55 protein-coding genes (2 of these 55 only partly in view) are annotated in these 56349 nt (G+C 57.6%); 17 read left to right on the top strand and 38 right to left on the bottom strand.

What is annotated here, in order from left to right; genetic code table 11:
* On the top strand, window positions 1–1645 hold the final stretch of the coding sequence (locus tag M017_RS0111450; protein WP_031498018.1) for an AAA family ATPase. Its footprint begins 1793 nt before the window's first position; the window shows 1645 of its 3438 coding nt (coding positions 1794–3438); its start codon lies off the left edge, out of view; it ends in the stop codon at window positions 1643–1645.
* On the opposite strand, the gene M017_RS0111445 is transcribed toward M017_RS0111450, so the two are convergent.
* The gene (locus M017_RS0111445) at window positions 1625–1894 is read right to left on the bottom strand and encodes a hypothetical protein (RefSeq protein WP_031498017.1); all 270 of its coding nucleotides are present in this window, start codon (window positions 1892–1894) and stop codon (window positions 1625–1627) included. The two genes, M017_RS0111450 and M017_RS0111445, sit on opposite strands and share 21 nt — an antisense overlap.
* Window positions 1895–1902: 8 nt before the next feature.
* Window positions 1903–2673 (bottom strand): LytR/AlgR family response regulator transcription factor, encoded by a 771-nt coding sequence (locus M017_RS0111440; protein ID WP_031498016.1) that lies wholly within the window; start codon window positions 2671–2673, stop codon window positions 1903–1905.
* Window positions 2674–2747: 74 nt separating this feature from the next.
* Here M017_RS0111440 and M017_RS0111435 point away from each other — a divergent pair, with 74 nt between their 5' ends.
* Genes M017_RS0111435 through M017_RS0111420 form a run of 4 tightly spaced genes read left to right on the top strand, consistent with a single transcriptional unit; the run spans window position 2748 to window position 7384 of the window.
* The gene (locus M017_RS0111435; RefSeq protein WP_031498014.1) at window positions 2748–4082 is read left to right on the top strand and encodes an inositol-3-phosphate synthase; all 1335 of its coding nucleotides are present in this window, start codon (window positions 2748–2750) and stop codon (window positions 4080–4082) included.
* Window positions 4083–4130: 48 nt separating this feature from the next.
* Window positions 4131–5153 (top strand): NAD-dependent epimerase/dehydratase family protein, encoded by a 1023-nt coding sequence (locus tag M017_RS0111430; protein WP_238325866.1) that lies wholly within the window; start codon window positions 4131–4133, stop codon window positions 5151–5153.
* An 18-nt stretch (window positions 5154–5171) separates the two neighbouring features.
* On the top strand, window positions 5172–6398 hold the full coding sequence (locus tag M017_RS0111425) for an SH3 domain-containing protein (protein WP_031498011.1): 1227 nt from the start codon (window positions 5172–5174) through the stop codon (window positions 6396–6398).
* A gap of 14 nt (window positions 6399–6412) precedes the next feature.
* Window positions 6413–7384 (top strand): aldo/keto reductase, encoded by a 972-nt coding sequence (locus M017_RS0111420; RefSeq protein WP_051669879.1) that lies wholly within the window; start codon window positions 6413–6415, stop codon window positions 7382–7384.
* Window positions 7385–7847: 463 nt separating this feature from the next.
* Here M017_RS0111420 and M017_RS0111415 read toward each other — a convergent pair whose 3' ends face one another.
* The 17 genes from M017_RS0111415 to M017_RS29705 form a co-directional block, all read right to left on the bottom strand.
* Complete coding sequence (locus tag M017_RS0111415; protein ID WP_031498008.1) at window positions 7848–8486, bottom strand: cyclase family protein; 639 nt, start codon at window positions 8484–8486, stop codon at window positions 7848–7850.
* Window positions 8486–8737 carry a hypothetical protein gene (locus M017_RS0111410; protein WP_031498006.1) on the bottom strand — a complete coding sequence of 84 codons (252 nt, stop codon included), beginning with the start codon at window positions 8735–8737 and terminating at the stop codon, window positions 8486–8488. Before M017_RS0111410 ends, M017_RS0111415 begins: the two co-directional genes overlap by 1 nt.
* Before the next feature lie 5 nt (window positions 8738–8742).
* The gene (locus M017_RS0111405) at window positions 8743–9447 is read right to left on the bottom strand and encodes a ferredoxin--NADP reductase (RefSeq protein WP_031498004.1); all 705 of its coding nucleotides are present in this window, start codon (window positions 9445–9447) and stop codon (window positions 8743–8745) included.
* Window positions 9435–9815 (bottom strand): sirohydrochlorin chelatase, encoded by a 381-nt coding sequence (locus M017_RS0111400; RefSeq protein WP_080507656.1) that lies wholly within the window; start codon window positions 9813–9815, stop codon window positions 9435–9437. Before M017_RS0111400 ends, M017_RS0111405 begins: the two co-directional genes overlap by 13 nt.
* A gap of 121 nt (window positions 9816–9936) precedes the next feature.
* Window positions 9937–10593 carry an outer membrane beta-barrel protein gene (locus M017_RS0111395; protein WP_080507655.1) on the bottom strand — a complete coding sequence of 219 codons (657 nt, stop codon included), beginning with the start codon at window positions 10591–10593 and terminating at the stop codon, window positions 9937–9939.
* Between the two features lie 54 nt (window positions 10594–10647).
* Window positions 10648–13722 carry a hypothetical protein gene (locus M017_RS0111390; protein ID WP_162179895.1) on the bottom strand — a complete coding sequence of 1025 codons (3075 nt, stop codon included), beginning with the start codon at window positions 13720–13722 and terminating at the stop codon, window positions 10648–10650.
* Window positions 13723–14007: 285 nt separating this feature from the next.
* On the bottom strand, window positions 14008–14928 hold the full coding sequence (locus tag M017_RS0111380; protein WP_051669877.1) for a type II secretion system F family protein: 921 nt from the start codon (window positions 14926–14928) through the stop codon (window positions 14008–14010).
* Between the two features lie 4 nt (window positions 14929–14932).
* The gene (locus M017_RS27620) at window positions 14933–15910 is read right to left on the bottom strand and encodes a type II secretion system F family protein (protein ID WP_051669875.1); all 978 of its coding nucleotides are present in this window, start codon (window positions 15908–15910) and stop codon (window positions 14933–14935) included.
* 18 nt (window positions 15911–15928) lie between these two features.
* On the bottom strand, window positions 15929–17290 hold the full coding sequence (locus tag M017_RS0111370; protein WP_031497998.1) for a TadA family conjugal transfer-associated ATPase: 1362 nt from the start codon (window positions 17288–17290) through the stop codon (window positions 15929–15931).
* A gap of 27 nt (window positions 17291–17317) precedes the next feature.
* A complete protein-coding gene (locus tag M017_RS0111365) occupies window positions 17318–18532 on the bottom strand; it encodes a CpaE/TadZ family protein (RefSeq protein WP_031497997.1) in 1215 nt (404 codons plus the stop codon).
* A 5-nt stretch (window positions 18533–18537) separates the two neighbouring features.
* Window positions 18538–20097: a type II and III secretion system protein family protein gene (locus M017_RS0111360; RefSeq protein WP_051669873.1), complete on the bottom strand. Its 1560-nt coding sequence runs from the start codon at window positions 20095–20097 to the stop codon at window positions 18538–18540.
* Between the two features lie 15 nt (window positions 20098–20112).
* Window positions 20113–21081 (bottom strand): Flp pilus assembly protein CpaB, encoded by a 969-nt coding sequence (cpaB, locus tag M017_RS0111355; protein ID WP_051669871.1) that lies wholly within the window; start codon window positions 21079–21081, stop codon window positions 20113–20115.
* A gap of 8 nt (window positions 21082–21089) precedes the next feature.
* Complete coding sequence (locus M017_RS0111350) at window positions 21090–21566, bottom strand: A24 family peptidase (RefSeq protein ID WP_051669869.1); 477 nt, start codon at window positions 21564–21566, stop codon at window positions 21090–21092.
* Window positions 21563–23122, bottom strand: a complete 1560-nt coding sequence (locus tag M017_RS0111345) for a hypothetical protein (protein WP_031497993.1) — start codon at window positions 23120–23122, stop codon at window positions 21563–21565. Before M017_RS0111345 ends, M017_RS0111350 begins: the two co-directional genes overlap by 4 nt.
* A complete protein-coding gene (locus tag M017_RS27615) occupies window positions 23119–23688 on the bottom strand; it encodes a LuxR C-terminal-related transcriptional regulator (RefSeq protein ID WP_051669867.1) in 570 nt (189 codons plus the stop codon). Before M017_RS27615 ends, M017_RS0111345 begins: the two co-directional genes overlap by 4 nt.
* Window positions 23689–24433: 745 nt before the next feature.
* The gene (locus tag M017_RS0111330; protein ID WP_035957776.1) at window positions 24434–25825 is read right to left on the bottom strand and encodes an amidase; all 1392 of its coding nucleotides are present in this window, start codon (window positions 25823–25825) and stop codon (window positions 24434–24436) included.
* Window positions 25822–26031 carry a hypothetical protein gene (locus M017_RS29705; RefSeq protein ID WP_162179894.1) on the bottom strand — a complete coding sequence of 70 codons (210 nt, stop codon included), beginning with the start codon at window positions 26029–26031 and terminating at the stop codon, window positions 25822–25824. Before M017_RS29705 ends, M017_RS0111330 begins: the two co-directional genes overlap by 4 nt.
* 442 nt (window positions 26032–26473) lie before the next feature.
* Between M017_RS29705 and M017_RS0111320 the strand changes: the two genes are divergently transcribed.
* Complete coding sequence (locus M017_RS0111320) at window positions 26474–26980, top strand: carboxypeptidase-like regulatory domain-containing protein (protein ID WP_031497988.1); 507 nt, start codon at window positions 26474–26476, stop codon at window positions 26978–26980.
* On the opposite strand, the gene M017_RS0111315 is transcribed toward M017_RS0111320, so the two are convergent.
* From M017_RS0111315 to M017_RS0111295, 4 genes are all read right to left on the bottom strand, one after another.
* Window positions 26967–27680 (bottom strand): hypothetical protein, encoded by a 714-nt coding sequence (locus M017_RS0111315; protein WP_162179893.1) that lies wholly within the window; start codon window positions 27678–27680, stop codon window positions 26967–26969. The two genes, M017_RS0111320 and M017_RS0111315, sit on opposite strands and share 14 nt — an antisense overlap.
* Before the next feature lie 322 nt (window positions 27681–28002).
* Entirely contained in the window at window positions 28003–29592 is a 1590-nt protein-coding gene (locus M017_RS0111305; RefSeq protein WP_031497985.1) for an FAD-binding oxidoreductase, read from the bottom strand.
* A 57-nt stretch (window positions 29593–29649) separates the two neighbouring features.
* The gene (locus tag M017_RS0111300) at window positions 29650–30396 is read right to left on the bottom strand and encodes a PEP-CTERM sorting domain-containing protein (RefSeq protein WP_031497983.1); all 747 of its coding nucleotides are present in this window, start codon (window positions 30394–30396) and stop codon (window positions 29650–29652) included.
* Between the two features lie 340 nt (window positions 30397–30736).
* The gene (locus tag M017_RS0111295) at window positions 30737–31678 is read right to left on the bottom strand and encodes an amidohydrolase family protein (protein ID WP_031497981.1); all 942 of its coding nucleotides are present in this window, start codon (window positions 31676–31678) and stop codon (window positions 30737–30739) included.
* Window positions 31679–31697: 19 nt separating this feature from the next.
* On the opposite strand from M017_RS0111295, the gene M017_RS0111290 reads away from it, so the two are divergent.
* Window positions 31698–32654 carry a hypothetical protein gene (locus M017_RS0111290; RefSeq protein ID WP_031497979.1) on the top strand — a complete coding sequence of 319 codons (957 nt, stop codon included), beginning with the start codon at window positions 31698–31700 and terminating at the stop codon, window positions 32652–32654.
* A 67-nt stretch (window positions 32655–32721) separates the two neighbouring features.
* The gene (locus tag M017_RS0111285) at window positions 32722–33417 is read left to right on the top strand and encodes a hypothetical protein (RefSeq protein ID WP_035957775.1); all 696 of its coding nucleotides are present in this window, start codon (window positions 32722–32724) and stop codon (window positions 33415–33417) included.
* A gap of 83 nt (window positions 33418–33500) precedes the next feature.
* Here the strand turns inward: M017_RS0111285 and M017_RS0111280 are convergent, their stop codons facing one another.
* From M017_RS0111280 to M017_RS0111260, 5 genes are all read right to left on the bottom strand, one after another.
* Entirely contained in the window at window positions 33501–36212 is a 2712-nt protein-coding gene (locus tag M017_RS0111280; RefSeq protein WP_031497976.1) for an ABC transporter permease, read from the bottom strand.
* Between the two features lie 4 nt (window positions 36213–36216).
* Entirely contained in the window at window positions 36217–36573 is a 357-nt protein-coding gene (locus M017_RS0111275; protein WP_035957774.1) for a PadR family transcriptional regulator, read from the bottom strand.
* A gap of 53 nt (window positions 36574–36626) precedes the next feature.
* Entirely contained in the window at window positions 36627–37466 is an 840-nt protein-coding gene (locus M017_RS0111270; protein ID WP_031497972.1) for an NAD(P)-dependent oxidoreductase, read from the bottom strand.
* On the bottom strand, window positions 37467–38603 hold the full coding sequence (locus M017_RS0111265; protein WP_155121355.1) for a hypothetical protein: 1137 nt from the start codon (window positions 38601–38603) through the stop codon (window positions 37467–37469).
* Between the two features lie 75 nt (window positions 38604–38678).
* Complete coding sequence (locus M017_RS0111260) at window positions 38679–39239, bottom strand: RNA polymerase sigma factor (protein ID WP_162179891.1); 561 nt, start codon at window positions 39237–39239, stop codon at window positions 38679–38681.
* A gap of 186 nt (window positions 39240–39425) precedes the next feature.
* On the opposite strand from M017_RS0111260, the gene M017_RS0111255 reads away from it, so the two are divergent.
* Window positions 39426–40622, top strand: coding sequence for an MFS transporter (locus M017_RS0111255; RefSeq protein WP_080507652.1), 1197 nt, complete (start codon window positions 39426–39428; stop codon window positions 40620–40622).
* Here the strand turns inward: M017_RS0111255 and M017_RS0111250 are convergent.
* The 3 genes from M017_RS0111250 to M017_RS0111235 all read right to left on the bottom strand — a co-directional run bounded on the left by M017_RS0111250 (window position 40578) and on the right by M017_RS0111235 (window position 42370).
* Window positions 40578–40949, bottom strand: a complete 372-nt coding sequence (locus M017_RS0111250; RefSeq protein WP_035957773.1) for an MmcQ/YjbR family DNA-binding protein — start codon at window positions 40947–40949, stop codon at window positions 40578–40580. The genes M017_RS0111255 and M017_RS0111250 overlap by 45 nt on opposite strands.
* A 458-nt stretch (window positions 40950–41407) precedes the next feature.
* The gene (locus M017_RS30230; RefSeq protein WP_031497960.1) at window positions 41408–41677 is read right to left on the bottom strand and encodes a hypothetical protein; all 270 of its coding nucleotides are present in this window, start codon (window positions 41675–41677) and stop codon (window positions 41408–41410) included.
* A gap of 39 nt (window positions 41678–41716) precedes the next feature.
* Window positions 41717–42370 carry a cupin domain-containing protein gene (locus M017_RS0111235; protein ID WP_031497958.1) on the bottom strand — a complete coding sequence of 218 codons (654 nt, stop codon included), beginning with the start codon at window positions 42368–42370 and terminating at the stop codon, window positions 41717–41719.
* A gap of 157 nt (window positions 42371–42527) precedes the next feature.
* Here M017_RS0111235 and M017_RS0111230 point away from each other — a divergent pair, with 157 nt between their 5' ends.
* Together M017_RS0111230 and M017_RS0111225 are read left to right on the top strand one after the other, a co-directional pair.
* On the top strand, window positions 42528–43385 hold the full coding sequence (locus tag M017_RS0111230) for an acyl-CoA desaturase (protein WP_031497956.1): 858 nt from the start codon (window positions 42528–42530) through the stop codon (window positions 43383–43385).
* 78 nt (window positions 43386–43463) lie between these two features.
* Window positions 43464–44519: a winged helix DNA-binding domain-containing protein gene (locus M017_RS0111225; protein ID WP_031497954.1), complete on the top strand. Its 1056-nt coding sequence runs from the start codon at window positions 43464–43466 to the stop codon at window positions 44517–44519.
* Here M017_RS0111225 and M017_RS0111220 read toward each other — a convergent pair.
* On the bottom strand, window positions 44428–45510 hold the full coding sequence (locus M017_RS0111220) for a PepSY-associated TM helix domain-containing protein (protein WP_080507651.1): 1083 nt from the start codon (window positions 45508–45510) through the stop codon (window positions 44428–44430). The genes M017_RS0111225 and M017_RS0111220 overlap by 92 nt on opposite strands.
* A gap of 25 nt (window positions 45511–45535) precedes the next feature.
* On the opposite strand from M017_RS0111220, the gene M017_RS0111215 reads away from it, so the two are divergent.
* Both M017_RS0111215 and M017_RS0111210 read left to right on the top strand, forming a co-directional pair.
* Entirely contained in the window at window positions 45536–46450 is a 915-nt protein-coding gene (locus M017_RS0111215) for a sensor histidine kinase (protein WP_238325865.1), read from the top strand.
* Window positions 46450–47148 (top strand): response regulator transcription factor, encoded by a 699-nt coding sequence (locus tag M017_RS0111210; protein ID WP_031497949.1) that lies wholly within the window; start codon window positions 46450–46452, stop codon window positions 47146–47148. Before M017_RS0111215 ends, M017_RS0111210 begins: the two co-directional genes overlap by 1 nt.
* On the opposite strand, the gene M017_RS0111205 is transcribed toward M017_RS0111210, so the two are convergent.
* Complete coding sequence (locus M017_RS0111205) at window positions 47145–48338, bottom strand: aminotransferase class V-fold PLP-dependent enzyme (protein WP_031497947.1); 1194 nt, start codon at window positions 48336–48338, stop codon at window positions 47145–47147. The genes M017_RS0111210 and M017_RS0111205 overlap by 4 nt on opposite strands.
* A gap of 43 nt (window positions 48339–48381) precedes the next feature.
* Here M017_RS0111205 and M017_RS0111200 point away from each other — a divergent pair, with 43 nt between their 5' ends.
* The 4 genes from M017_RS0111200 to M017_RS0111185 all read left to right on the top strand — a co-directional run bounded on the left by M017_RS0111200 (window position 48382) and on the right by M017_RS0111185 (window position 52712).
* The gene (locus M017_RS0111200; protein WP_080507649.1) at window positions 48382–50109 is read left to right on the top strand and encodes a S1 RNA-binding domain-containing protein; all 1728 of its coding nucleotides are present in this window, start codon (window positions 48382–48384) and stop codon (window positions 50107–50109) included.
* A 74-nt stretch (window positions 50110–50183) separates the two neighbouring features.
* Window positions 50184–50822 (top strand): RNA polymerase sigma factor, encoded by a 639-nt coding sequence (locus tag M017_RS0111195; RefSeq protein WP_238325864.1) that lies wholly within the window; start codon window positions 50184–50186, stop codon window positions 50820–50822.
* Complete coding sequence (locus M017_RS0111190; RefSeq protein ID WP_031497940.1) at window positions 50819–51712, top strand: zf-HC2 domain-containing protein; 894 nt, start codon at window positions 50819–50821, stop codon at window positions 51710–51712. The genes M017_RS0111195 and M017_RS0111190 overlap by 4 nt, the downstream gene beginning before the upstream one ends.
* Window positions 51713–51785: 73 nt before the next feature.
* Window positions 51786–52712, top strand: coding sequence for a PDZ domain-containing protein (locus M017_RS0111185; protein WP_031497938.1), 927 nt, complete (start codon window positions 51786–51788; stop codon window positions 52710–52712).
* Between the two features lie 8 nt (window positions 52713–52720).
* Here M017_RS0111185 and M017_RS0111180 read toward each other — a convergent pair whose 3' ends face one another.
* The 5 genes in view from M017_RS0111180 to M017_RS0111160 are tightly spaced (at most 22 nt apart) and all read right to left on the bottom strand, a layout consistent with a single transcriptional unit that may run on beyond the window.
* Window positions 52721–53137, bottom strand: coding sequence for a hypothetical protein (locus tag M017_RS0111180; RefSeq protein ID WP_031497936.1), 417 nt, complete (start codon window positions 53135–53137; stop codon window positions 52721–52723).
* Window positions 53138–53155: 18 nt separating this feature from the next.
* A complete protein-coding gene (gene fliN / locus M017_RS27610) occupies window positions 53156–53977 on the bottom strand; it encodes a flagellar motor switch protein FliN (RefSeq protein ID WP_051669863.1) in 822 nt (273 codons plus the stop codon).
* Between the two features lie 22 nt (window positions 53978–53999).
* On the bottom strand, window positions 54000–54791 hold the full coding sequence (locus tag M017_RS0111170) for a sigma-70 family RNA polymerase sigma factor (RefSeq protein WP_238325863.1): 792 nt from the start codon (window positions 54789–54791) through the stop codon (window positions 54000–54002).
* 4 nt (window positions 54792–54795) lie between these two features.
* The gene (locus M017_RS0111165) at window positions 54796–55731 is read right to left on the bottom strand and encodes a flagellar biosynthesis protein FlhF (protein ID WP_031497931.1); all 936 of its coding nucleotides are present in this window, start codon (window positions 55729–55731) and stop codon (window positions 54796–54798) included.
* A gap of 16 nt (window positions 55732–55747) precedes the next feature.
* Window positions 55748–56349: the 3' end of a flagellar biosynthesis protein FlhA gene (locus M017_RS0111160; RefSeq protein WP_031497930.1), read on the bottom strand. Its footprint extends 1549 nt past the window's final position; 602 of the gene's 2151 nt are visible here — the last part of the coding sequence; its start codon lies beyond the right edge, outside the window; the stop codon is at window positions 55748–55750.

The following is a 56349-nucleotide window of genomic DNA, read 5'->3' as shown; positions in this document are numbered from 1 at the left end:
GGATCAGTTGCAAGCAGCGTGGAAGCAGCAGAACGCCGAACAAACCCGGCTCGTGCAAGAGCTTGCCACCACCCAAGCACAGTGGGATCAACATCGCCAGCAGCTACAAGCAGCACAGAACCAATTCCATGCCTTCCCGCAGGCGCATGGCAAAACCCAACAGGATCTCGATGCCTTGCGCGAACAGTTGCAAAGCCACCGGCAAGGCAGCGAACGGCGCAACCAGATGCAGCAACGCCTGTTAGCAGCCAAGGACGGTCAGAGGGTGTATGAGCAGGCACGCAACTTGCACCGTCAACTGGACCCATTGCTCACGCCCCTCGCACTTCGCAACAACTCTCTTGCAGAGTTTCGCCAGTGTGTGCAGAGCTACACCGAACACGCCGCCCTGGCGGGTGCAATTGCCCAAGGGCTCCAGTATCTCGACACACAGCTCGCGGGCAGCGAATCCACACTCCGGGCGGCGCACGAGAATACAGCCAGAACACAGCAAGCCGCGGCGCAGAGCCAAGCCGAGTTAGACCAACGGGTTGCCCAGCGACGGCTGCAACTGGATGGGCAACCCGTCCAGCCCCATCGCGAGTGGCATCTGGAACAGCAGCGCCGGGCGGCCGCTCTCCATCTCGAAGCCAGCACGGCACTAGCATCCGTCCATTCCCGGGTGGAGGCGGCAGAGGCACATCAGGCACGGAGCCAACAACGGCTGGCGATGACCGAAGAGGCGGCACGGCTGGCCAAGCTCGATTGGACCCAGGCCTGTGCCGCAGGATCCGTAGAGACAAGCCAGGCACTCCGTCTTCTCGAAACCAAGCCACAACAGCGGCTGGCCCTGCAAGAAGGCTTGCAGCGGCTCGACCAGCAACTTCACACCGCGCGTGCCAAGCGCGAAGAAGCAACTGCAACGCTGGCGGGCATCGCCACCCAGTGCGCGGAGCTGCCCGCCGAAGCTTCTCTCCTCGAAGCCCAGACCGCGACCGAAGCAGCTCGGAGCGCGGCGCTCCAGCAGATCGGAATCGAGCAACAGAAGCTGCATCAGGACAACCAGCACCGGACACGGTATGAGGCAATGCTGGCCGAAATGGAACGAGCCAGAGAAGAAGCGAAGATCTGGCAGGAGGTGAACCACGCGATTGGTTCTGCTGGAGGCGACAAATTCCGCAAGTTTGTCCAGGCCCTGACGCTCGAGCATCTGGTGCAACTGGCGAATTATCATCTGGCCGCCTTCTCGGTCCGCTACCGCCTCGCTCGTACCAGCCCGGAGGAGCTCACCCTTCAGATTGTCGATCATGAGATGGCTGGGGCAACCCGGCCTGTCTCAACGCTCTCTGGCGGGGAGCGCTTCCTCATCAGCCTGGGGCTGGCGCTCGCGCTGTCCAGTCTCGAGGGCAAAGACTCGTTTGTCGATTGTCTGTTTATTGATGAGGGCTTTGGATCGCTCGATGCCGAGTCGCTCGATCTGGTGATGGTGGCGCTGGAGACGCTGCCCAGTTCGGGACGCCGGGTGGGGGTCATCACCCATGTCCCGGCGATGATGGACCGGATCGCGGTGCAGATTCGGGTTCGCAAACAAGGCAACGGCTATTCGAGCATCCAGATCGTGGACGGCTCGATGGACAACACGCTCTTATCCGCCGTGGGCGCTTGAGGGCTTCTTCATCTCCATCACATCCGTCACCAACTCTTTGCTATCGTTCAGCAGCTTCAAGATGATCTGGAGATCCATGGCCGGCTTGCCCGGTTGGCGGACACTCTGGCAATAGACTCCGTGTTGCCCGATCAATGCCAGGGCATCGGTAAGAAGATCCTGGGCAACGGCAAGACGACCTCGCTCGACGCCAAACTGGAACTCAAAACGCTCCAGTTCCTCCGCTCGCTCTTTATATACAGATGCCATGGAAACTCCTACAACTTGAAAAATGAGCGCAACTTCTTGGCGTGAGCGCGGCTCACCGGGACCTCAGTGCCCTTCGCATCGTCCATTTTCAACATCAGGCTGGAATTGAACCAAGGGTTCACTTCGCGGATGCGGTTCAGATTCACAAGATAGCCGCGATGCACCCGCCAGAAGACCTCAGAGTCCAGATCGCCTTGCAACTCATCAATGGTCTTATAGCTGCTCTCGCCAGTCACCCCGCTGGCAACGATGCGGACGACACCACCCTCGATCGTGGCGTAAATTAAGTCGCCTACATCAATGAGGAGGTTCCTGGCTCCTGTGCGAACCACCACTTTGCTCTTCGGAGCAGCCGTGCGGACCAGATTTTCTTCCTCTGGAGCTGGCAACTCAGAAAGGTACTTTTTCGCACGCTGGATGGTGACACCCAATCTCTCCTTGTCAATCGGCTTTAGGAGATAGTCCATAGCTTCCAGGCGAAAAGCCTCTATTGCGTACTGATCATATGCCGTAGCCAGAACAAAATATGGCAACTGCACATTTTTGTCCTGAAGTCTGCGAATGAGGCCTAACCCGTCTAATCCGGGCATTTGCACATCCAGGAATACTAGGTCCGGCTCAATCTTTTCAATGAGTTCCAGGGCCTGAATGCCATTCTCAGCCACCCCGGCAACCTCGACGTCGCCAAAATCGCGTAGCAGGAATTCCAGCTCTTCCCGGGCCAGTCGCTCGTCATCTACCAACACTGTCGTGATCGTCGCCGTAGCGCGAAGGCTCATCCGGTTGGTAGTATAGCAATTGGTGCCCTCGGCCTTTTAATTAAGCTGTCTCAATCTCCAAGGAAGGCTCTCCGTTGTCCGACCAGCCCGTTGAACCCAAACAAAACGTAAAAATTGCGCCTGCTGATGGCAAACTGGGAATCCTGATTCCCGGCCTCGGCGCTGTCGCTACCACCACGATTGCCGGTGTTGAAGCAATCAAGCAAGGATTGGGCAAGCCTGTCGGCTCGCTGACCCAATTGGCGACCATTCGCCTGGGAAAGCGCACTGACAATAATACCCCCTATATCCGGGACTTTGTACCACTCGCCAAACTGGACCAGCTTGTGTTCGGCGGCTGGGACATTTATAACGACAACTGCTACGAGGCCGCCAAGAACGCAAATGTTCTCGATGCGCCGCTCCTCGACAAGTTGAAGGGACCTCTTGAGTCCATCAAACCGATGTCCGCCGTGTTCGATCAGGAATACGTGAAGCGGATTCACGGCCCGAACGTCAAACAAAGTAAAGACAAGTTTGAACTGGTACAGGCCTTGATGGATGACATCAAGAATTTCAAGGAACGTACGGGAGCCACCCGCGCCACCATGATTTGGTGCGGCTCGACGGAAACGTTTAAGAAGCCGACGCAGGTTCATCAAAGCGTCAAGGATTTTGAAGCAGGTCTTAAGGCGAGCGATCCGGATATCGCTCCCTCTCAGATGTATGCTTATGCAGCATTGATGAGCGGTGTGCCGTTTGCCAACGGTGCTCCGAATTTGACGACTGATATTCCTGCGATGCTCGAGCTCTCCCGGGAGAGGAGTCTACCGATTTGCGGTAAGGATTTCAAAACCGGTCAGACCTTCATGAAGACCGTTCTCGCGCCGGGCTTTAAGGCGCGGATGCTGGGTATGTCTGGCTGGTTCTCTACCAACATCCTCGGCAATCGCGATGGAGAGGTGCTGGAAGATCCCGGCAGTTTCAAGACGAAGGAAGAGACCAAGCTCAGTGTTCTCGATGAGATCCTGCAGCCCGATCTTTATCCGGACCTCTATAAGGATCTCTACCACGCGGTTCGCATCAACTATTACCCTCCTCGCGGCGATGCCAAAGAGGGCTGGGACAACATCGATATTTTCGGCTGGCTCGGCTATCCGATGCAGATCAAGGTAGATTTCCTCTGCCGCGATTCCATCCTGGCCGCACCGCTGGTTCTGGACCTGGTGTTATTTCTCGATCTGGCGCAACGCGCTGGCATGCGCGGGATTCAGGAATGGCTGAGCTTTTACTTCAAAGGCCCAATGACCGCTCCTGGACTGTATCCCGAGCATGATTTGTTCATCCAGTTGATGAAGCTGAAGAACACGTTGCGCTGGATGCGCGGCGAAGATCTGATCACACACCTGGGCCTCGACTATTACGACTAAGTAACCCGCTCCTTACGGAGCTAAACAAAGAAGAGCTGAAGAAGAAAAGTGTTTGAATCATTAGCCCGAAGCAATTCCTCCGGCATGCGCATTCTTGTGATCGGCGGCACTCAGTTCGTCGGCCGCCTGCTGGTAGAAAACCTCTTGAAGCAGAAGAACGACGTCACGATTCTTCACCGCAAGCAGGCGCATCCGTTTAAGAAAAAGATCGGCAACATCGTTGCAGACCGCAACGATCCGGAGCAGATCAAGAAGGTGCTCGCTCGCGAGAAGTTCGACGTGGTCTTCGACAATGTTTACGATTGGGAGCGCGGAACCAACGCCTCCCAAGTCGAACACACCATCAAGACGATGGAAGGCAATTTCTCGAAGTACATCTTTATGTCGAGCGTGGCAGCCTACGGCGACGGCCTCAATCATCACGAGGCAGACGCGCTGGCGCCGGACGACCATCCGGATGCCTATGTTCGGAATAAGGCGATGAGTGAACGCATGCTCTTCCGCATGTTCTATCGCTATCACGTACCCGTGATTACCTTGCGTCCTCCTTTCATCTACGGGCCCGGGAACAACTACTATCGCGAAGCCTTCTTCTGGGATCGCTTGCGCGCAGGCCGTCCGCTCATTCTTCCTGGCGATGGCCGCCGGCTCATGCAGTTTGTTCACGTGGCCGATCTGATCCTCGCTTGTCAAAAAGTGCTGGAGCATCCTCAAGCAGTAGGCAACGCATTCAATGTCGCCAACTCGCGGCCGCTCACGCAGGAGGAAGTGGTTCACGCTCTCGCATCGGCGACAGGGAAGAAGCCGGAAATCATCCGGGTGCCGCGCCGTCAGATTGCGATGGCTGGTGGACATCCGATGGGTCCTCAGCTCTACTTCGGCTATTACTTCGATGTGGCTCCGATCACCATGGTGACCAACAAAGCCCAGCGGATGTTGAAGCTGAAGCCGCGTGATTTTGCCACTGGCCTGAAGGAAACTTATCGCTGGTATCTTCGCAATTCAGTCAAGCGCAAGCGCATTGATTACTCATTTGAGGATTCTTTGCTCGAACTCGCGCAAGCTGTATAACTACACTAGGACTAGCAGATGTTGCAGCTAGCCCGCGTCAGTTCGTTCGTCATCTTTGCCCTCCTATTGACCCTCCTCTCCTGTAAGAAGCAGGAGAAGGAGGGTCCCGTTTACCGGGTGATTGGGGAAGCCTTTGCCGGTCCGAATGAGCTCCCCATCCGGCAGGAACTTTCTCTCCGTTCTCCTGTGGTGACCACAGTCAAGCATGGAGACCGGCTCGAGATCGTGGATCGCCGCCGCCGCTATGTCCAGGTTCGTCTCAAGAACAATATGGTGGGCTGGGTTGATTTGCGTCTGCTCATCAGCGCCAAGCAGATGGACGAGCTCGAGGCGATGTCGAAGAAGTACAAAGACACTCCCGCACTGGGACGCGCCACGGTCTTCGATGTCCTGAACGTCCATACCGATCCGAACCGCTACTCTCCCACCTTTCTCCAGATTCAGGAGAAGGAGCACTTCGACGTGATCGGCCATCGCGTGGTGGTTCGCGTGCCCTACCAAGGCGAAACGATCGACATCGAAGATGATCGGCCCACCCCGATCTCGCAGCGGAAGCGCTCCACGAAGAAGCCACCCAAGATTGAACCGCCTCCGGCTCCCCCGACCCCGAAGGTTCCAGAGAACTGGCTCGAGATGTCCCGCACCACCGTAGTGCCCGAACTCGACAAAAAGGGCAATCCCAAGCCCTCGACGGCGCCCACCCAACAGATGGATGACCTTTCGCTGATACGCACCAAGGATGGCAAGGTTGGCTGGGTGCTGACCAATGGCCTCTTTCTCGAAGTGCCGGACGACGTCGCCCAATATGCGGAAGGCAGCCGGATTACCTCCTACTTTTCAATGGGCGAGGTGATGGATGAGGATCGCAAGCACAACCACTGGCTCTGGACCACGCAAAGCCAGCGCTACGCCCCCACTGACTTTGACGGTCTGCGCCTCTTCACCTACAACACGCGCCGCCATCGTTACGAGACGGCTTATCGCGAACGGAACCTGCGCGGCTTCTTCCCTGCCACGACGGATCTGTCCAAACCGCGGCCCGAGTTTAAGATCATCGTCGAAGAAGAAGGACAACTGGTGCAGAAGCATTATGCCTTCGATGGAACGCGCGTGAAGCTGCTCTCGAAACAGCCCTATGAGCGGCCCAAAGACGAAGAGTTGCTCACCACGGGCGCACCTCTTCCGCCAAAAGAAGAAGTGTCCTGGCTTAATCGTTTCAAAAAGTTAATCCCCTGGTTGAACTAGGCTACAATCGCGACATGCAGCGTCGCGAATTCCTCAATACCAGTGCCGCACTCGGCATCTCTTCGGCCGCCCTGGCACAAACACCGATGCCGATGGACGTCCTTGGCAAATCGCAATTGAAAGTCTCCAAGATTTGTGTCGGCGGCTATCACATGCGCGTGGGGGGCGAGATCGGTGGCATCCGTATCATCCGCCGGGCGCTGGAACTGGGAGTCAATTTCTTTGACTCCGCCGCAAAGTATCACAACGGAGAAAGCGACGTGACTTACGGCAAAGTCTTCGGGGACTCCCCCAGCTTGCGCCAGCGCGTACTGCTCATGTCCAAAGCGGAGAATCGAACCCGCGACGGCGCCATGCTCCAGTTGGAGAATACCTTGCGCCGCATGAAAACGGACTATCTCGATCTCTGGCAATGCCACGAAGTGGTGACGCTCGAGGAAGTGAAACAGATCTTCGGCCCCGGCGGCTCGCTCGAAGCCTTTGTGAAGGCCAAGGAGCAAGGCAAGGTGCGCCACATCGGATTCACCGGCCATGCCGACCCCAATACGCATCTGGCGCTGCTGAATGGCTACAACGGCTGGGAAACGGTGCAGTGCCCGGTAAATCTCATCGATCCGCATTATCTGAGTTTCATCAAGAATGTCCACCCGAAGGTTCGGGAGCGTGGGCTGGGCTTGATCGGAATGAAGAGCAATGCAATCGGGAGCATCACGAAGATGCGCATTGCAACGATCGAGGAGTGCCTGCGCTTTGCCTGGACTCAGAATCCGAATACCTTGGTGTCAGGTGTGGAATCTGTCGATCAGTTGGAGCAGAACGTCGCAGTGTTGAAGACCCTAAAGAAGATGACACCGGCGGAGATGTCGTCCATTCTCGATCGCACCTCGAAGGGCCCGGTGGGTTCGAAGATCGAGAGCTATAAGAAGAAGGAATCCACCGCCATGCATCATGCGGTACATCGGGATGGAGATCCGGCCGAAGTTTAGCGGAGTCTGAGCTGCCTTCGGGCTTCAGGTGGAAGAGGCTATGCTGCACAGTGGCCGCAACCATGCCTTCGACGCTGGAACAATGGTGAGGCTAATCCAATTGGAAGTGACGGAGCCAGTGACAGCCGCGACCCGGTACCATCCAGGCCGCAACGGGGGAAGATCGCGATTCAGAATGATCTGCCTGGAGGCGGCACCAAGAGCACTGGAATCAGAACAGGGCATCGAAACGCTGCCCCAGATGGAATGTGGCTCAAGAAGGAGACGGACGCTGTAGACCGGGGCAGTGGGCGCAGAGCCTGTGAGCGCCGTGAGACGCAACTGTGCTGGAATGAGCGCACTGGTATGATACGCCTTCTGGGGCCAGAGTTGGAGCTAGAGGGCTTGTGCCAAAAGAGAGCCCCCCAGCAGCATGGCAGCAGAGAGTCACATGCCATTCAGGGAGCAATCGACCCGCCAAAACTTAGGCAGGCCGCCGGAGAAGCGCGCGGGCGGGAGCGCCGTCCGCTCCAGCAATCTTGAGTGGCAAACAGATGAGTTCGTAATCACCCGGTTCGACCGCGCTCAGATCGAGGCCTTCAATAACGGAGATTCCGGCGCTCAGAATGGTGACATGAGTCTCGACAGTGTCGTGGTGGAAGCCGCCGATCGAGAGATAGTCGACTCCGATGGTGCGGACGCCGCATGCGACCAGATATTGAGCCCCTTCGTCCGACAGGTAGATGAAGTCTTTGTTGAAGACCGCGCTATTCCAGTCCGTATTCGCATTGCGCGTCTTGAAGAGGAGGCGTTCGCCAGGCTGGGGATGGAGTTGGCGGAGTTCGTCGCGCCCAATTGCATTCGGATGGTGGATCTCGACGACCCGGGCCGGGCCGATCAGGGCGTCGAGGTCTTGTTGGTCGATCGCGGAGCCAGCCGGAACAAAGTGGCGCGGGGCATCCATGTGTGTGCCCGTGTGGGCACTCATGTCGAGCCGGGTGAGGTTGCAGACATCGCCTTGATCGATGGCAGCAACCTGTTCAATACGCGGGAGCGGATCGCCCGGCCAACACACCATTCCATCGCGCAACGCAACGCTGATATCCCAATAGCGCCAGGCCATCAATCCAAGTCCTCAGGTGTTAATTTGCGGGCGCGCTTTTTGTAGAGGACTTCCGTGCGATTGGGGGCTTCTCGCAGGAGAAGCAGCCAAACACCCAGGAGGCTCACCAATGTCGCGACCCCGCCCACCAGAAAGTAGTCTAGCGGACGGAGTGGCTTGGGCAACCACTGCAACATTAGAAATGCGACGAATCCAAAAAGGATGAGGTCGAATAGAACAAGGGCGGCCATCCGCGATCCGCTGATCTGCATGTTTTCTAATCGTACTTCTCAACGATGATCTGTTTGCGATCGAAGCCGCGCGCCTTCAGTTCGTCGCGCACGCTCTCCACCATTTCTTTTAAGCCACACACATAGACATCCAGGTCTGTCCGATCTCCAATCACTTCCCACAACAAGGGTTGGACACGTCCGATCTTACCGGCCCAGACGCCTTCGGGACGCGTGACGGTGGGGATGTAGTGCAGGTTCGGATGCCGTTCGGCAAGCGCCTGGAACTCATCATGGAACATCAAGCCGTGTGTGTAGCGTGCGCCAAAGATGAGCGTCGCCGGCACGCCGTGCTCGAGATAATCCACCTGGCGCAGCATGGGCCGGAAAGGAACCACACCTGTTCCGGTGGCTACGAAGATCGCTTCCCGCTCCTTTGACTTCAAGACAAAGGACCCCACCGGGCCCTTGGTTGGAACTAGATCGCCGGGCTGCAGCGAGAACAGATGCGGCGAGAACACGCCATCATCTACCTTGTTCAAACAGATCTCAAACTGGTTAGAGCCAGGCAGAGACGCAATCGAATAAGCGCGGGTCGTCTTCTTCCCATCAACGAGTTCAGTCATCGAAACCCATTGCCCAGGAACAAATTCAAACAGTTCCGTATCGGGCAACTCAAATCGGAAATGCCGGATCCCTGGTCCAAGATCCCGGATCTCGACCAGACGAGCCTTATACTCTACGAGCGCCATTGTGCGACACCCTCCTTTGCACGATCGAGCAGAATCGCTCCCAAACCCGGATGCCCGTCAAGGGGCGGCGTCACCGCAATGGGTAAGCCAGGCCGCTCCGCTTGGATTTTGGCGATGAGTTCGGGAAGATCCCGCTTCAGATGTAAGCCAACCGTCAGAAAATATGGCACAACCAGAATGCGGTCTGCGCCCCGCCCCAGGAGATCTTCCACCGCGCCGCGGAGATCTGGCTTTCCGCCATCCAGGAAACTGGTAGCCATCAACGCAAAGCCACCTTCGTCCGTAATCGTACGAGCAACGATGCGGACCGCTTCATTCGCACTCTCCACACTCGATCCATGCGCAAAAACTATAACTCCGGTTGCCATATCTCTATTCTCGCGAAAGAGAGGGCTGCTCGACCAAGCGTTCCTTCCGCAGAGGCCGCAATTCTAAAAAAGATACCTCCCGAAGCCGGGAGGTATCTTTGCCTTTTGCGGTCAAGAGGATCTAGAACAGAATCGAAACACCGAACTGGGCGACGAAGTTCTGGAACCAGCCATCAAGCTTCGCCCCGGGAGCCGGGGCAATCACCTTGGTCGGCACCGGAGAAATGTAGTCCCGGAACTCTGCGCGAAGGGCCAAGTGCTTCACCGGCATAAACTTGATACCAGCACCCACTGACACCACAGGAACCCATTCCTTGGTTTTTGTCAAAAACGCAAAATTGTTCAGAGGCTGCACGGCCACTTCCCGCCCTGTCCCTTCATACCCCCGGAAGCCAGCACCAAACGCCACAAAGGGGCGAAGCCGCGAGCCACGCGGAGCCGTATGAAGCAGGAAATCATAGTGAATCGTGTTCGACCGGGAACCAAAGGTATAGGTTGTCCCTCCTTGCTGGAGCTTCAGGTCGTTGTTCTGATACATGTAGCGGATTTCGCCGCCCAGGTACTTGTGCATATCGTTGCCGAGCCATGCACTGAAACCGAAGCCATTGTTAAAACCAGCCGAAGCTTTCAGACTGCTGGTGGATACATCCTTCGATGTATAGAAGGTGCCCGCCGCGCCAGCGCCAAATTCCCAGCGCTGCGCCATCGCAGGCAGCGCGGCCAGCAGGCCCAGGCTCAAAATGATACCCCTCAGGGTATGGATACACGACTTCCGCATTCGCAAACTCCTCTAGGCAGATTGTAAAGGAAAACAATTCTGGCCAAAAATGTTCTATTCAATGACGCGCACATTGAGCGTTGTGACCGATCCGCCCTGACTGATGGTCAGCGGAACCGTGAAGCCCGTCGGAGTCCAGGTCAGGATCTTCGCATTGATCTGATAGACCCCCACCTCGCCCGGCGTCAAACCGGCGTAGCTCACCGGCTGTTCCACACCGCCAATGCTGATCTTCGGCTCGACAAGCGCCCTCGCCAAAGGATCAACCGGGGCACTGAGTCCGGAATCGACTGCCGGGTTTGTCTTTCCAAGCCCTGTCAGGTAAATCACGATCGTATCGCCGCGCTTGACCGGGTTCGAGTTGGTGACGATCAGACCATTGCGGCCATTCACAATCGTTGCCACCTGTCCCTCCATGCCCTCAAGCATGGTACGGAAGATACTCGGCGCCGTCGAGGCAACGTTTAAGTTATAGTTATCGCTCACCCCTCCAGGCGTGCGCAGAATTAAGGTTGTGTTTCCCACCGCTTCGTAAGGAATCTGGGCGTTGATTTCATGGCCGCTAACGAAAATGAGCGGGATCGGCTGCCCGTTGACCGTAATGCAGCTCTCGCCCAGCGCCGTCGGCAACGGACGCTCACGGCTGGCCTGATTGATGGGGCTTAAATCGATTCCCTCAATCTTCACCAGACTTCCTGGCGCAATGGCGGTCGAGCCATCAGCAAGGTTGGTTACCTTCGTAATCCGCGGAGTAGCAACCGCCGCATCATAGCTCCAGGGCAGGACGGTAAAACCAGACACCGTCAGCAGAACGATTGCGTTCCGCGAGTAAAGCGGAGCAATAGTGCGAATGAAGGGTTGCGTCGTTGCATTCGAGAGCACCGGCGACTCCACCGTTCGTGTGCCGATCTGCGTAGTGGCGGTCGGAAAGACCAGACGCTGGATCGTTCCGGGTCCATCAGCGCCGGCAGAAGTCAGCCGGAACCCGAGGTTGTCGACAAAAGAGAAGCCGTAGGTGGTTTGGGTGTCGGGCCCCAAACGCTTCGTTGGAACCAGCGATCCATTGAGAAGGAAGTTGCCGACAACGAACTGATCAAAGCTGGAAGCGGCATAAGCGCCACCCAACACGGTGACATCTTTGCGGGAGGTCACGAAAGAGTTGGAATTGCCATCGAACAGGAAGGTGGTGCCATCCTTGGAGGCGCCCATGATCTTAGCGCCATTCGGCGAGGCCACCAACACGGTGTCAACGTTGATGTCATTCGTAAAGGTATCGAGAGTCGGCAGCGCAGTCGCAGTTCGGGACACAAAGTCGACCCTCGAGATCATATTGATGGGTCCGGCCACACGGCTTGCCACCAGCGTGGTACCCGCGGCGCTTGCAATGCTGCGTGGATAGTGGCCACCCGGCATCTGAATGGAGGGCTGCGGACGCAAGGTGTCGAGTGCAAAAACAGAGATCACCTGAGAGTTATCATTGCCAACCAAAAGATAGCGTTTGTCAAAACTGAAGGCCAACTGCGTTGGCGTGTTGCCAGTCCGCAACGTAGCCAACTGTTGATAGGTGGTGCCATCGAAGACCAGCACACTGTTGGTGTCCTGTTGGATGATGAAGAAGCGGTCTCGCGTCGGATCGGAAGCAATATCCACCAAGGTTCCCGGCACATGAATACTCGTTCCGCGCTGGTCCGGTTCCTTGGAGTTGATCAGGAGGCGAAGCTTCGCGCTCCGGAGAATCGAGCCGTCGGAAACGATATCCAGGGAGCGGACGACCGTGCCCCGCGTGTTACTAAAAGTAAGGGGATCGACACTCACCGTCACCGTCGCCGGTGTCGTGCCCGTCAGCGGACTGACGGTGACTCCATTCGGCACATTCGCAAAAGCAAAGTCGGTTGACTGGCCGCTGGAGTCGCCAATCACAAAGGTCTGCACCGCCACGCGGCGATCGCAGAAATTCCCCTGGAAGACTAAATCGGAAACGCTCGGCACCACTTTGCGTTGTTTATAGAGGTCGCCGACCGGCAGGATCATGACTCCGCTATCGCTGTTGGCAAACATCGTATTGCCATCGCTGCTCAGAATCGCCTTTCCGGCAAGGTTTTCAGGCAGTTTGATCCGTTCGCGCACCGTCAGATTATCGGCGTCGAGGACCTGCAAAATTTTTTCCTGATCGATCGTCGGCCCTGAGCTCGACGTGCCAGTACTCGATGAGGTGATCGTCTCATTCATCTGCGCATAGATCAGACCACGCGCACTATCAATCACGTGCCCGCCAATATTCAGAACCCCGCTCGCGTTCGGGAACTGGGCAATGTTCGTAAAGTTCTGGTCGAGCAGCGCCCAACCAACGAGTACATTCGTTCCATTTGCATTCAGACTCAGCGTCCGCGGAGCCAGAGCAGGCTCTGAAACCCGGCCGCCGACGATCAGGCCCTGCCCGACATCAAAGCGATACACAATCACCTCGGTGTCAGCAGCCGAGCCTTGGATCACGCCGTAGATCCGTGTGAAATCCTTGGTCGCCTGACTCGAGCTGGCCACAATATTCTGGGGAAAGTTATTGAAAGGCTGCGGCAGCGTTTTCAACGCCAACTCCGCCATGGTCAGCAAGGTACGAGTGGCGCCGGTGACCGGATCAAACAGGAGAAAAGCATTTGAGGTGGCCACCAGGGCGTTCCCGTCGGAACCAAAAGCAACGCTGAGCGGTACCGCCGACAAACTGAAGGTCTGCCGTTGGTTATTGTCGAGGTTGATGAGCGTCAGAGCATTGCGAGGTTGATTCGGGGTGGCGAAATTCCCGAAATGGGCAACCAGGAGCCAACGGTGATCCGGTGAGATCGAGATCGATCCTGGTTGCGGCGCCACATTCATCGAAGTTTGGATACTGCCTGTGGCCAGAGACATCACTTCAATCCGGTTTGCGGTGAAGTTTGCGATATAGAGGACCCCGCGCTGCTCATCGAGCGCCAGATCTGCCGCTTGTCCCCCGATGACGATTGGCGTTCCGAATGTCGCGGCGGATGCGCTGCCCGCCCCGTTGGCCCAGAGGAAGCTGGCCAGAACTGCGGTGGCGGATGCCAACCTCAGCCCATTCGAAGTCCATTTTTTTAACTGCAATGCCAATCTCATGCCGAAATTGCCTTTCATAGGTCAGCTCTCCGAACTGGGAAGGCCGGGGGTTTCTCGTTTCCCTCCGGGAACACCCGGCCCTAAATTCACTACTCGTCTACGTTCTTTTTACGGCGCAACACAATCAGTCCAAGCAGGCTGACAGCGAGCACAGCACAGATGATTCGAAACATTGAGGCATCAAGCATTTCGAGTTCTCCTTTCCAGTTGCATTCATTCCACATTCCCGCGACCTTAGGCCGTCTATAGTTATTGATTCGGCAGTTAGCCTTAAAAACTTCAGGCCTACATGCCGTTCATCATCGGAAGTAACTCGCGAACAATCTTCACGGCAATGGGTCCCACCGTCACGATGAACAAGGTGGGAAGAATGCAGAAGAAGATGGGGAACACGAGTTTGACACCCAGCTTGGCGGCCTTTTCCTCGGCGATTTGCCGCGCTTGGACCCGCATGTAATCGGCATGGGCACGCAGGCTTTGCGCGACTCCGGTACCGAAGCGGTCGGCCTGGATCAGAACTGCGACCAGCTTTTTCAAGTCGTCAACCGAAGTCCGTTCAGCAAGGTTCCGAAGCGCCTCCGCACGCCGTTTCCCCGCCTTCAGCTCCAGATTGACGAGCATGAACTCTTCACAAATTTCCGGATGCGCATGCTCCAGTTCCTTGGACACCTGCAAGATCGCCTGGTCCAGCCCCAGACCACTCTCGACGCAGACCACTAGCAGATCAAGACCATTGGCCAAGCCACGCTGGATCTGTTTTTGCCGGCGTTTGCCCATGATGTTGACGTATTCGTTGGGACCGAAAAAGCCCGCCGCGACGCTCGCCAGCACGGCAATAAACTTGTTGCTCGCATCGGCAGGAGAACCGGCGACCAGTAAGCTCATCAGAATGGGGACAGCCGCGCCGAGAATGACCTTCGAGCCATAGAAGATCTTGAGCGCATTCGGCCCTCGCATGCCCGCGCGGATCAAGCGCCGCTGCATCAGCGACACATCCTTCGGGGAAGCCGGCAAGACATTCCCCAACCGCTGTACAAGCTCGTGGAAGACCAGGCTCGGGTGCTTGGGAGCATGCTCCTGCACCTCCATTGAGACGCCGGTCACCCGCTCAATCGCCTCCTTCGGTTGCACCCACATGCGCATCCCCAGCGTGGAAACGACGAGCGCAACGATGATGAAAATAGCAAATGCGATCACGATCATCATGAATTTAGACCTCGATCTTGACGATCTGTTGAATGACCCAATAGCCGAGGAGTTGGAGCGTCAGCCCCGCCCCGGCCAAGTACATGCCAATCTCCTCGTTGAAGAAGAACAGGATGTACTCGCGGTTGGAGAAAAACATGAGCACCGCCACCACCATCGGGATGCTGCTGAGCGCCATGCCGGTCATGCGGCCATGCGCCGAAATCGCGCGAATCTTACCGCGCAGCTTAAACCGCTCTCGGATGATAAAGGCAAGCTTGTCCAGAATTTCCGCGAGATTGCCGCCCGTCCGTTTCTGTAGGATCACCGCAGAAACAAAGAACTGAACATCGAGCAGTGGCACTCGCTTGGCCAGCTTCTCCAGTGCGACATCCAAGGGCAGACCGAGATTGTGTTCCTCAAAAGCCCGTTTAAACTCGCTCGAGAGAGGCTCCTGGAACTCGCGATGGATCATCTCGAGTGATACCGAGAAGGCATGCCCCGCACGCATGGACCGGGACACGAATTCGAGCGAATCGGGGAATAGCTCTTCAAAACGATGCAAGCGGGAGGCTCGCTTCCGCGAGACATGGAGAATCGGCAACATCCCGCAGAGGGCGGCCGGAATCAATCCGAGAATGCGGTATTTCGGCGGCAGAAAGAAATGCACACAGAGATAACCGAGCAAGAAGCAGCCCAGGCAGGCATGCACCAAGCGGGCGACGCGCCACTTCAGACCAGCTTGCTCGAGCAAGGCCTGCAGCCGCGGCTGCAGGTCAAACTTCTTCAGCAGTTTGATTGCGAACTTGCCAGTCTGCAGATCCTCGGTCTCAATCAGCGCTGGACGCCGCTCCTTCGTTTTGACCGTGGCTTTCGGCTCTTTACCTGCCAGGCGGGACTTGATCTTGTCCACGTCTTTGCTCTTGAAGACATTCGAGACGAGATACCAGATCACCATGGAGCCTACCCACACGGCGAGCGCAACTGTGATGAAGAAAACCATTTTCGGGGCCCTGAATTCTTAGACTTCTTCGACTTCGTCGAAGAGATCGGGACGGAGGCGGATCCCGGCAGAGAGCAGCTTCTCGTAGAACTTCGGCCGGATACCGGTAGCGGCGAAGCGGCCCAGTACCTTGCCTTCCGGCGAAAGCCCCCGCTTCTCGAACACGAAGATGTCCTGGATCGTGATGATTTCGCCTTCCATCCCGGTCACTTCCGTAATCGAGGTGACGCGGCGCGAACCATCGCTCAAACGAGCAGCCTGGACAAACAGATTCACGGCGCTAGAGATCTGTTGCCGCACCGATTCAAGCTTCATGTTTGAGTTCGCCAAACTCACCATCACTTCGAGACGGGAGACGGCGTCACGGGGCGTATTCGCGTGGACCGTAGTCAGACTGCCATCATGACCTGTGTTCATGGCCTGCAACATGTCGAGTGCTTCCTCGCCACGGACTTCGCCGACAACAATCCGGTCAGGCCGCATACGCAAGCTGTTGACCAGCAGTTCCCGCTGGCGGATGGCGCCATTGCCTTCGAGATTTGCCGGCCGGGTTTCCAGCCGCGCCACATGCGGCTGCTTCAGTTGCAATTCAGCCGCGTCTTCAATCGTGACGATGCGTTCCTTCGGGTTGATGAAGAAGCTGAGTGCATTTAACAGGGTCGTCTTACCAGCGCCCGTACCACCGGCAATGATGATGTTCAGCTTCGCCTTGACTGCCGCTTCGAGCAACTCCATCATGCCCTTGGTCATGGCCTTGCGGTCGACCAGATCGGGCGGCATGAGTTTGTCCGCCGAAAAGCGGCGGATCGAGAGCAAAGGGCCATCGACGGCAAGTGGCGGAATGATCGCATTGACACGGCTGCCGTCCAGCAGGCGGGCGTCCACCATCGGATTCGATTCATCGATGCGGCGGCCGACTTGGCTGACGATCTTGTCGATGATGCGCAGCAGATGCGGATCATCGCGAAAGGTGACATTGGTCAGCTCCAGTTGCCCGCGCCGTTCCACGTAAACCTGCTTGTGCGTATTGACCAGGATGTCGGAGATCGTTGCATCCTGCAGCATCGCCTCGAGCGGCCCCAGGCCGAACACCTCATCGAGAACCTCATCGCAGATCTGCTGCTTTTCAATCGAGCTGAGCAGCGTCGGCTCTGCATCGATCAGGGAGATCAAGGCCTGGCGCACTTCGCTGCGCACGCGCTGATTGTCGATCGTGGCCAGCGCTTCGAGGTTGATTTTATCCAGCAGCTTCCGATGGAGCGTGAACTTCAGTTCCTGGTATTCAGGCTTCAGTTGGACCTTTGGCTTCGCAGCGTTTTTCAGCAGCCGCTGCTCCCAGCTCAGTTGGGATTTCGATCCGTTGTCTTGCGTGCTAATCATGATGGGAGAATCCTTGCTTCCTTCGCACTAGGTCTGAGAGAGCGCCGGGCGGGCTGTCTCGAGCATCGTGGCCGACTTCTTCTTTTCGGCATCTTTGGTACCAGACATCTTCTTTGCGAGTCCTTCCACCGCTTTCCCCAGTTCACAATCCGCGCCGAGCGGCTGACCGAGGGTCACGACCCGGTGCAATGAGAAGTAGTCATTCGGAAACATCGCCTCGACCGGCGAGTTAAAAATCTTTTCCAGATCGCTCAAGCCAATTTCGTCACGCTTGTTCACGCGATTGACGAGGAGCCGGTAACGGTCCTTGGTCAACCCCAGATTCGTCAGCATCGCGATCGCCTTGCGGGCCAGATGCAGACTAGGCAGCTCACTGGTCGAGACTAGATACATCTGTTCGGTCTCAGTGAGCATGAGGAGACTGGGGCGATAGAAGATGGCTGGCAGGTCGACGACAATCCAGTCATACACCAGGCGCGCGTATTGCAGGACCTGATGCAAGCGGTCGCTGGCTACCTCCGCAGAAACAGGCGCTTCAGGCGCCGGCAAAATGTCGATCCCGGCAAAGTGCGAGACCAGCGAACCCCATATGGCCGGATTCAGACGGCCGGACTGCTCGATCGCGTCGAGCATCGAGTAGGGATGATTCAACTTGAGATAGAAGCCAATGGTGCCCCCCATCAGGTCCAGATCGAGTAGCAACACTTTTTTCCCCGTCAAGCGCTTCAAGGTAAAGGCCATTTGTGCGCTGAGCGTGGAGGATCCGGACCCGGGCTTGGAACTGGCAAAGGCAATCACCTTCCCGAGTTCCCGCTCCGCGGCCGGTTCTGGCTCCTTCAACTTGCGGATGCGGCTCGCCGCGTCCAGTTGCGCACTCGAATCAAAGGGGAAATAAAGAAAATCTCGCGCCCCGAGGCGAAGACTGCGCAGCAAGGCCTCGGAACTGTTCTCCCGGTGGATTCCAATCACGTGGGTACCAGGAGAGGCATGACCGATCAGTTGGATCAGCTCGCAGGCGGTGTCCAGATTCGAAGCCAGATCGAGGAGTACAACATCTGGCTGCACTTGGCGGAGCCGGATCTCGAGCGTCTGATTCGGCGGGTAATGCTTGAGATCCGCCATGATCTGAAACGATCGAGAGGATTCGACGGATTGCGTCAGCGCAGAGGCCAACTCACGATCCTGGCAAATCAGGATTGCGGTCAGATCGACATTGATCGCTCCGAACGAGGGGGACAACATGGAGGCTAGTTTCCGCCTCCTGCAACGACAGTGTGATCCGGAATGGCGCTCAGCCCGTTGCTCGAATTTGTGCCGGCAATCGGCACAGGCTTCCCCGCCGGAGCAGAGTCCGGTGCAGCTGTTGTCGCGTGTTCGGCCTTGCGGACCGGCTTCCAGAATAAGAATGGATTGCGTCCGCCGTCGTGGTTATTGTTCTTGGCCGAATCATTCGGCGAAGTGATGGTCTGGTTCACGGGTTCAGCAATCCTCTTGTTCATCTTGAAAGGTTGCAGCCACTCTTTCGGGAACTCGGGCATCGGCAATTTATCCCCGGGATTGTAAGGCTTCACGATTTCCGGCGTCACCAGAACAATCAGTTCGGTCTTGCTCTTGCGCTCGAGACGGCTCTTGAAGATGTTGCCCAGAATCGGGATGCTTGCCAGACCCGGCAGCTTCGACATCTGATCCGTCACACGGTCGTCGATCAAACCGGCGATCACAAAGCTCTGCCCTTCCTTGAGCTCGACGTTGGTTTCCATCCGGCGCGTCGCTAAGGCCGGGATCGTAAAGCCCGACAACGAAACGGAATTCGAAAGATCGATCGTCGAGACCTCCGGTTTGACATACATCCGGATGGTCCCGTTCGGAGTGATCGTCGGGTTGAAATTCAGGCGGATACCATACTCCCGGAATTGGATGGTGACGGCGCCAGCATTGGCGCCCCCTTGCAGGATCGGCACAGGAAACTCGCCACCAGCAAGGAAACTTGCTTCTTTTCCGTTCAAGGTGGTCAAGTTCGGCTCGGCAAGAATCTGCAGCACATCCTGATTCTGGAGCGCACGAATGACAGCGCCCAGGTTCAGATCGGGCCGGAAGGCAAAGATATTCAGCGCATCGGAGAGATTGAAGTTATTGTTGTTGCCGCTACCGCCAACAGTGGTTGCGGTCGGAGCCGCATACTGCCCCGTGGTGGTACGGCCGACCGTGTTGGCCGCTCCAGTGCTGATCAGATTGACGCCAAACTGCATACCGGCATTGCGATTCAGTTCGGCAAACTTGACGTGCAGAACGATCTGCTGCTCAATCGGCCCATTGGCAATCTGGAGGTTATTCACCACGGTCTTCGCCATGGGAGTGGCAATCGCAACCGCACGGTCTGAGACTTCCTTACTCGAAACTTTACCGACTAAACTGATCGAGTCCCGTGCGCTCTGCACGCGGATGTCTTCCGCCGGAAAGGTTTCACTCAACAGCTTCCGAATCGGATCAAGATTGTGCTCAACCGTCACGTTGTACATCGTGCGGGAACCGGTCTTCGCCCAGACCACGACCGTCGCCGCGCCATGGCCTTTGCCATGCAGCAAAAACTCTTTTGCGGTGGCCGGGACGGCATCCACCACCTCTGGATTGGAGGTGGAGATCCGGCCGATATCAACGGGATAGTCGATGACGAGACTTTTGCCAATCGTCATGCTGAGATCGACGACGCTCATCGACTGCGCGGCAAGCGGAGCGGGCATAGGGAGCACGATCAACCCGATGAGGGCATAGGCCAAAGCCTGTTGGGCATTCATGAGATAGGACATTCTTGCGTTCCTCAATTACGGGATGGCGACGGGAGGCGGTGCACCGGGAGTGCCGGGCTTCATCCCAACTGTCTCGACACTGCGGTTGTTGCCTCGGATGACAACGATCTGCTCGGGAACCGGCGGGAGCGCTGGCGCCGCCGGGGCAGCCACATTGACCGGGGTAACCGCAACACTGGAGCGACGCTGGCGGCGCTTCATGGCATCGAGTTCGGGATCCCCAGGATTGTTCGGGTCATTCATCACAGCGCCGCGGCGCCCGGAAGACTTTCGATTGCCGTACAGCGAATCCACATTGACACCGCTAGTTTTCTGCACATCGTTGTCACTTCCGTTGCGGAGAACCAACTGGATACGCCCTTCCGATCCCGCCAGGATGATCACTTCGGCCTGCTCGGGAGTAACCAGCAAAGTAACGGTCGGCGCGTTGATTGCCTGGCCACGGGCGTCGGGCGCCATCGTCTGTCCCGCGCTCAAGACCGTAATGTTTTGGAGAACCGTGGTGGTAATCGTTTCAATCCCCGAGGGGGGACGGCCAGTCACGGTAATATCTACCCGCATGCCGGGCAGAACAAAGCCGGCTACGCCGACCACGTCATTGACGCGCACAGTCACCGCACGCATGCCCACTGGAATGATCGGAGCCAGACCGGCACCGGAACCACGCGGCGCAAGACGTCCTTCGATGACCGATTCCTCGGCCAGGATGTTGGAAACGACAGGACGATCGAGCACTTCCTCGACCTTCATAAAACCGCCCTTGGGGAAGGCAGCGACGGGAACCTTGCTGATGGTGACATCTCCGGGCTTGATCGTTGTTCCCACATTCAGTGGCTTTGCCGCCACAACAAGATCTTTCATCTCGACCGCCTCGGGTCTAGCCGGCGACGAACTCGAGCGCGCCGACATCTGGTAGAAGACACTCGAGATGACCAGCGCGAACAACAAGCTGACGCCGAGTACGGTTAAAAATCTGCGGTCCATAAGAAAGCTCAAACCCCTTTCGGTATCAACGCCAACCAACTGCCAAGGGTGATAGCGGGTGCGTACGGAATGTAGTTGTCGATCGGAGGCACCTGTGCCTTATCGGATAAATGGCGGCCACGCCAGGCACGGAGCGCTTCGCGGCTGAGGACCAGGATCATGGCGAGGATGCCACCGATCCCTGCCGTCAACAGTGCCGCCTCGACCAGACGGGAAGGTCCGAGCAGCGCACCAAAACCAGCCATGAGCTTGACGTCCCCACCGCCCATGCCGCCGAGAATAAAGAAAATCAAGAAAACACAGAATCCACAGATCGCTCCCAGAGCCCATTGGCCCAAACCATGCCATCCGCTCCGGTTCGTCTGCACCACCAGCGCACCGACGAGGGCGGCGAGGGGGATTCCATTTGAAATATTGCGGCGCCAGAGGTCTTCGCCGGAAGCGGCTAGGCCAACACTGAGCGCAACTGCCGTTTCCAGGGTCATTGGCGGGTCTCCACTATTCCTTCGGACGGGGGGGAGCCTTTCATTAGTCCGAGCGGGGAAAAAAGCTTGGCCGCGTTTGTGGGTTTTCGCTCAAATGCAACGCTAACTCCATCAGAATGAATCGTTTGCCACTCCGGATCGCGTTGTAAGAGGCCTCCGAGATCGCTACCGGCCGGCAACAGCACCAGCGTCACCCGATGCGCATCAAGTTGCTGCCGCCAATCCGGCGCGCCGTTGACGATCGCAAGGTATTGCCGGCCCAGATCGGGCCCAAAGAAGTCGCTGCGGCCATCCATGAAGACCCGTGTCGATGGCCAGAAGCGGTAGAGCAGGTAATCGCCCCACTGGTCACTGGTGAAGACGCGCGGTCCCTGGAGTTTCGCGCCCAGGGTGTTGGCGGCCACCACCGGGAACAGCTTTTCCGGAAAGTCACTGGGGTGGGATTGCGGGCTCAGGAAAAACAGCAGGAGCGGCAGCAGGAACGCCCAGATGGAAGTCCACGCGAACTTGGGGCGGAGATCGGCATCGAGATCGCGAAAAATCCCAAGCGTCGAGGAGCGCTTCGCCGGAGCCCAGACAGACTCGAGCAAGCACGTGAGTTCCGAGGAGATCACGGGGCAAGCCGCCAGGATAAAAATCGGAGCATGGCGCACGGCGCCGAGCGCCAGATGGGCCCAAAGCCAGACGCCCGCCGCTTCAATGAGTCCGCGGGAGCAGCGGAAGGCCCGGCCCCAGGCGGTCGCAATGCCGAGCAGCAACAGCACTTCAAACTGCAGCAGATTCTCTGCCCGGAATTTTGGACTTTGGAACTCGTCAACCGCATCCCGGATCCAGCTGCTCTGGAGATAGCCGAGGATGTGCTGGTGGAGATGCCAACCGTAGGGATTGCAGAGAGTAGCCACCGCACAGACCATCGTCACGAGAAGTTCCTTGCGCCACAGGGGATCCCGGTAAAACAGATGCACCACAATCTGAATGCCAAGGAAAACAAAAAGCGCCGGCCATCCCCCATGGAGATTGGTCCACAGTACGGTGAGTGGCACGAGCAGCCAGATGCGTGGCGAGGGCCGGCGCCGCTCTGCATCAAGCAACCACAGTGAACTCACCAGCAGGAACAGGGTAAAGACATGCGGCCGCGCCAGATAGTGCATGGTGGACCCGCCCACGGCGAGCATCATCAGGGGGAAGGCGACCAGCACACTCGAGCCGCGCCAAATCATCCAGCGCAAGGCCACAATGCTGGTGGCCACCAGGACGAAACCACAGACAAAGACGAGCAGCGGTAGGCCACCCAAGCCGTGCAGCAGCGCAAACAAAACATCTGCGCCCCATTCCCAGGCGAACCATTCCGCGCCAGGGCGGGTATAGGAAAACAGGTCTTCGAAAGGAACTCGATGGTTCTTTAGAATCCATTCGCCGGTGCGGATATGCCAGCCGGTATCCCCATCGCTGAGCAGTAAGCCCCAGCCTTTGGACGACAAGAGGAAGAGCCAGGCGATGAGTGCGGCAAAGATCAGATCCACGAAACCGGGAAGGAACCAATGTTTCTTCATCATGAGCTGGCCGAGATGCGTTCGTCCTGGTCCAGACCGAGAAGCTTAGGCCCCTGGGCCGCGAGTTCAAAGCGATCCTTGACGCCCGTCTTTTCAAAGATGTGCATCAGGTGCACCTTCACCGTACCCGCAGTGATCTGCAGTAGATCGGCAACTTCCTTGTTCTTCATGCCGCGGCAGACGGCGCGGACAATCTCCCGCTCGCGGGGCGTCAGACGGGTCGTGTTCTTACGGTTGAGGAAACCAACCACCTGATCGCTAATTGAATTCTCAAGCCAGAGATTGCCTGCCCCGACCGAACGAAGGCAGTCGAGCAAGGTGACAATAGGAAGAGTTCGGCGCAGAATGCCGCGTGCGCCTAGCTGCAAGGCGCGAAAGCACTCAATCTCTGCCAGTTCCAGGACCCAAAGCACTGTGCGAGAAGACGGGCTGGCAATCTTCATTTCCGTGAGGAAGGAAAAGACGGGACGCAGTCCGGAAGACTGATCGATCATGACGATGTCCGGCTGGAGTTCAGACACCTTGGCGATTGCATCGCGCGGGGTGGACGCAGCCCCAATCAGCTGCAAATCAGGAGTCTCGGCTAAGATCCTAGCGAGCCCCTCAACAACAACGGGTTGTGCTTCACAAAGGAAGATGCGATGCGAAGACATTCTCCAGTTCCTTCTTGTTCTATCGGTCGGACCGCGCGGAAGAAATAGAGGGGAGTGGTAAGTATCTTGATTTTTGCCGTATGCCTAGGGTGTGCCAGGAACAGTGCAGGGCGACAGAACGGGACATTACTCCCCTTGCAGCACTGGATCCGTACTTTCCGCAAACGCAGTCCCTTCCGGAGATGGGCACGATTTGCCGTGGTGTTGGACTGCGGCTACTGTGGCTTGGCCGGTATCCCGCTGATCTCTCCAAGACAAAGTGACATTCTCTCCAGTTCCCCTGCTGGATTTGAGAGCGAGCGCTCAACTTGAGTACGATCCTGTTTCTCGGCCGGAGAGACCTGGAGAGCGAGTAGATGTCCCAGCGTGTCTAGGCCAGATGCACCTTGGTACCCCTTCTCCATTTAGCCCCGTTTTCAGCCGGAGCAATTCCAACAGGTCACCCACCATGGTTGCGAAGACTTCGCCCCGCAGCCACCTCTGCTGAGAGACAACCTCCCCAGGCGCTCCCATCTTGCCGATGTAGCGCAGCAACTCATCTCCGTTGCGGGCGCCCTCCTCCACCAACGTCAGATTCTTCCTCGCTTACATCCGACGTGCATCGCTTTCGGGCTTCGGGGAAGTGACCATCCCCCTAGCCTCTCAAAAGTGAATACAGCCTCTAGAGGGGAGGACGGCGGCGAAAGTGCCCGGTCTCCTCTTCAAAACGCGCTCCGGCGTGCAACACCTTCGCGTCAGCTCCAGGCTTCGCGATGAGTTGGAGAGACATCGGGAGTCCGTTCGAGTGGAAGCCACCCACCACGGAATGGGCAGGCGTTCCGAGTACGTTGAAAGCCCGGACCAGCAAGGTGGAAGCGGCACGCACCTCCAGTTGCTGCCCGGTAGAGAGAGTCACCATCTGCTCTCCGATCTTCGGCGCGGTGATGCCAGTGGAAGGGGCGAGAAGAATATCGCAATGGCTCCAGATGTCCCGTTCCGACTGCGCGCGATACAAACGGCGAAGCTTCTGCGCCTGGAGATAATCCACCGCCGGAATGAGACGGCCCGCCTCAAAGAGAGGACGTACTTCGGGGCTAAAATCCTCGCGGCGGCCCAGATGAGGCTCCATGACACTTGCCGCCTCGGCAGGCAGCAGGACATGGCTCACGGCCACGACCTCTCGCAACCAGCCGAGCTTCAGTTCAACAATCGTAGCGCCCCACTCGTGGAAGGCGCGGAGGGCAGACTCTACCATCGCCCGAATCTCGGGATCCACCGCTTCAAGAAGGAAGTCGGAGCTATATGCGATGCGGAGTCCGGCAAGAGAAGGGTGATCGGGAATCGAAATGGCTTCGTTTGGTTGCTTGCGGCAATAGGCGTCACGGGCGTCGGGACCGGCAATCGCATTGAGAACAGCGGCGCAATCCCGGCTGGTCTGGGCCAGTGGCCCCATATGATCAAGACTGAAGCCGAGCGGCATCGTGCCATAGCGGCTGACGAGCCCATAGGTGGGCTTGATCCCGGCAGTGCCGCAGTAACTGGCCGGAATCCGGATGCTGCCTCCCGTATCACTTCCCATCGCGGCAAAGACCATTCCCGCACTAACCGCGGCCCCACTGCCGCCACTGGATCCTCCCGGAATCCGCGCCGGATCCCAGGGATTCCGAATAGCACCATAGTGGGCGTTGTTCGATGTGATGCCAAAGGCTAGCTCGTGCATGCCAAGCTTGCCGGTGAGGACAGCGCCAGCGGATCGCAGCCGCTCGACCACAGCGGAGTCGTAAGAAGGAACGAAGTCCGCAAAGATCTTACTGCCACCTGTGGTTCGCGTGCCTTTGGTATAGAAGAGATCTTTGGCTGCGACCGGAATTCCTTGCAGCGGACCGTGGTCGATGCCCTTGGCGAAGTCGGAATCGGCTTGCCGGGCCTGCGCAAACGCCTGTTCTTCCGTGAAGGTGAGGAAGGCGTTGAGTTTTGATTGGAGAGTTCTACTGCGCTCGAGGCTTTGCGTGGTGAGCTCGACGCTAGAGACTTGTTTCGCGCGCAGCGAGACGGCAGCTTCCAGGAGCGTCATGCTTTCACCTCGCCGAGGCTGCCGGAGCCACTGGGGTCAAAGACAGGATCGGGATCGAGCTCCCCATTGATTTTCAGCTTGAGGGCTTCAAAGTTCTGGTAGTTGGTGGCCCAGATTTTGCGGAGCACTTCCCGCTCGGCCTCACTCAGGTTTGGATAGGTGGCTTCAGTGAGTTTGGCCCAATCAGGGGTCGGCGGGAGCGGCATGAGGCTTAGTTTATCTCGCTTGATTGCAGCTTCGATCGATAGTGGATCCAAATGATCTGCATCATTTCGAGGTTCTTCGTCATCTTTCTGGCTGGCCTGGCCACCGTACAAGGGTGCAAATGCGTGCCCCGCTCTCCCTGTGCGCTCCCAATCGTCGATGTCCGCACCGCTGTCTTCGTTGGGGTGGTTCGTGAAGTCTATCCAGAAGAATTGATGCGCCACTATCTCCTGCAACTGGATCCGGCTTTTGATATTTCCTCGGAGAAATATGTACCAAAGCTCGAAACCATTCGGACCAACCTCCTCCGCATCTGGAGCAGTGTGTTGACAGCAGAGGAGATTGCCCGACTGAAAGGTGCAAGAGACTTTCCAACGCGCTTGATCTCGTCAACACACTGCGGGCCTCGAAGAAGGAGAGCCAGCCCCTCGCGAGCTCTCCGGCATGATCGAGGAATTTCAACCCACTCTTGTCGATGAAGAGCTTGAAGATCATTCGCTCCCGCTCGCTCGCATCGCGGTACAGCCTCAATCGGGCATGCAAAGCAAGAAGGTCTGGGCTGACGAGAATGGCCGCTTCCGCCTCATAGGACTCGACGCGAGCGTGTATCAGCTAAGCGCGAGCTTCTCCGGGTATCATTTTCGCGAACAACGTGAAGTGGATCTGAGTGTGTGGGGAGAAAATCCTGGGATCCGGCAGTCCATGCAAGAGGAGATCTCGGTTCAGGTGATCCCGCTCGAGCAAAAAGCCGAGAGGGTGAGGCGACAGATAGAAACGGACGGCAGCTTCGAGATTCGGGCTCCGCAGACACCAGGAATCCAGAAGGCCGCCCCGATCCTTTACTACCCAGGGACTCTCGACCGCGCGAAGGCAAGCGCATTTCACAGCGCAGCGGACGCAACGGTCGAGATTCCCGTTTGGAAGTTAATCGCGTTGCCTAAGCAACAGTAGCCACTTTGGGTTCGTGTGCGTTGATTGCGGTGGACAGCGCCAGGATCGAATTCGTAAACGAGACCTCACCTGCGGAAATCACTTCCACCCGGCTGCGTAGCTCTTTTCCCAAGGACGCAATGGCGTCCACATAGCGAGTCGCCGGACGTGAGGTATCAAATTGCAGGAGTTCCATCTCACAGCGATACTTCGGATCGATATAGGAGGGCAACGGACGGCCGGACTCTTCGAGGACCGATCCCCCAAGCCGTTGCAAGATAGTTGACGAGGAATGACGTTTCGTCGCCGTGCTCAGGCCGACTGTGCCACCAAGGATTTCTCCAAGTGCGTACATCGAGAGAACGGTACGCAAGGCCTGCGTGGAATTTCGACAAGAGCTGGAAACACACCAACCTCCAAGTTCGGCAAAACGCATTCCGCGCGACCGGGCAGATTCGATGGCACTGTGGATGGCACTGCGCAGCGGGGCCCGCCAAAGGGGATTGCGAGCCAAGGCCGATTGAGCAGCAGCCGTTCCTTCAAAGGAAGGTTCCGGATTCTCGTAATAACGAGCGCAACTCATAATGCGCTCCTCTTCATCGAGCACCAGGAAATGCCAACTCGCTGGATCGACTGCCTGGATGTGGCGGCCATCGGAGGTGAGTTCACAAGCCTGCAGCGCACCGTCGGCAAGATAGTGAGCCCCTCGGAAACGTTGCACTTCCATCAAAAGATGGCGATGCGCTGACGAAGAGTTCGAGGCCTGATCGAAGTGCCGTGAGGCCGCACGAGGAGACGGCGCCAGAAGCACAGGCCGAAGACCTGGTCCTCGAGACGGTGCAAGAAGACCGCAAGGATATGAAGACATTCTCTTAAGCTCCCTTTCCGAGAGTTGGAGGACACTCGGACAAGAATTGAACAGCCGCTAAAGAGTACTGGTACCGCTTAGGTTTTTCGTACTGTTCGATTAGCATACCACTGATCGTCGAGACGGGACAGCGCCATTAGGGAATCGAAAGGACTAGTGCCTAAAAGAGACTTAACTAAGATAGTCCGTAGTGCCCCGGTGAGAGCAATACCTTAGGATCCAAGCTAGTTTCCAGGTTTGAGAGCGCTTTTAGCTTCTGGTGTTTGTCCCAAAATTCCATGGATTGTACTCCAAGGCGGTAGGGAGGAAAGCCAGCTGCCAGCAGACGCTCGTTCAAAGTTCGATTCACGGTCATGGCCCGGTCGTCTTCGCCAATGATATCCCGATCATAGATGATCGAGACGACGCAGATCAAGGCTCGAGGAGTCGCCAAAGTGAAGGAAACAAAGGGCTCGAACCCGCCGGGAAGCAAAGTGTCACGTACAATCTGGTCGAGTTTAGCTGCCGATTCGCCGTCCGCAGAACAAACGGGCGCAGACCAAAGAAGCCCGCATCTGTCGGAATTGGGGTCCGGCAATCCAGGAATCGGTCTTTTTTTGCGCCAATAGATACTTCGAAGAGCATGGTTTGAAGGTCGGCCACGAAGAAGATCAATCGATGGCGCGATGAGTCCGAGCGTTTTATCCAAGTTCATTCCGGCAAAAGGACTCAAAATAGCAGAGTGACTTTTCGCAAATGAAAGGAGTCTTTCGCTCGCAAAATTTAAGGAGTCGACCTTAGGGCGCAGAGTTCGACTGAGTAATTTTTGCATGGTACGCACCATCTTCTTCGGTCCATAAAGCGCACCCGAACCGTTCCAAGCACCGAAGCCGTCCCGCTTCCGAAGTACTGCAAGTACTAATGGCCCCAGGGGCGTTTCGCCATGTGTTTCCTGCCAGGGATACTGCTGGATTCCGGCAAGAACCCGATAGTCATTCACGATGTGCACAGCACTTTGGAGGATGCCGTTCATGCGCAGGTCCCGCAAGGTCTCCACCAGGGGAGGGAGAGCGTCCGGGGCCCCGCAGCGGAAGAAGAAAGGGAGAAAAGCTTCCGGTGCGGGCATGAGCCAGATGGTCATTCGCGTGACTACGCCCAATCGGGACTGCGAAAAGAGCCCATCGATGAAGGGGCCAACGCCCCAGCGGAATACGTTGCGAGAGGCCGAGCCGGTGAGGGCACCAAGGCCGGTCTCAATCACTTCGCCGGTCGCGAGTACTACTTGATAGGAACAGGAATTGGCAAAGTGGTCGCTCAGCGGAGTGTGACCAAAGCCACGCTCCAAGGTGTTTCCGATGATGCTGCAGGAAGGAGAGGAGCCGGTGGCATCCATCCAGTAGCGTCCTCCCTTCTCTTGCAGGAAGTCGTAGAGCTGTTGCTGCGTGACCCCAGGCTCAATCACGACATAACCGAGGCGGTCGTCGTAATCGAGAATCCGGTTCATCCGGCCGAGATCCAGAAGCAGCGTGGAGTCTGCATAGGGAACAGCTGAGCCGTAGCCCCAGTTCATTCCAGTGCTAATGGGATGGAGACGGATGTCATGGCTCGCGGCCAGGCGAAGGCATTCTTGGACTTCGCTCACGGAACCCGGACGGAGAACAGCAGGAATTTGAACTGCAGTCGGAAATGTGGCAGTAGAGAGAGATGCAGCAGAGATGATGTTTGCCGCACCAAGAACAAGCTCAAAGGGCTTGAGATCCAGCGACTTAGGTGGAGATTGGTGCATAAGAATCACGACGGCCCGGGCAAGCCCGGGCCGTATCGCGAGATTGGAGATAACAGGCTAGGCGTTCCGGCGGCGCAGGTAGGTAGCAATGCCTGCCAAGGTCAAACCGACCAGACCCATGGAGGCGGGTTCGGGAACGGCGTACACATCGAAGGTTGCAGACCAGGTAGAGGATACCTGACCCTCATTCGCCAGTACGAGCAGAACCTGCTGGAAGGTCATGTTGTTGAAGGTATTGCTGAAAGTACCAGTGAACGCAGAAACATCCGAACCATTGTGAACTAAACCAGAAACGCTAAAGGAAGCGGTTGAGCCACCATCCGGAGTATTCGCCAAGTTGAACGGCGAAAGGCCCATGGGGAGGATCGGAGTGCATTTCTGACCGGCAGCCGCAGGGAGACCGCAATCGCCACTGCCATTCACACCAGGAGCAATATAGGTAAGCTCGAAGGTCGTGACATCGTTATAAAAGGTCAGGAAGTTGGGGAGAGAGAAGGTGGAGCCGGTAATCTGGACACCATTGTCCAAATTCAAAATTGTGCCCTGATAGGGATTTGCGCCGCCGGCATCAAAGGGGTTCGTGAAATAACCGGTATTCGGGGGGCTCCCACCGACCGAGAAAAGATTGTTGCCAAAGATGATGGTGCCAGTATCTACAGTCACGCCGCCTCCGGGGCCTGCTGAGATGCCAAGGTGGCCAGTCACTACAGTCGCCGATGCTGGCGCCAAGGCTAAAAAGAAGCCGATCATACCGAGAGCAAGAGTGGTCTTGATTCCGGTCAGGGAAAATTGAGATTGAAACATGTTTGGGTCCTCCGAATGAGTGAAGGGAAACAACCCTCGCTCAGGCTCTAATCTTATCAGCAGGTCTGAGGTTTTCCGCTTAGGTATTTAGTACTAGGTAGTCCCATTCCCCTCAGCATTCGTCCCGCAACCTAAGGTGTTTTGCCTGACGACTTCAGGTTAATTTCCTCAGTCTCCTAGTAGAGAACATCGACGGTGTAGATGCTACATAGTGAGAGTGAATTTTTTGCATAGCTGGATAGGGAGGATTTGAGGGCGAGAGTGAGTGGAATGCGAGGGGGAATTTCGGGGCTTAGCTCGAGCGCAACCTAAGCCCCGATTGCAGGCAAAAGAAGAGAGTTCAGGCGAGTTGGCGTTGCGTCTGGGTGCGGGGTTTCCAGGCGTAGGCGGCTTGGGAGTTTCGCCAAAAGTATTTCTCTGCAACAAGTTGCGGCTTGTTTGCCAGATAGTCCTGAACGACTTTTATGACTTGGTCGTAGGTTCCAACACCATCACTATTGGGCCAATCACTGCCAAAGACGACTCGATCTTCGCCAAAAAAATGCCACAACTCATCGAGCTTCGGGTAATAAGATTTTGAGTCTGTATTTGTAGCACCCTTGATTTTTTTGAGGACTGCAGAGCCTTTGACATAGATTTGCCTCCTACCTGAAAGATCCTTAAGCAACTCTAGGCGTTTCGACTTAGCTTCTGCGGTGTCGGGAACCTCCATTCCGGGTAGGTGGTCAATCATCATGCGTAGGTTTGGAACCAGATCCGAGGCGCGGCGGAGGTCGGCGAGGAGTTGGAGGGTGGGATTTGCCGAGTCGAGGATGAGCTTGCGGGAGGCGAAGTCCTTCAGCCCGGCGACGAATTCCGGTTTTTTGAGCTCTGTGCCCAAGTCGGTACCCCAAAGATTGCCGTAGCGGATGCCGAGATAGAGGGGATTTTTCGTAAAGGTATCGAGATGCGAGCGGAATTTCGAGTCCGCCGGGTTGAGGTTCCCAATCATGCCGACCATGATCGGCGCGGGCGCTTCGATGTCGAGCACCCATTGGTTGTCGTCAAACCAGGGGCTGCACTCGACCTCAATCGCGCCAACGACATTGTGCTTTTTGCTGAGTCCGACGTAGCGTTCGGGGAGCGCGGGCTGGTATTTGACCCTATCTTCCTTGGGAGGCCAGGGGACTCCCTGCGGGCGGCGCGGGTCAAAGAGGTGGATGTGGGTATCAATGATGGGGACAGGGGTGGCGGCTGGGGCCAAGCCCGCGGCCGCGGCGGCAAGGAAAGATCGTCTTTGCATTACAGATACGATAATGCATATGCGATCGATACTCCTGGCCCTGACCGTTGTGGGAATGATGGCGGCTGAAGCCCCCGAGGCCCGAATTGAGAATGGCAAGCTGAAGGCCGTCTTTTATCTCCCGAGTGCCGAGACGGGCTATTACCGGGGCGCCCGATTTGACTGGAGCGGGGCGATGAAGAGCCTCAATGCGCAGGGACACGAGTACTTTGGCGTCTGGTTCAACCGCTATGACCCGGAGCTGCACGATGCGATCACCGGCCCGGTGGAAGAGTTTCTCACCGGCGAGGAGGCGCTGGGCTGGAGTTCTGCCAAGGTTGGCGGCCAGTTTGTGCGGATCGGGGTGGGCAGCTTGCTGAAGCCGGATGACAAACCATTCCAACGATTCGGCCGCTACAAGGTGGTGGATCCTGGAAAATGGAGTGTCACCCAGAAAAAAGATCGCATCGTCTTCCTGCAAGACCTGAAGGACAACGGGAGTGGTTATGCCTATCGCTACGAGAAGACCGTGCGTTTTGAGGGAGAGACGATGTGGATCGAACACAAACTGAAAAATACGGGCTCCCAATCGATCCTGAGCGAAACCTATAATCACAACTTCTTCATGATTGACGGGGAACCATCCGGCCCCAACCTGGAAGTCAAGTTCGCCTTTGCAGCGCATCCCGATCGCGACATGAGCGCCATGGCGGCGAAAGTAGAGGATTCCAAGCTGACCTACCACCGCACACTAGCGAAAGGCGAATCCGTATTTACGGAGTTGCGTGGCTTCGGGGAGGAGGCAAAGGACTACGACTTCCGCATCGAAAACCATAAGACGCGGGCTGGGGTGCGGGTTCGCGGCGATCAGCCGTTGTCGAAGCTGGTGTTCTGGTCGATCCCCACCGTTCTGTCGCCCGAGCCCTACATCAAGATCGATGTCGCCCCGGGGAAGACCTTCCATTGGCAGATCCGGTATGACTTCTACACCTTCTAACCCCAATTCTGCGAAGTGTGGTTGAAACAAGACAGTCCACGCGGAAGTCCCACAGTACAGAGGAACCATGTACTTAAAAATCACAACACTTGTAGGCATGCTGACACTCCTGTCGCCGGTTGGATTTGGACAGAGCATGAATGCGTCGATCACCGGGGGTGGCGGGTCGAATGGCAAGTGCACGATCGAGGTCGAAGTGGAACAAGGCGCCGACGTGAGCATTCGGGGAACACGGGCGACGATTCGGGCTTCTCGTGGGCAGCGGGCAAATTTCCGCCGCTTCCAGTGCAATCAGCCCATGCCGTTGAATCCTGCAAACTTCCGTTTCCGGGGGATTGATGGCCGCGGCCGGCAGACACTCATTTCCGATCCGGGCCGCAACGGAGAAGCCATTGTGCGCATTGAAGATAACCGGGGAGGCCGCGAAGGCTATACCTTTGATATCGAGTGGAATGGACAAAATGGCCCGGGCGTTGGCGGCGGCTATCCGCCTCCGGGACCCGGTTTTGGCAGACCTCCGGGTGGCAACCGATGGACCACCGCACAAGCAGTGAACGGCTGCCGCAATGAGGTGCTCCATCGAATGCAGCGCGACGGAGTGCGCAACCCCAAGATCACCAGCGCCAATCTGGATAGCAATCCAGGACGCCGGGACTATGTGACGGGCTTTGCCTCAGGACGCCGGGGCGAAGATTATCGATTCGAGTGCTCGGTTGATTTCGACTCCGGCCGCGTGCGGAACGTCAGTATCCAAAGGCGGTAACAATTTTGCCCGGCGAGGTGTCGTCTGGGGAAAGAGATCGAAAAGAGACGGGGGTAGCGATGAGCCTACCCCCTGTTTTTTCGTTACTCATAACGGAGCGCAACCAGAGGATCGACACGAGCCGCGCGAAGTGCCGGGATCGCAGTGGCGAGGATGGCGACCAGGACGAGGATGCCTGTCGCGGCGGCAAAGGCGAGGGGATCGGTGGGGGCCAGGCCGTAGAGCTGGCTGGTGATCGCTTTCATTCCAGCGTAGGAGAGCAGCACACCCAAGCCGAGGCCAACCGCAAGCAGCACGCAGGTTTCGCGCAGGATCATGCTTAAGACTTCGCTCTGCTGCGCCCCAAGAGCCTTGCGCAAACCAATTTCGCTGGTGCGGCGCGTGACGCCGTAGGACAAGACCCCATAGAGCCCAATCGCGGCCAGCAGCAGCGCGACCAAGCCAAAGGCAAAGGAGAGCTTGGCCAGCATCCGCTCCGTGATCACATACTCGTCGATGGAGCGAGCCAGAGGACGAGGGGCAATCAGCGGCAGATTCGGGTCACGAGCGAGAATGGCGCGCCGAATGGGCTCGGTAAGTAGCGCTGGATCCCCAGGCGTATGGATGACATAGGTAGCAACGCCAAGCGGAGTGACCGGTTGCGCAGCGGGAACATAGAAGCGGGGGCCCTCTTCACGGCGCAGTGAATTGCTTCTGGAGATATGAGAAAGGCCAATGACCTCATAGGTGTTGCGTTGCTTGCCGTAGACCTGGGTGACATGAAGACCGAGCGGATTGCGGCCCTCAAAGAAACGCTTCGCGAAAGACTCGTTGATGACGCAAACCTTGTTGCCGGCCGGGGTATCGCGATCGGAGATTTCGCGGCCTTGCAGCATCGGAATCCCGACCGTAGAGAAGTAGTTCGGCCCGACATGATCGTAGCGGGAGCCAATCGATTCGTTACCCTTCTTTTCATAACCCTCGACTACGATCTCGTCGCCAGAGTCCGAACCCGTAAACAGGCCGTTGCCAGAAAATGTAACGGCCTTCACTCCAGGCACAGCGCGAATCCGCTCGCTGAGATCGGTAAACAGGGCGGGCCGCAGGGCTTCGGCATAGCCTGCGGTCTGCGCATCGACACTGACACTGAAGAGGCGCTCTTGCTGATAGCCGAGATCGACGCTTTGCAGCTTGTTGAGCGTCCGCAGCAGCAGTCCGGCCCCGATCAGTAGCGGCAGCGACAGCGCGAGTTGCCCGACAACAACCAGCCTGCCGACGCGCTGCCAGGCCAGCGACCCGCTGACTCCCCTGCCCTGCTCCTTGAGCCCCGCGGCATTGTCCATTCTCGTCACGCGTAGTGCCGGAAGCAGACCGAGGGCGAGGCCTGTGATCACAGTGAGACCGAAAGCAAAGCCAATCAGCCGCGCATCGATCGCCGCAGAGATCACAGTCGATTCTGAAACGAGATGCACCAGGCCCATGCGCATGAGGATGGCCGTAGCCACACCGGCGCAGCCCCCCAGAAAGGCCAGAAACATGCTCTCGGTGAGCAGCTGGCGGACCAGCCGGGAGCGGCTGGCGCCGAGCGCGAGACGAACTGAGATTTCGCGATTGCGCGCCACCACCCGCGCCAGCAGCAGATTGCCCAGATTCGCGCAAGCAATCAAGAGCACCACGCCGGCCGCAGCCAGCAGCATGGTGAGCGGATTGGCAAACTGCTCGCGGGTCTGGGAGGCGCCGCTCGCGGCGGACCGCAACTTCAAGCGCTGGTCCAGAAACTTCTTGAGGTTCTCCGGACTCAGCCCGACGTTGTAGTAGCGAATGAGCCCCTGCTGGAAAATGGCATTCGCGGCCGCCTCGGCACGAGCCAGATTCTGCCCTGGTTGCAAACGTCCATAGACGTGCAGCCACATCACCTTGTCGATGTCGCCCGGAAGATCTCGCAGCCGATCGGTGCCCGGCAGGATTACCGTCTGCATCGTCAGCGGTAGCCAGACATCAGGATGTTGGCCCACACTGTCACCAAAGAAGCCGGGCGGCGCGACCCCGATGATCGTAAAGATGCCGCCGCGCAAGGCAATCGGTTTTCCGAGTACTGCCGAGGAACGCTCGAAGCGGCGCTCCCAGAACGAGTGGCTGAGAACGGCATAGGGAGCCGCGCCGATCGTGTTGGTGTCGACATCACTCAGCGTGCGGCCGATGCTCGCATCGATGCCGAGGCCGGAGAAGTAGTCGCCCGACACCATCTGGCTCCGGACATCCTCCGCTGGCGCTCCATCAATACGCACCGAAATGCGCTCACTGTAGCTCTGTGCCGCCATCAGCTTCGAGAAGATCTGCGATTGCTCCCGCTGCTGCAGAAACTCACCGTAGGTGAGCAGGGAGCGCTCCCCCCGTTGGGATCCGGTGGAGCGGCCTGCGGAGCCGGGATTGGTGAGCATGACGAGCTCTTGCGGATTGCGCACCGGCAGAGAACTGAGCAGAACGCTGTTGAGGAGGCTGAAGATGGCCAGATTCGCGCCGATGCCGAGGGCGAGTGAGGCAATGGCAACTGTGGTGAAGCCAGGAGTGGTGGCGAGATTGCGAGCGGCGTAACGAAGGTCTTGTGAGATCACGTGCAGATGCTCCTGGGGTGCGGTTTGGATGAGGTCAAGGAGGGTGAAAAACCAGATCGACAACTCCGCCCGCAGGCTTCGCCTTCGTCTGGCCTGTTGGATCTGCTCGCTGAATGCGGCCAACATCTCGGCGCCGTACTCCGCCCGGAAGGGCTTGGGGTAACAGAGCAGAAGAGTCCGGTAGCAGTGCAGGGGCAGCATCGGTCTATAGCTTTTTCGGAATGAGTCCGGTGGCGCGGGCGCTCGAAAGCATCTCATTCAAACGTCTTGCCTCAGCAAGCGCGACCTCGCGGCCGAACTGGGTCAATCGGTAATAGCGACGGCGCTCGTCCTGGCTATCGGCATCGGGGCTTTCACGCAGTTCCTCGACGAGCCCTTGTTCGAGCATGCGCCGGATGGAACTGTAGAGAGTGCCCGCGCTCAGACGCACGCGTCCCCCCGTGCGCACCGAGACGTCCTGCATGATCGTGTAACCGTGACGGTCACGATCGGCAAGAGCAACCAGGATATGAAAGACCGCGGTGGGTAGCGGCAGGAGAGATTCAGGATCGAACTGTGACATGCTCAACTATACTCGTTTCGAGTATAGTTGAGTTCGTTATACTCGCCAAGAGTTTAGTGACGAAGCGGCTGAATCACCTGGGAGAAGTCCCGTTCACCCAAACCGGCGGCGATCGCGTTGTCAAACTCGGCAATGGCCGCTTGCGCCGTGTGCAGGGTGAGTCCGCGCTGTTCGCCGAGAGCGGCTGCGTAGCGCAGGTCTTTGGCCATCAGTTCGAGATCGAAGAAATGATCGGTGGAAGCCTCAACCATGCGGCCTCCCACGGCCTTGACCAGCGGACTGCCAGGAGCGCCATCACAGAGCAGTTGGTGCGCTTGCTTCAAATCGAGACCACAACGCGCAGCCAGCGCCAGCCCTTCCGCCAAAGCAGCCGCCTGCACACCGCAAAGGAAATTATTGATGAGCTTCATGCGCGCCCCACTGCCCAGCGGGCCGAGAGAAACGACACCACGGCTGATGGCGGCGAAGAGGGGCTGCGCCGCCGCAATGTCATCAGCATCGCCGCCAACCAACAGGAGCAACTGTCCTTCTCTCGCCTGGACAATGGAACCGGTAACCGGAGCATCCAGGAGACGGCGTGTCCGTCCAAGTTCTTCGATCCATTGCGGGCTGAGCGTACTGCATTCAATGCAGAGCGCATTGGTTTGTTGCACGCCATCCTCGCCCAACCAAACGCGGCGGGAGGCCTCGTCGTCAGCCACCATGCTGAATAGAAATTCGGCATCTTTTGCACAATCCGCCGGAGATTCCGCGACACGTGCCCCAAGCGCCGCCAGGGGTTCCGCACGGGCAGGGGTGCGATTCCAGACCGCCAATTCGTGTCCGGCCTGGGCGAGACGGGCCGCCATTCCGGCACCCATGACGCCAAGACCAATGAAACCAATTTTTGCCATTTATTGAACCTTTGCTTTTGCGGGATGGGTCTGCTCGAAGATCCGGTATGCCTCTTTGGCCTTTTCCGGATCGAGCTTTTTATAATCACCGCGGCCTGCTTCTTGGAGCAGGACTTCTTGAATCCGTTGCAGGAACTGGAGCCGAATGACAGGATCCAGATGATCGATGGATTTCGATTCGATGAGATAAGAGAGCGGGTATTCAAAGAGCCGGGTTTCGAGATTGAACTTACGGAGCGGCCCGCGCTTCTCAAAGTCTTTGGCAAAATCCGTATCGCCTTCGATGCGCTGCGGAAGCGGCTCTTCGTCGGCGAAGGTCAGGTAGCGAACGGCGGATTCGATCGCTCGGGCGACACGGCGTTGGGTGGAGGCAGACCAGGTGGACACTTTGTCCTCCTTCTGGTCCATCTGGTTCATCGTGTGTTGGAGGGCCAGCGCGGCGCGGCTCTCATGATCGAGCCAAGCCAGATGATTGTGGCCGGCAACCTGATGGCCCAGCACCAGAAGAGCAACGACGTCTGAAGAGGAACTCGGCCAGGTTGGGTTATCAAAGGGCTGGAGGGCTCGCGGTGTCTCGACCGTTGGGTAAATTTGATTTCCCATGTGTGGAAAGTTCAGACTCTTCTTCGCAGTGACATACCATCCCCCCCAGCGCTCTTCGAAGCGGCTGGTGTCATCGGTGATGAAGTTTGAGCGGTTGGTGTGGAAGTAGCCGGTCGGCTCGGGGTGGACACTGCGCATCAGATGCCCCGGAATGGAATGAGTGCGGCTGGACTCGTGGCATTGCAGACAGATTTCCCGCTGCGCCAATCGAGGCTTCCTGGACGGGTCCTGCTCAATGACGTGGAAAGTAGCCCCACGAACGGGATCGGCGTAGGAGACTTCGAGGAAATCGCCCCCTCGCACCCACCCCACATAGGTGTCGTCGTTAAAGTAGATCGCACGCGGGGCTGCGGGGAAGATCAAGGGGAACTGCGCGCTCGTCTTTGAAAAGACCAGCGTTTGGGAGGAAAGGGGAATATCGAGAGTTTTGAGAAGAGAAAGCAAATAGCCACGATCTGGCTCGTACTGCAAGGGGAGAGGACCCGCGGGGAGTTGGCTGAGGAGCAGAGGCAGAACTAGGATAGATGAGGTCACCTTAATCCTATTGTGACCCCTCTTGTGCGCCTGCGACGGCAGACACTGCCCTGCCCGCCGTCGCAGTCTCTAGTGTTAGGCGGCTTCTTGCGCGTAGGCCGCAGTAGAACTCACCTCCAGGTTCATCCTACCCACCAGATTCTTTTTCAGCCGGGTGAGACGTACACGCACACCCACTGCTGAGAGACCAAAGGTACTGGAAAGTTCCTGGCTCGTATACCCTTCCACGTAGTAGAGCTTCAGAAGCTGTTTCTCTGTTTCAGTGCAACCCGCAAACATACGATGGGCATCGATCGATTCCGATTCGAGAGGCGTCTCGACCAGCGTGGTTTCGAGAAGTTCGGTCGAGGACTGCAGCTTGCGGAAATTGCTGCGGAGGAGATTCTTGGCAATCGAGTTGATCCAGAAGGTGAGAGCAGCAACATGGCGGAGTTGCGACAAACGCTCCCATCCCCGGACCCAAGCGGCTTGCGCGACTTCTTCTGCCAGTTCCAGGCTGGCTCCATTCGCGGCCAGAAAGCGTACTGTTTTGTTGAACCCATCCTGATATGCCTTCGCATAATCATCACGAGTCAAAAGTGCCTCATTGAGCGAGGGCTGAAAATTTGGGTTGATGTCGATAGCGATGGCATTCATGGCAATCCTTGTTGCACGAAGCGTGCCAATCTCTGGAGTGGCGGGAATGTGTGGAAGTTGGAACAGTTCTCCGCAATCTTGGCCCATAATCCCGGGGACTTTTTTACCCTGTGCGAAAAATCTACAGAGTGATGTAACACCTTGCCAAGAAAGGCTCTTTCTTTCGCTTATCCTGAAGGACTACCTATGAGTATTCGGTTTCGATTCAGCGTCATGATGTTGCTGGAATACATGGTTTGGGGCGCTTGGTACCCAGACTTTTCGGCCTATCTCGGGAAAACACTTGGATGGACGGACGGACAAGTAGGATCGATCTACGCACTTTTACCGATTGGGTGTATGGTGGCTCCCTTTGTTGCCGGGCAGATCGCAGACCGGTACTTTCCAACGGATCGTTTGCTTGCTGTCTTACATCTGCTGGGGGCCATACCGTTGTTCATCATGGCCAGTGCGCAGAGCTATGACGGCATCTGGGTGTGGATGTTTGTCTGGGCGCTGCTCTTTGGCCCGACACTCGCGCTGACCAATTCGATCTGCTTCTACCACATGCCTGCCGCCGAAGGAAATTTCGGATTGGTTCGTGTGTGGGGAACGATTGGGTGGATTGTTGTCGGGCTCCTGTTAGGAGTGGGGTTGCGGGAGTGGTTACCCGGAGTGCTGAGGCCGCTCGGTGGTTTCGATGGAATGTGGCTCGCTTGCGTCTTATCGATCATCCTTGGCTTGTTCTGCTTCACCTTGCCGCATACGCCGCCGGCACAGCAAAGTACGAGTCCGCTCGCGTTCCTGGGTGCGTTGAAAATGCTCCGCGACAAAGATTTCGCGATCTTCCTCGGGATTGCATTTGTTGTGGCGACCGAGTTGATGTTCTATTTCATTTTGACCGGCCCTTTTCTGTACAAGGTGGGGATTTCATCCGGCAGCGCACCGGCCTGGATGGCCATTGCGCAGGCCGCTGAGATTGGGACGATGATCTTTCTGCCGAAGATGCTGAAGAGTTGGGGGATTCGCGGCACGATGATGGTGGGGATTCTCGCCTGGCCCTTGCGTTATGCGGTGTTCGCGATGGGTGGGCCGCTCTGGCTGATTCTTGCCTCGCTCAGTCTCCACGGGCTCTGCTACGTCTGCTTCTTCACCGCCAGCTATATCTATGTGGACCAGATCGCCCCGCCCGATGTGCGAGCGTCGGCACAAGGCCTGATCGCATTTGTGCTGCTGGGCGCGGGCCTCGTGGTGGGAAGCTGGTTCGCCGGTGCGGTGAGCGATGCATTCCGGGTGGGTGGCGAGGTGGACTACTCCAGAGTCTTTCTGGTGCCCCTGGTCCTCACCATCATTTGCGCGCTACTGTTTGTGACCTTTTTCCGGGTTCGCACCGCGCGAGCCTGATTTTTTCTGCAGAAGTTGCCAGGCATGGGTGAGATGAGTGGCGAGTTCCTCGTCGCTCACTTCTGAAAGTGCAACGCCAATCCAGCCCTTGACGCCAACATAGGGCGGACGGAAGTATTTGCGTGGGTCGAGATCGATGAGAGCAGCCTGCTCGCCTGCGGCAGCAGCAAGCCACACTGCGATGTGGCCGTCGTTGTGGTGGTTGTTCGCAAACATCGCAAAAACACGCTTGTTGGTGAAGAAGGTGGGCTCGCCGTGCGAGAGCTTTTCGGTGACACCGGGGAGTGCGAAGCAGAGACTTCGCACTCGTTCCAAAGGATCGCTCATGCGCAGAGAGTTTAATCCAAACGGAAGGAGATCAGTAGTACCGTCACCACCTGCTTCCCGGAAAATGAACTGAGTCGGGCAGCCTCTGCGGCTTCCGTGGCATTCGAAACCAGCAGCAGACAGCGAGCAGTGCGAAAGAGCCCGCCTGGCAGTGGGTGCCCACCTTCTATCCGCTGAGCAGTTCTTTTGATGGAGCGATCCCGATTCGACTGAGCGCCGGGGAAGATCCACGCGCGCTGCGCGTGGAGATGAGCCGGGCAGCTGTGCATACGATCTCGGGCATGGTGCGCGCCGATCCGTCGATCGATCGGAAGAAGACACCTCTGCGTTTGGAATTGGTGCGCAAGTTTGGCGGCGCGCGCGAGATCCTGATCGATCCAGTTCGGACACCGCTGCTGACTCCCTTCGACCAGATCAAATACGCCGCGAACCCGAACAAGGATCTTGCCAAAGTAGAGTTACTCCTGCTGCCGCAGACCAGAGTGCGGGAGCAGGTCCATCTGCCAGCGTCCTCCCCCGGAGAGGAATGGAAGCTGCCGAACCGTATCATTCTGAATAATTCTCCCGACGCTACTCAGTTCAACGATCTTCGATTGGCCGAAGATGGCCAATTTGACCTCCCCGATCTTCCGCCAGGAGAGCATCGCGCCATTCTTTTCCAACGACAAGCTGTGTCCGCTATTGGAGCTGAAGGGCGGCACCCAGACTTCCGTTTCCCTGCCGGGCATCGTGACGGCAGAGAAACGGAGCGCGGGTCAGTAGCCAGGCTATTTGAGTTCGGTCATGAGGATCTCGACCGCCTTGCCGGTGGTGTTCAATTCCTCGTGCTTGGCGGCCTTGCCGTAGACCACCTCGCCTGCCTTGCGCGGAGTGATTTCCGCCTTGCCCTCGGCATTGGTGACACGGATCTCGGCGTCGGTCAGGTAGAAAACGACGCGATCCAGTTGGTGTTCGTGGAGCGGAGCGGATTCGCGCGGGCCAAACTTCACGCGGACGACACGAACCTGATCGTTCTCAAACTCAAGCTTGTAGTGCTTGGGGTCGATCTGCAGCGGGTCGAGTCCGGTGGTGATCTTCCGGCCGCTGCGGGGCTTCTTCAACTCAATCTGCACCACGGGAACCGGCTCGTCGGTGACAATCTCCGGCGAGTGCATCGTGTCAGGCGGACTCCACTTCACTTCGTTCTTAGTGAACTTCAGAACCACGGGAGAACGTCCGTCGGCGAACTCAAAACGCTCCGCTCCAGCAACGCGATAGATCATGACACGGTTGTTCTTGTGGTCATGCATCTTCTGCTTGAGATGCGGTTGGGCGATCGATTCGGTCACGCGAATTTCATCGTTGTCGAGGAAGACTTTCGGCGCCGTCTGGGCCAAAGCGGCAGCAGCGCAGGAAAGCAGAATCAGAGTGCCTTTGTACATGGGGATGGGGGGATTCTATCAGGAGATGACACCGTACAAAACCCGGAGACGGCCATTTCGATGAGGCATTTCAATGCTTTCCGGGTGCTGTCCAGGAATTACACAACTCTTACACGATGGAATTCCGGGGGCTGCTAGTTTAGACGATGTAAGCTCTATGGCATCCAATCTGTCCGTCGTCCATACCAACCCCACAAAGCCGAATTGGCTCACGATCATCGTGTTTGGCCTTTTCCACGTGGGCGCGATTGCTGCACTTTTTTACTTTAGCTGGGCGAATCTGCTCGCTGCATTCGTCGTCTACTGGTTCTCGATCAGTTGGGGAATCGGAATGGGCTACCACCGCTTGCTGACGCATCGGGGCTTCAAAGCACCGCGTTGGTTCGAGCGTTTTCTGGCTGTTTGCGGCGCATCGAGCCTGGAAGGCGGTCCGATTTTCTGGGTAGCAACGCATCGCGTGCACCATCAGAAGAGCGATAAGCCGGGCGACCCGCATTCGCCGCGCGACGGAGCCTGGTGGGCGCATCTGATCTGGATGTGCGTTGGCGATTCCAAGCATAGCGATACGGAAGGGTTGTCGAAGTACGCACCGGATCTGGCCCGCGACCCATTCATGGTCTGGCTGAACAACTGGCATTGGCTGCCATTGGTCGTCATCGGATTGACACTGTGGGCCATCGGCGGCTTCACGATGGTGTTGTGGGGTGTTTTCCTGCGCGTGACGCTCGGGCTGCATTCCACCTGGCTCGTCAATAGTGCGACGCATCTGTGGGGCGCCCGCCGCTTTGAGACGACCGACGACTCGCGGAACAACTGGTGGGTGGCGCTGCTGACCTTCGGAGAAGGCTGGCACAATAACCACCATGCCCATCCGGTGAGCGCGCGTCATGGCCTCGCCTGGTATGAGCTCGACGTAACCTTCATCCAGCTCTGGCTGCTGGAGAAGATTGGCGTCATCAAAGGACTGCAGGTGGCGAGTGTGGATGGTTATATCGCGGTGAAGAAGGCCGCTTAGGGTTCCCCACTCTTTTCAATTTCAATCCCGCCAGGGCAGCGTGCTCTGGCGGGATTTTTGCGTTTGTAGCATAGAAGAATGTCCAGGACTTCTTCCCCCCTCACACTCCGTGATCTGAACCGGACGCTCCTGGACCGCCAGATGCTGCTGGCACGAAAAACTTGGAGCGCGGCAGAAGCAGTACAACGGCTGGTGGCGTTGCAGGCACAACTCGCGACTCCGCCTTATCTGGGACTTTGGACGAGAGTGGAGGGGTTTGCCGTGGCGGAGCTGGTCGCTGCGATGCAGCAAGGGGCTGTCGTGCGGGCTCCGTTCTTGCGATCGACATTACATCTGGTGACGGCAGCGGATTTCGCCTGGATCCGCCCGCTGCTGCAGCCTGCGCTGGAAAGAGCATGGCAAGGTTTCTTTGGAGCACGCAAGTCCGGAATCGACACCCGTGCGCTGACCGCTGCGGCACGGGACTTGATCGCAAGCGGGCCGCTGAGTATGAGCGAGTTAAGCGATGGCTTGCTCGGTCACTTTCCAGGCTGGAACAAGGAAGCGATGGAGTACGGCGCGCGCACACATTTGCCCCTGGTGCAGGTGCCACCGGCTGGGATGTGGAAGGGTGGAACCAGCGCAAAGTACCGGATGCTGGAGGTGACAGCCAAGGCCCCGGAAGAGTTCGTACGGCGTTATCTCGCAGCCTTCGGACCGGCATCGGTCAAGGATTTACAAGCCTGGGCTGGCTATGCCGCCATTGGCAAAGTGATGTTAGGGATGCGCGAAGAGTTGGTGGAGTATCGCGATGAGACGGGACGGACGCTGTTTGACTTGCAGCAGGGCAAGATTGTGACGGGCGAGGAAGCGGCTCCGGTACGGCTGGTGCCGGAATACGACAATCTCGTACTCAGCCATGCCGATCGGAGCCGCATCGTGCCGGAGGAGTACCGGAAGCTGGTGTTGCTTTCTGCAGGCCGGGTGCGCGCCACCGTATTAGTCGACGGCTTTGTGGCGGGAGCCTGGAAGATCGAGCGCGGCAAGAAGGAGAGCAAGGTCCTCATCGAGATGTTCCGTCCGGTTTCGCGGGCGATCCGGACACAGATCGATGGGGAAGCGGAGAGGCTGCGGCATTTCTATGACGGCGCTTGAGCCAGCTTAAGTAAGCCCCACTCCACGTGAGCGCACAGGCGCAGAGGCCGAAGAAGGCATAGAAGATGCGGAGCGCGAGGGAGCCATAGTTGCCAAAGTGCAGGCCTTGCGAAATGTGCAGCGGGTGGAGGCCAGGCATGTAGGAATCAAGCGGTGCACCATCCGCTGCCGAGATCACCTCGAAGGCGCTGGAATCCTGCGCCAGAAAGGCGCCGGAGTTGCCGTAGACGACATAACGGAAGGACTTTGCGGTGGGGAAAATGAGTCCGGTCGGCTGACTGATCTTGGTGGCATGGGCGAGCGCTTCATCTGGAGAAATCGGAGTTGCCGTCGAAGAGAAACCGGGCACTGGGAGTGGCGTCGAGCGGGGCAGAAACGAGTAGCCCACCAGCAGGATTCCGGTGAGAGCCATCATGAGATGGAAGAGCGCACTCTGGATCGCAATCGCCTTGTGCGCATCCGAAACCCGGAGTTGCCAGGCACCACGAACCGCCCCCTCCGTGTTGCCCTTCCGGAAGGCACTGTAGATCGCGAGCCCAGAGAACGTACTCAGTAGCAGGAGCAAGCCGAAAAAGCCGACGAGAAGTTTGCCTGCTGGGTTCGGCAGTAGCAGGCGAATGTGGATGCGGCGGACAAGAGCCATGAAGGACTCGGGAGAAGGCTCGCCCATCACTTGCGCGGTGTAGGGATCGATGAAGAGCTGCCGGTAACTGGGAGCGCCGAGATAGAGGGTCAGGGCGTAGTCCGGATGTTGGGGATAGAAGGTGAGTCCAGTGACGGTTTCTCCAGGAACCGCTGCGAGAAGTTGCTGGAGCGGCAGGCGGTGAGCCAAGACTTCCACTTTGCGTGCCGGCTGGAGCCAGACGTCAATCTCTTCTCGAAACAAGAGCAGGCAGCCGCTCAGGCAGAGGGTAAATACAAAAGCTGCTCCCACGAGGCCACACCATTTGTGGACCCGATAAAGCACACGAATCGCCCGTGGAGACATCATTTGATGTTAGATGGAAAGTATGACTATGCCCGGACGGCGACGGCAAGCCATCCTCTTTACCGTGTTGGGAATTGTGATGGTGGCGCTGGCCGTGGCCTTGCAGAGCGTCTGGGTGGTGGTGAACTGGCGTTTCAGCGTGCTGCTGGTGCTGGGTTCGATCTTCTTTCTGCTCCTGATCGCCGGTGTAACGCTGAACTCGATCTTTCTGGTGCGCGAGATCCGTAAGAACGAACAACACAACGCGTTTCTCAATGCGGTGACCCATGAATTGAAAACGCCGGTGGCCTCGATCAAGCTCTATCTCGAAACCCTAGAGCGGCGCGAGGTGCCCCCGGAGAAGCGCAAGGAGTTCTATCGGGTGATGCTCGACGACTCGAACCGCCTGATGAACACGATTGAGCAAGTGCTGGAAGCAAGCCGGGTGGGCAATCGCGATGCCCGCGGCAAGCAGAGCGTGAGCCTCACCGCGGTGGTGGCCGACTGCGTGGAGATGGCAGGGACGCGGCATCATCTGCCCGATGGGGCGATTCATCTGGAACGCAGGCTCCCCACCGGAGATTCCGCCATTGTGATCGGCGATGCCCAGGAGTTGAAGAGCGCGGTGAGCAATCTGATCGAGAACGCGATCAAATACCGAAGCGGTGAGATCAAGGTGGCGATCGAGGTGGAGCGGCTCGATGGGAAGCGGGTCGCAATTCGGGTAAAGGATCAGGGAATCGGCATCGCCCAGGAAGAATTGAAGCGGATCTTTGGCCGCTTTTACCGCACTTCAGGAACGGCGGCGCAAAAGGTGAAGGGAGCCGGGCTGGGCCTTTTTATTGTGCGCAGTGTCGCCAAGAAGCATCGAGGCCGGGCTTATGCAGCTAGTGACGGAATCGGAAAAGGAAGCACCTTTACGATGGAGTTAGAGAGCGTGTTTCCAGCAAAGGTAGTCCTCTGATGCGAGTTCTGGTAGTAGAAGACGAAGAGCATCTGGCAGAGGGGTTGCGATTCAATCTCGAGGCCGAAGGTTTCGACGTAACGGTGCGTGAGAACGGAGAAGACGCACTGCGCGAGTTTGGTGAGGGGCAGCCAGCTTACGACCTGTTAGTGCTCGATGTGATGCTGCCCGGCATCGACGGCTTTGAAGTGATCAAGAAGCTGCGCGAGATCGGCGAGTATCTGCCGACGCTCATGTTGACGGCGCGAGGCAGGGCCGAAGATGTCGTGAAGGGCATTGCGGCCGGAGCGGACGACTATCTGGCAAAGCCCTTCGATCTGGGCGTATTGATCGCACGCATCAAAGGCTTGATGCGGAGGCGGGAATGGATTGTAGGCAGCGCGCCGGATTCGGGCGATCGCGTCACGATTAACGGGCGGGTGATCGACTTCAAGAATCTCTCGATTGAGTTTGAAGGCGACAAGCAACCGCTGACGATCATGGAAGTGAATTTCCTCAAGTACCTGATCGCGCATGAGGGCGAGGTGGTGAGCCGCGCCGATTTGCTTGATAAAGTGTGGCAGGTACATGGAGACACCGACACGCGGGCGATCGATAACTTTGTGGTGCGGCTGCGCAAGTATATCGAGACCGACCCGGCGCAACCGAAGTGCCTGCTGACCGTGCGTGGAGTCGGCTATCGACTGGAGCGCAGCTAGCCGAAGACTTCCTTGAGGGTGTCGAAGAAGAGATCGATGTCCGAAGGGCGCGTGTGGATGTGCGAGGAGATGCGGATCTTTTGCCCCCGCAAGGTCCAGACCTTACGCTCGGCTAATTTCTTCCAGAGCGGCGCGTAGTCCGGACGATCCACTTCAAAGGCGACCATGCCGCCGTAGAGTTCGTGGTTGGGCGAACTCAGCAGCTTCACATAGGAAAACTGCGAGGCGCGCTGGTAGGCATAGCGCGCCAGGTGATGGATGCGCGCATAGATGCGGTCGGCGCCGAGCTCTTCGATGAAGGCCAAAGCGGCGAGCGTGCCTTCGAGCTCCGCACGGTTATTACAGCCAAGCTGCATGTACTTCACTGCGTCTTTGGCCGTTTGCCAGCCGTCGACGACGATGGTGGGCCAGAGCTTCGATTGGAAGTCTTTGCGCACATAGAGAATGCCGCAACCAGGAGGCGTGAGCATCCACTTGTGCAGGCTGGCGGCGAGAACATCGCAGCCGAAGCTTTCAATATTCATCGGCACCTGACCAGGCAAGTGCGCCGCATCGACCACCGTGATAACGCCCTTCGCACGAGCGGCAGCGCAAATCTGCGCGATGGGAAAACGCAGACCGGTGTGAGTGGTGATGCCAGAGAAGGAGAGGACTTTGGTTTCGGGACGAATCGCCGCAATCACCGCTTGCGCAATCTCATCGGAAGTCTTGGGCGGGATGGGGATCGCCGCTTCGCGAATGCGAATGCCTGTGCGGGCTTGCTTCAAGAACCAGCACCCACGCCCGGAGGGATGTTCCTGATCGGTGATCAGCACTTCGTCGCCCGCCTTGAGATCAAGACCATTGGCGATGAGGTTCATCGACTCGGTGGCGTTGTGCGTGAGCGCGAGTTCTTCCTTGGTAGTGCCCAGGAACTTGGCCAAAGCCGCACGGTGGCTCTCCATCGGTTCATAGCCCCAGCGCGGGTATTGGTCCGTGACGTAGGAGGCGCCCTGAGCGAGATAATCGTTGGTCGCCTTCACCACACGATTGGGCGCAGCGCCCACACTGCCCGTGTTGAGATAGGCGCGCCAGTCCGGCAACGAGAACTGCTCTTTGCGAATGCGCAACCAGGCAGCATCGTCGTTGGCGAGGGGGGCTAGCGGAGCGGCGGCAAGCGCCGTAGTATGGAGGAATTGACGGCGTAACATCTATGCGACAATGAAAATTCTCTCACGGATTGACAGGAATTCCATGGAAAACACTCAGCCGTTGGCACCGGACCATTTGCCGGAAGCCGCGGAAACCCTAGCGGACACAGTAGAAGATACGGGCTTTGGCGACATCCTGCGCGACTTTGAAACGCAGCACACGCCGGAACGTGACGAAGTGGGACGAGGGCTCCTCAAGGGCACAGTTCTGCGCATCACGCCAGATGGCGTTGTTATCGATATCGGCCGGAAGATGGAAGGCATTCTTGCTCTCGATCTTGTGAAGGGCCGCGATGGCACAGTCATTGTCCAGGTGGGCCAGCAGCTCGAAGTGAATGTCGCTGGACGTACAGACGACGGCTACTATCGCCTGACGGTGCAGAAGGTGGAGGCCCCCAAGGATTGGAGCGGCATTGAACAAGCCTTCGAAAGCAAAGCGATCGTAACCGGAACTGTGCTCGAAGTGGTGAAGGGGGGCTTGCGCGTCGATGTCGGCGAACGCGCCTTCATGCCTGCTTCTCGCAGCGGCGCCCGGGACGTCAGTGAAATGGCGAAACTGGTGGGACAAAAGGTCGAGTGCCGCATCACCAAGTTCGACAAAGAGAAGGAAGACGTGGTGGTGGACCGCCGCGTGATTCTCGAAGAGTTGGCCGCCAAGCGGAAGCAGGAAGCCTTCGCCTCCCTCGCCGAGGGAACGGTTCTCAAGGGACGCGTGCGCACCCTCACCGACTTTGGCGCCTTTGTCAGCATCGGCGACGTGGATGGCCTGCTGCATGTCAGTGACATGAGCTGGACGCGCATCGCCAAGCCTGCCGATCTGTTGAAGGAAGGCGACGAAATTGAAGTCAAGATCCTCAAGATCAACCCGACGACACGCAAGATTTCGCTCGGCCTGAAGCAGTTGCAGCCGGAGCCCTGGGCTCAGGTAGCCGAGACCTTCAGCCCTGGCCAGCGCGTGCAGGGCAAGGTCATGCGTTTGACCGACTTTGGCGCCTTTGTCGAGCTGTTGCCCGGCATCGAAGGCCTGGTCCGCATGATGGACATGACCTGGGACCGCCGCGTGCGCAAGCCCGAAGACGTCGTGAAGGTAGGCGATGTGGTGGAGGTGCAGATCCTCGACCTGAAGCCTGCCGACAAGAAGATCGGCCTGGGCCTGAAGCAGTTGGTGGAAGACCCCTGGGCCGCCGCGAAGGAAAAGTACCCGCTCGGCAGCATTGTCGAAGCCGTGGTGACGGACCTGCAGAAGTTTGGCGCCTTCGTCAGCTTGGGCGCGGGTGTGGAGGGCATGGTTCATGTCGCCGACATCACGCGCGAAAAGCGGATTGAGCATCCGAAGGATGTTCTCGCCGTGGGCCAGACGATTAAGGCCGCAGTCACCGAGTTTGAAGCAGAACGCCGCCGCATCCGCTTGAGCATCAAGCAGCTGGAGCCGACCAATGCCGATCACTTTATCGCGGAAAATGCCGTCGGTGATGTCGTTACGGCACGCGTCAGCGATGTCCGGGAAGGACGCCTGAAGGTGCAGTTGGCCGAGGGCGTGACGGGCCATTGCGCGCTTCCCAAAACCGGTGCCGCGGTAGCGGCCAGTGCAGGAGCCTCGACCGGCAAGGTGGACATCTCCTCGCTCGGTGCGATGCTGAATGCTCGCTGGAAAGAGGGGACAGGCGCCGCTTCAGAAAAAGAACCGGTGCGCGTCGGCCAGATCCGGCAGTTCAAGATTCTCGCAATGGACAAAGAACAGAAGCGGATCGACGTCGAACTCATCGACTAGGTTTCCTTGTTCTGCAGCGACAATTCGCCTATCAGTTTTGTGACCTTTTTGCTCACCAATCGTCTAACCGATTGGTGAGCTCTCAATTTACAGGACAGGCGGCGCTTGCGGCATCGCTCCCTCTGCCCGCAGATCGACGCAACATGGACGAAGCCGCATTGATACGCGCCGCACAGGCGGGAGACCAGGACGCGTTTGAAGGTCTCGTCCAAAGCTATGATCAGCAGGTTTTGCGCTTAGCCTACAATCTCTTGCGATCCACCGAAGAGGCTTACGACATTTATCAGGAAGCCTTCTTGCGGGTGCACCGGAATCTCGGCAAGTTCCGCTTCGATTGCAGCTTTCACACTTGGCTGTATCGCATCGTCACGAATTTGTGTCTGGACGCACTGCGTAAAAAGAAAGTGCGCAAAGAAGAGCAGGCCGTAATCGATACCAGCGACGGCCCGCGGGACCGGCTGGAACTCGCCGCCGAGGACCGCGCCGAGATGGACCCGCAGCGGAAACTGTTCAGCCGCGAATTGCGGGACCGGATCGATGGCGTGCTCTCTGAGTTCACACCGCGCGAGCGGCTGGTGTTCGAAATGCGGCACTATCAAGGCATGCGGTTGCGGGCCATTGGCGAGAGTCTGGGTACAACAGAAGAAGCAGCGAAAAATTGCCTGTTTCGCGCAACGCAGAAGATGCGAGTCGCGCTTGGGGATTTTGTATGAACTGCGGCTGGTGCAAAGAGCACGTTGAACTTTACGTGTTTGGAGAGCTGGACTTCGATCAGGAAGAGAAGTTTGAGCAGCACATCCAGGCTTGCGCAGAGTGTGCCGCACTGGTCGCCGAGCATCAGACCATTCTGCAGTTGATGCATCAGGCCGAGACCGAGATGCCTCCATCCTTGCTGGCGGAATGCCGCTCGGGGTTGCATTCCCGCTTGAATGCTCAGCAGGCAGTGCAGCGCAGTTGGCAGGGACGGATTCGGGAGTTGTTTCCGGATTGGTCACGGCTCTTGCGGCCGGTGATTGGGTTCGCGATGCTGGCCATCAGTTTCTATGCCGGAAAACAATTTGAAGAACGGAAGTCCGTATCGGCCGCGGGAGTCCAGACGGCGCGGATCCGGACCATCCAGGGAACTGGCAATGGGATGGTTCAGATTGTCCTCGAAGAGCCGCGGCAGCGGATGATCGTGGGTGGACTGAATGAAGAGGGAATCGAGCAGGCCCTGATGGTGGCAGCCCGGCAGTCCCCGGACCCGGTGATGCGCATCGAGAGCCTCGATCTGTTACGCAATCGTTGCAGCCGCGACGATGTGCGCCAGACCATGCTCCAGACTCTGGAGAAAGACGATAGCCCGAGTGTCCGCCTGCGGGCTCTCGAAGGCTTGCGTCCCTGTGCGACAGAAGGCAATGTACGCCAAGCTCTCGCACGAGTGCTGCTCAGCGACGTGAATCCCAATATCCGCGTGCAGGCCATCGACCTGTTGGTCGATCGTCCACCGGCGGAGATCATTGGCACCTTGCAAGAAGTCATTCGCCACGATGAGAATGACTATGTGCGTGCCCGCTGCCTGCGGGTGTTGAGCGAGATGCGAGCCTCGCCCGGCGTATTCTAGGTAGAGTTACGCACAAGGCCCGTTGGGCACCGGTGCGTTGAGACGAAAGCCCAGACAGTCCGTCGGAATAGATATGAAGTTTGAATCATTGGTGATCGGCAGTTCGTTGCTGCTGGCAGGATTGGAAACACGGGGGTCGGCCCAGATTGTTCTGGGTGGACAGCCCGGTGAGGCTGTTTATTACGGACAAGTTGCGCCTGCCCCGCCGCCCCCTCCACAGCTTCCGCAAATGCAGGATCTCGTTCGATTGATGGCATTGAATGGCAGCTACCTGGGAGTGGGCGTCAGGGACATCGATGCGGAGCGGAAACGGGTACTGAATCTGAAGGAAGAGCGCGGCGCCGAAGTGACAAGCGTCGAGGAAGACTCCCCCGCGGCCAAAGCAGGATTGAAAACAGGTGATGTGGTGCTCGAATATGCCGGCCAGCAAGTCGAGAGCATGGAGCAGTTCATCCGGATGGTGCGGGAGACCCCCGCAGGCCGGGAAGTGAAGCTCAGTGTCCTGCGAGCCGGCTCTGCCGTCTCACTGACGGCGAGACCTGAGAGTGGACGGAATCGTGTCGAGCGCACAATCCGCGTTCTGCCCATCCGGCCGCAAGGGCCTGGAACGGCAATCCCGGGCTGGGCAGTCGATAGCCCGCGCTCCATCATGTATTGGCATAACGGCAGTCTCGGAGTTGAGGCCGAGGCACTCGACAATCAACTGGCCGACTTCTTCGGAGTGCGAGAGGGCGTCCTGGTTCGCTCGGTCACCAAGGGCACTCCCGCCGACAAGGCCGGGGTGAAAGCCGGAGATGTCATCGTTAAAGTCGACGAGACAAAGGTCAGTTCGCCGCGCGAGGTGACCAATGCCGTCCGCACCGCCAAGACGAAGACGATCAGTCTGGGCCTCATTCGCGAGAAGAAAGAACATGTGGTCAAGGTGACCTTTGAAGACGAGGGCCCCGCACCGGTAGGAATTCGAGGCCGCTCGGTGCAGAATAAACTGCACGAAAACTAAGTGCCTCTTCAGGCCCCTGAACCTTGAGCGGCAGTCTTCTCCAGCTTGATCAGAAATTCAATTTCTGGTTTCGGCAAAGATAAGACTGCCGCTATTTTTGCGCTTGTCTCGCCACGCTTTGCCATCTCCAGGGCCTTCGACTTTGTACTCATCCCCCACAGTGATTCCTCTTTACCCTTCATCAGGAGCTTCAGCGGGTTTACCGGCTCCGGGAAAGAGGCGCCCGCCTGTACCAGATCTTCAGGACGCTGAAAACTCTGGATCCATTTGCTCCGCTGCTCGTTCAGTTGGAAGCGGAGTTGCTCCATCTCCTTCTGCGTATTCAATTCGTTGCGCCGCATCTCCACTTTGATCTGCATGGACAGATAGAGCAAGCCAAGCAAGCCAAAACCGAGAAAGAGCAGCATGAGGTGATTCGGGTTCATGAATTTCTCCTGAAGCAGTTAGTTCACCGTACGTAAGCGATCTTGCCTGCTGATGATTTGTTGGATCCGCACGCCATAGTTGCCCTCGACGACGACGACCTCTCCTCGGGCAATCACACAGTTGTTCACGATCACCTCGACGGGTTCCGTGACGGCGCGATTCAGTTCCACAATGGAACCGGAGTTCAATTTCAAGATTTCTTTGAGCGGCACCAGCGCACGCCCAAAACTCACACTGACCGGAAGCTCGACATCAAGCAGCAAGTCAAACTGCGAGGGCGTGGCGTGCATCTCCGATTGCGGAGGGATTTCGAGTGAGGCGGCAGGCCGCAGCAGCAATGCAAGCAAGTCCTCTGAGACCTGAACCGCGATCTGTGCTTCTGCCTCTCCCATCGGAAAGGCATAGCCCCAGGCGGTTGCATTGCCTTCAGCCTCCGCGCCATTGTGCGATTCAGAAACTTCCCACTTCTGACCCGCCAGGCTCGAAAGATCCTGTGCAAAGGACGAGGCGGCCTGAGCAAGGGTCTCAGTATAAGTACTCAACAAGGTCGCGTCATCGAATTCGTCGAGCCCTGCTGCTTCCAGAACGGTCTTGCCAATCAACCGCCAATTTTCTGCCGTCGCAAAGACACGAAACTGAATTCTGGCGCCTGCCGTGTAGGTCGCCGTCCAGCCGTGGAAATCCTTCCCCTCCTGGCCGGCGGTGGCCGAGGGCGGCTCCGGGATGAGGTGGCAACGCTGCGTCGCACCGATCATCGCCTCAAGAGATTGAGCGATGCGGATGGAAAGGTTGTCTTTGAGCTTCGAGACTAGCTCGTCTCTGCTGAAACTTGTCTTCATACGCGCGTCCTGGAGCGGAACCTCAGGCCCCTCGTATCACGGGCCAACGCTTTTCGAGGTAAGAGCGCAGGCGTAACACTGCTTGGCTCTTCAACTGCGAGATGCGAGATTCGTGGAGATTCACCACCCGGGAGATCTCCCGCAAAGTGAGCTCTTTCTGGTAGTAAAGGCTCAGCACAGTACGCTCGATCTGCGGCATCCGTCCGATCGCTTCGGCCAGCAACCGCTCGAGTTCGGAACGCTCGCACAGGTTGGAGGGCCAGTTCTCTTCCTTATCTGCAATGAAGCGCAAGAGATCGCGATTTTCTTCATCGCCGCCACCCGATTCCAGGCTCCCGAGATTGACGCCACGCACTTCCATGAGCCACTCGTGGTACTCCTCAATGCTGAGCTTGAGTTCCGCGGCCACTTCCTCCTCCCGTGGAGCCCGCTTGAGACGTTGTTCCGCCGATGCAATCGCCGACTCAATCTGTTTCGCCTTCTTACGCTGTTGGCGTGGCGCCCAGTCCAGGCCTCGCAAGCTATCGAGGATGGCACCACGAATCTTATACTCCGCATAGGTCTTCAACTTCACGTTGAGATGCGGATCGAAGCGATCGATGGCATGGATGAGTCCCAGAATCCCGGTAGAAACCAGGTCCTCCAAGCTAACGCTTTCTGGGAGGCGTTCGTGGATGCGGCGCGCGATCAGACGGACCTGCGGTAAGTGCTCGAGGATGAGCCGTTCTCGATCCTCTACCGGCGGCGAGGTCTGGGTTGGCGAGTAGTACATTTCTTCTTCGGCTCCGATTCGATGGGCAACTTCGCTGCTCATGGCGCTAGGCGGCACTCTGCCTGGAGGTACGGATGTGGTGCGTCTCAGGAGAGATGACTTCACGACGGAAGCGAGCCAGAATTTGCTCGACGGCATTGTGCGAGGCAGGCGGCGCGGGGATTGGCTGCGGAGGCACAAAATCCACGGGGGCGATCTCCGCCGCCCGCGCCACCACCTGCTCCGAAGCATGCAGGTCCTCAGGAACAGCGCGGCCGGTTCCGCACCATTCGATGCGAAGCTCCCGCAGCGCATCGAGACCCGTGGCCCGGAGGTCAAGGGGAGACTCGTCTAAATGTGTGGGTAAAAGGTAACCAGGATGAAAAATAGAGGCGGCGGTAAAGCTCGCCGCCAGAAAAGTCGTGGCATAGGTTCCAGAAACCACGAGATGAGTCTTGAGCGAGGGCAACGTGCGGTGGGCTTTCGCCATCGCCAACGCCTGCGGGGAGGCAGGAGCGAGCGCTGGAGTGTCGATCAGAATGAGATCGTGGGAGCGGAAATCCGTGAGAGCAGCTTCCAGATCAGACTCACATTCGATTTCCTGAAATGGAATATCAGAGAGTTCACAATAGGCACGCAGGAAACCGGCCCCGCCCACTTGCGCACTGTCCCATGTGAGCACTGCAGGGTTGCGACCATTGGTGAACTTCGAGCGGACAGCGATCTTCGCGCAGGAGGTCGTCTTGCCAGAGCCACTCGGGCCCACAAAAGCAAGGAACTCGCGAGGACCCGTTTGCGCTGCAGCCCTGGAACTGGGCAAGGGCGAAGGGACGGGTCTCTCGGCCGGATTCGTCGTCGCGCAAACCACTTCATACCGGCCAAAATGACGGAACTCGGCTGGAGTCTCGCGTGTGTTCAGGATCAGCGCCTCTTCTCCAAATTCCTTGCTGGCGGCTTGCAACGCCTGGTCCATGGTTTCTGCATAGAAAGATTTGATCTTCATTTCATTCGCCAATTTTTTAAATCTGTCCAAGGGAGTTGACCTGAATGCCCGATGCGATTTCCGAATGCGAGAGCACGTTCATATTTGGAAATGCGGTTTCCGTTACCTGGCGCAGGAAGAAGCGCGAGTTTGATCCAGAGAGAATCGTCGCCGAAGAGAGTGGATTGTCAAAGACTTGCTTACAACGCGCCAGCAACTCGCGCACCTTCGCAGGTGTGGCCGTGAGGTGGCTATTGAACTCCCCGTGCTCGACAGAAGCCTCAAGATCCTGCTCCAGATCGGGATGGAGAAACCAAGCGTTCAGTTCTGAGGCCCCGGTCAAAAGCTGCCGCGTAATCGTGCGGCGGATGGATTGGCGAACAAACTCCGTAATGAGAGTGGGGTTCCGGGTAACAGCTCCGCCTTCGCTCATCGCTTCCAAAATGGATACGCCATCCCGAATTGAAACGCGTTCCCGCAGTAAGTTCTGTAATATCTTCTGCACAGTACTCAAGGGAAGCAATTTGGGGACCAAATCTTCGACTAACTTCGGCGTCTCTTCCGCCACTCGATCGACATAACGCTTCGTGTCCTGACGCGTAAAGATCTCGCAAGCAGAGCGCTTCACAATTTCGGAAA

The sequence above is a fragment of the Bryobacter aggregatus MPL3 genome (assembly GCF_000702445.1).
Lineage (GTDB): Bacteria > Acidobacteriota > Terriglobia > Bryobacterales > Bryobacteraceae > Bryobacter > Bryobacter aggregatus.
This window is presented reverse-complemented; position numbering and strand designations above follow the sequence as displayed.

Excerpts from the sequence above, each read along its gene's own strand:
- M017_RS0111350 (WP_051669869.1), bottom strand. The coding sequence starts at position 21,566 with ATGACCCTGGAAACGGCAGTTGCGCTCAGTGTTGGCCTAGCCGCTTCC.
- M017_RS0111165 (WP_031497931.1), bottom strand. The coding sequence starts at position 55,731 with ATGAAGATCAAATCTTTCTATGCAGAAACCATGGACCAGGCGTTGCAA.
- M017_RS0111320 (WP_031497988.1), top strand. The coding sequence starts at position 26,474 with ATGATCGAGGAATTTCAACCCACTCTTGTCGATGAAGAGCTTGAAGAT.
- M017_RS0111250 (WP_035957773.1), bottom strand. The coding sequence starts at position 40,949 with ATGAGCGATCCTTTGGAACGAGTGCGAAGTCTCTGCTTCGCACTCCCC.
- M017_RS0111205 (WP_031497947.1), bottom strand. The coding sequence starts at position 48,338 with ATGTTACGCCGTCAATTCCTCCATACTACGGCGCTTGCCGCCGCTCCG.
- M017_RS0111225 (WP_031497954.1), top strand. The coding sequence starts at position 43,464 with ATGTCCAGGACTTCTTCCCCCCTCACACTCCGTGATCTGAACCGGACG.
- M017_RS0111345 (WP_031497993.1), bottom strand. The coding sequence starts at position 23,122 with ATGATGAAGAAACATTGGTTCCTTCCCGGTTTCGTGGATCTGATCTTT.
- M017_RS0111285 (WP_035957775.1), top strand. The coding sequence starts at position 32,722 with ATGTACTTAAAAATCACAACACTTGTAGGCATGCTGACACTCCTGTCG.
- M017_RS0111275 (WP_035957774.1), bottom strand. The coding sequence starts at position 36,573 with ATGTCACAGTTCGATCCTGAATCTCTCCTGCCGCTACCCACCGCGGTC.
- M017_RS0111190 (WP_031497940.1), top strand. The coding sequence starts at position 50,819 with ATGAACTGCGGCTGGTGCAAAGAGCACGTTGAACTTTACGTGTTTGGA.
- M017_RS0111280 (WP_031497976.1), bottom strand. The coding sequence starts at position 36,212 with ATGCTGCCCCTGCACTGCTACCGGACTCTTCTGCTCTGTTACCCCAAG.
- M017_RS0111425 (WP_031498011.1), top strand. The coding sequence starts at position 5,172 with ATGTTGCAGCTAGCCCGCGTCAGTTCGTTCGTCATCTTTGCCCTCCTA.
- M017_RS0111215 (WP_238325865.1), top strand. The coding sequence starts at position 45,536 with ATGCCCGGACGGCGACGGCAAGCCATCCTCTTTACCGTGTTGGGAATT.
- M017_RS0111230 (WP_031497956.1), top strand. The coding sequence starts at position 42,528 with ATGGCATCCAATCTGTCCGTCGTCCATACCAACCCCACAAAGCCGAAT.
- M017_RS0111220 (WP_080507651.1), bottom strand. The coding sequence starts at position 45,510 with ATGATGTCTCCACGGGCGATTCGTGTGCTTTATCGGGTCCACAAATGG.
- M017_RS0111170 (WP_238325863.1), bottom strand. The coding sequence starts at position 54,791 with ATGAGCAGCGAAGTTGCCCATCGAATCGGAGCCGAAGAAGAAATGTAC.
- M017_RS0111305 (WP_031497985.1), bottom strand. The coding sequence starts at position 29,592 with ATGCACCAATCTCCACCTAAGTCGCTGGATCTCAAGCCCTTTGAGCTT.
- M017_RS0111210 (WP_031497949.1), top strand. The coding sequence starts at position 46,450 with ATGCGAGTTCTGGTAGTAGAAGACGAAGAGCATCTGGCAGAGGGGTTG.
- M017_RS0111445 (WP_031498017.1), bottom strand. The coding sequence starts at position 1,894 with ATGGCATCTGTATATAAAGAGCGAGCGGAGGAACTGGAGCGTTTTGAG.
- M017_RS0111415 (WP_031498008.1), bottom strand. The coding sequence starts at position 8,486 with ATGGCCTGGCGCTATTGGGATATCAGCGTTGCGTTGCGCGATGGAATG.
- M017_RS0111330 (WP_035957776.1), bottom strand. The coding sequence starts at position 25,825 with ATGACGCTCCTGGAAGCTGCCGTCTCGCTGCGCGCGAAACAAGTCTCT.
- M017_RS29705 (WP_162179894.1), bottom strand. The coding sequence starts at position 26,031 with ATGCCGCTCCCGCCGACCCCTGATTGGGCCAAACTCACTGAAGCCACC.
- M017_RS0111395 (WP_080507655.1), bottom strand. The coding sequence starts at position 10,593 with ATGCGGAAGTCGTGTATCCATACCCTGAGGGGTATCATTTTGAGCCTG.
- M017_RS0111440 (WP_031498016.1), bottom strand. The coding sequence starts at position 2,673 with ATGAGCCTTCGCGCTACGGCGACGATCACGACAGTGTTGGTAGATGAC.
- M017_RS0111400 (WP_080507656.1), bottom strand. The coding sequence starts at position 9,815 with ATGGCAACCGGAGTTATAGTTTTTGCGCATGGATCGAGTGTGGAGAGT.
- M017_RS0111290 (WP_031497979.1), top strand. The coding sequence starts at position 31,698 with ATGCGATCGATACTCCTGGCCCTGACCGTTGTGGGAATGATGGCGGCT.
- M017_RS0111295 (WP_031497981.1), bottom strand. The coding sequence starts at position 31,678 with ATGCAAAGACGATCTTTCCTTGCCGCCGCGGCCGCGGGCTTGGCCCCA.
- M017_RS0111390 (WP_162179895.1), bottom strand. The coding sequence starts at position 13,722 with ATGAGATTGGCATTGCAGTTAAAAAAATGGACTTCGAATGGGCTGAGG.
- cpaB (WP_051669871.1), bottom strand. The coding sequence starts at position 21,081 with ATGGACCGCAGATTTTTAACCGTACTCGGCGTCAGCTTGTTGTTCGCG.
- M017_RS30230 (WP_031497960.1), bottom strand. The coding sequence starts at position 41,677 with ATGCCCGGCAGGGAAACGGAAGTCTGGGTGCCGCCCTTCAGCTCCAAT.
- M017_RS0111300 (WP_031497983.1), bottom strand. The coding sequence starts at position 30,396 with ATGTTTCAATCTCAATTTTCCCTGACCGGAATCAAGACCACTCTTGCT.
- M017_RS0111200 (WP_080507649.1), top strand. The coding sequence starts at position 48,382 with ATGGAAAACACTCAGCCGTTGGCACCGGACCATTTGCCGGAAGCCGCG.
- M017_RS0111180 (WP_031497936.1), bottom strand. The coding sequence starts at position 53,137 with ATGAACCCGAATCACCTCATGCTGCTCTTTCTCGGTTTTGGCTTGCTT.
- M017_RS0111235 (WP_031497958.1), bottom strand. The coding sequence starts at position 42,370 with ATGTACAAAGGCACTCTGATTCTGCTTTCCTGCGCTGCTGCCGCTTTG.
- M017_RS0111255 (WP_080507652.1), top strand. The coding sequence starts at position 39,426 with ATGAGTATTCGGTTTCGATTCAGCGTCATGATGTTGCTGGAATACATG.
- M017_RS27620 (WP_051669875.1), bottom strand. The coding sequence starts at position 15,910 with ATGGTTTTCTTCATCACAGTTGCGCTCGCCGTGTGGGTAGGCTCCATG.
- M017_RS0111380 (WP_051669877.1), bottom strand. The coding sequence starts at position 14,928 with ATGATGATCGTGATCGCATTTGCTATTTTCATCATCGTTGCGCTCGTC.
- M017_RS0111405 (WP_031498004.1), bottom strand. The coding sequence starts at position 9,447 with ATGGCGCTCGTAGAGTATAAGGCTCGTCTGGTCGAGATCCGGGATCTT.
- M017_RS0111365 (WP_031497997.1), bottom strand. The coding sequence starts at position 18,532 with ATGTTGTCCCCCTCGTTCGGAGCGATCAATGTCGATCTGACCGCAATC.
- M017_RS0111370 (WP_031497998.1), bottom strand. The coding sequence starts at position 17,290 with ATGATTAGCACGCAAGACAACGGATCGAAATCCCAACTGAGCTGGGAG.
- M017_RS0111185 (WP_031497938.1), top strand. The coding sequence starts at position 51,786 with ATGAAGTTTGAATCATTGGTGATCGGCAGTTCGTTGCTGCTGGCAGGA.
- M017_RS0111270 (WP_031497972.1), bottom strand. The coding sequence starts at position 37,466 with ATGGCAAAAATTGGTTTCATTGGTCTTGGCGTCATGGGTGCCGGAATG.
- M017_RS0111420 (WP_051669879.1), top strand. The coding sequence starts at position 6,413 with ATGCAGCGTCGCGAATTCCTCAATACCAGTGCCGCACTCGGCATCTCT.
- M017_RS0111360 (WP_051669873.1), bottom strand. The coding sequence starts at position 20,097 with ATGTCCTATCTCATGAATGCCCAACAGGCTTTGGCCTATGCCCTCATC.
- M017_RS0111260 (WP_162179891.1), bottom strand. The coding sequence starts at position 39,239 with ATGAATGCCATCGCTATCGACATCAACCCAAATTTTCAGCCCTCGCTC.
- M017_RS0111410 (WP_031498006.1), bottom strand. The coding sequence starts at position 8,737 with ATGCAGATCAGCGGATCGCGGATGGCCGCCCTTGTTCTATTCGACCTC.
- fliN (WP_051669863.1), bottom strand. The coding sequence starts at position 53,977 with ATGAAGACAAGTTTCAGCAGAGACGAGCTAGTCTCGAAGCTCAAAGAC.